At 67.4% G+C, this 57,369-nt stretch carries 45 protein-coding genes, 1 tRNA gene and 2 pseudogenes (2 of these 48 running past the window's edge); 21 read left to right on the top strand and 27 right to left on the bottom strand.

Annotation, left to right across the window (positions count from 1 at the left end; genetic code table 11):
- The 3 genes in view from ASF71_RS12315 to ASF71_RS12325 are tightly spaced (each overlapping or abutting the next) and all read left to right on the top strand, a layout consistent with a single transcriptional unit that may run on beyond the window.
- Positions 1–364 carry the final stretch of a family 1 glycosylhydrolase gene (locus ASF71_RS12315; protein WP_056300315.1) on the top strand. It extends 1,001 nt beyond the left edge of the window, so only the last 364 of its 1,365 coding nucleotides appear in the window; the start codon falls outside the window, past its left edge; the stop codon is at positions 362–364.
- Positions 361–1,095 carry an alpha/beta fold hydrolase gene (locus tag ASF71_RS12320; RefSeq protein ID WP_056300318.1) on the top strand — a complete coding sequence of 245 codons (735 nt, stop codon included), beginning with the start codon at positions 361–363 and terminating at the stop codon, positions 1,093–1,095. Before ASF71_RS12315 ends, ASF71_RS12320 begins: the two co-directional genes overlap by 4 nt.
- On the top strand, positions 1,092–2,654 hold the full coding sequence (locus tag ASF71_RS12325; protein WP_056300323.1) for an FAD-dependent oxidoreductase: 1,563 nt from the start codon (positions 1,092–1,094) through the stop codon (positions 2,652–2,654). The genes ASF71_RS12320 and ASF71_RS12325 overlap by 4 nt, the downstream gene beginning before the upstream one ends.
- Here ASF71_RS12325 and ASF71_RS12330 read toward each other — a convergent pair.
- Complete coding sequence (locus ASF71_RS12330) at positions 2,651–3,877, bottom strand: cytochrome P450 (protein ID WP_056300327.1); 1,227 nt, start codon at positions 3,875–3,877, stop codon at positions 2,651–2,653. The two genes, ASF71_RS12325 and ASF71_RS12330, sit on opposite strands and share 4 nt — an antisense overlap.
- 73 nt (positions 3,878–3,950) lie before the next feature.
- Here ASF71_RS12330 and ASF71_RS12335 point away from each other — a divergent pair, with 73 nt between their 5' ends.
- Positions 3,951–4,604 (top strand): winged helix-turn-helix domain-containing protein, encoded by a 654-nt coding sequence (locus tag ASF71_RS12335; protein WP_056300331.1) that lies wholly within the window; start codon positions 3,951–3,953, stop codon positions 4,602–4,604.
- Between the two features lie 61 nt (positions 4,605–4,665).
- On the opposite strand, the gene rimO is transcribed toward ASF71_RS12335, so the two are convergent.
- The 3 genes from rimO to ASF71_RS12350 form a co-directional block, all read right to left on the bottom strand.
- On the bottom strand, positions 4,666–6,159 hold the full coding sequence (gene rimO, locus ASF71_RS12340) for a 30S ribosomal protein S12 methylthiotransferase RimO (RefSeq protein ID WP_056300333.1): 1,494 nt from the start codon (positions 6,157–6,159) through the stop codon (positions 4,666–4,668).
- 135 nt (positions 6,160–6,294) lie between these two features.
- On the bottom strand, positions 6,295–7,245 hold the full coding sequence (locus ASF71_RS12345; protein ID WP_056300336.1) for a DUF808 domain-containing protein: 951 nt from the start codon (positions 7,243–7,245) through the stop codon (positions 6,295–6,297).
- A 161-nt stretch (positions 7,246–7,406) separates the two neighbouring features.
- Positions 7,407–8,549, bottom strand: coding sequence for a hypothetical protein (locus tag ASF71_RS12350; protein WP_082505983.1), 1,143 nt, complete (start codon positions 8,547–8,549; stop codon positions 7,407–7,409).
- A 90-nt stretch (positions 8,550–8,639) separates the two neighbouring features.
- Here ASF71_RS12350 and ASF71_RS12355 point away from each other — a divergent pair, with 90 nt between their 5' ends.
- The 3 genes from ASF71_RS12355 to ASF71_RS12365 are packed head-to-tail and all read left to right on the top strand — an operon-like array spanning position 8,640 to position 12,318.
- Positions 8,640–10,988: an acyl-CoA dehydrogenase family protein gene (locus tag ASF71_RS12355; RefSeq protein WP_235514393.1), complete on the top strand. Its 2,349-nt coding sequence runs from the start codon at positions 8,640–8,642 to the stop codon at positions 10,986–10,988.
- A gap of 59 nt (positions 10,989–11,047) precedes the next feature.
- Positions 11,048–11,719, top strand: a complete 672-nt coding sequence (locus ASF71_RS12360; RefSeq protein ID WP_235514397.1) for a PIG-L deacetylase family protein — start codon at positions 11,048–11,050, stop codon at positions 11,717–11,719.
- Positions 11,716–12,318 (top strand): class I SAM-dependent methyltransferase, encoded by a 603-nt coding sequence (locus tag ASF71_RS12365; protein WP_056300351.1) that lies wholly within the window; start codon positions 11,716–11,718, stop codon positions 12,316–12,318. The genes ASF71_RS12360 and ASF71_RS12365 overlap by 4 nt, the downstream gene beginning before the upstream one ends.
- Here the strand turns inward: ASF71_RS12365 and ASF71_RS12370 are convergent.
- Positions 12,285–13,451 (bottom strand): glycosyltransferase family 2 protein, encoded by a 1,167-nt coding sequence (locus ASF71_RS12370; RefSeq protein WP_082505970.1) that lies wholly within the window; start codon positions 13,449–13,451, stop codon positions 12,285–12,287. The genes ASF71_RS12365 and ASF71_RS12370 overlap by 34 nt on opposite strands.
- Before the next feature lie 150 nt (positions 13,452–13,601).
- On the opposite strand from ASF71_RS12370, the gene ASF71_RS12375 reads away from it, so the two are divergent.
- The 4 genes from ASF71_RS12375 (at position 13,602) to ASF71_RS25125 (ending at position 20,344) form a co-directional block, all read left to right on the top strand.
- The gene (locus tag ASF71_RS12375) at positions 13,602–14,801 is read left to right on the top strand and encodes a glycosyltransferase family 1 protein (RefSeq protein WP_056300570.1); all 1,200 of its coding nucleotides are present in this window, start codon (positions 13,602–13,604) and stop codon (positions 14,799–14,801) included.
- Positions 14,794–15,936, top strand: coding sequence for a UDP-galactopyranose mutase (gene glf, locus ASF71_RS12380; protein ID WP_056300573.1), 1,143 nt, complete (start codon positions 14,794–14,796; stop codon positions 15,934–15,936). The genes ASF71_RS12375 and glf overlap by 8 nt, the downstream gene beginning before the upstream one ends.
- Before the next feature lie 101 nt (positions 15,937–16,037).
- Positions 16,038–17,744 carry a M3 family oligoendopeptidase gene (locus ASF71_RS12385; RefSeq protein WP_056300354.1) on the top strand — a complete coding sequence of 569 codons (1,707 nt, stop codon included), beginning with the start codon at positions 16,038–16,040 and terminating at the stop codon, positions 17,742–17,744.
- A gap of 389 nt (positions 17,745–18,133) precedes the next feature.
- Positions 18,134–20,344 (top strand): bifunctional diguanylate cyclase/phosphodiesterase, encoded by a 2,211-nt coding sequence (locus tag ASF71_RS25125; protein WP_056300356.1) that lies wholly within the window; start codon positions 18,134–18,136, stop codon positions 20,342–20,344.
- Here the strand turns inward: ASF71_RS25125 and ASF71_RS12395 are convergent.
- The 5 genes and pseudogenes from ASF71_RS12395 to ASF71_RS12415 form a co-directional block, all read right to left on the bottom strand.
- Complete coding sequence (locus tag ASF71_RS12395; protein WP_082505985.1) at positions 20,324–21,379, bottom strand: chemotaxis protein CheB; 1,056 nt, start codon at positions 21,377–21,379, stop codon at positions 20,324–20,326. The genes ASF71_RS25125 and ASF71_RS12395 overlap by 21 nt on opposite strands.
- A 14-nt stretch (positions 21,380–21,393) precedes the next feature.
- Positions 21,394–21,699, bottom strand: a complete 306-nt coding sequence (locus tag ASF71_RS24520; protein WP_235514421.1) for an ATP-binding protein — start codon at positions 21,697–21,699, stop codon at positions 21,394–21,396.
- Positions 21,700–21,759: 60 nt separating this feature from the next.
- Positions 21,760–22,388, bottom strand: a pseudogene (locus tag ASF71_RS25775) (histidine kinase dimerization/phospho-acceptor domain-containing protein); the annotation flags it as partial.
- Positions 22,389–22,749: 361 nt separating this feature from the next.
- Positions 22,750–22,863, bottom strand: a pseudogene (locus ASF71_RS25780) (hypothetical protein); the annotation flags it as partial.
- 69 nt (positions 22,864–22,932) lie between these two features.
- Positions 22,933–23,172: a hypothetical protein gene (locus ASF71_RS12415; protein ID WP_056300370.1), complete on the bottom strand. Its 240-nt coding sequence runs from the start codon at positions 23,170–23,172 to the stop codon at positions 22,933–22,935.
- Between the two features lie 345 nt (positions 23,173–23,517).
- On the opposite strand from ASF71_RS12415, the gene ASF71_RS12420 reads away from it, so the two are divergent.
- Complete coding sequence (locus ASF71_RS12420) at positions 23,518–26,466, top strand: CheR family methyltransferase (RefSeq protein ID WP_056300373.1); 2,949 nt, start codon at positions 23,518–23,520, stop codon at positions 26,464–26,466.
- 127 nt (positions 26,467–26,593) lie between these two features.
- Here the strand turns inward: ASF71_RS12420 and ASF71_RS12425 are convergent, their stop codons facing one another.
- The 5 genes from ASF71_RS12425 to ASF71_RS12450 form a co-directional block, all read right to left on the bottom strand.
- Positions 26,594–28,597, bottom strand: coding sequence for an HD domain-containing phosphohydrolase (locus ASF71_RS12425; RefSeq protein ID WP_156372765.1), 2,004 nt, complete (start codon positions 28,595–28,597; stop codon positions 26,594–26,596).
- Positions 28,598–28,609: 12 nt separating this feature from the next.
- Entirely contained in the window at positions 28,610–29,863 is a 1,254-nt protein-coding gene (locus tag ASF71_RS12430; protein ID WP_235514399.1) for a S8 family serine peptidase, read from the bottom strand.
- A 1,792-nt stretch (positions 29,864–31,655) separates the two neighbouring features.
- Positions 31,656–32,495, bottom strand: coding sequence for a carbohydrate ABC transporter permease (locus tag ASF71_RS12440; protein WP_056300381.1), 840 nt, complete (start codon positions 32,493–32,495; stop codon positions 31,656–31,658).
- Complete coding sequence (locus ASF71_RS12445) at positions 32,492–33,436, bottom strand: carbohydrate ABC transporter permease (RefSeq protein ID WP_235514401.1); 945 nt, start codon at positions 33,434–33,436, stop codon at positions 32,492–32,494. The genes ASF71_RS12440 and ASF71_RS12445 overlap by 4 nt, the downstream gene beginning before the upstream one ends.
- A gap of 151 nt (positions 33,437–33,587) precedes the next feature.
- Positions 33,588–35,033 (bottom strand): ABC transporter substrate-binding protein, encoded by a 1,446-nt coding sequence (locus ASF71_RS12450; RefSeq protein ID WP_056300383.1) that lies wholly within the window; start codon positions 35,031–35,033, stop codon positions 33,588–33,590.
- A 310-nt stretch (positions 35,034–35,343) separates the two neighbouring features.
- Between ASF71_RS12450 and ASF71_RS12455 the strand changes: the two genes are divergently transcribed.
- The 3 genes from ASF71_RS12455 to ASF71_RS12465 all read left to right on the top strand — a co-directional run bounded on the left by ASF71_RS12455 (position 35,344) and on the right by ASF71_RS12465 (position 37,096).
- On the top strand, positions 35,344–35,892 hold the full coding sequence (locus ASF71_RS12455) for a hypothetical protein (protein WP_235514402.1): 549 nt from the start codon (positions 35,344–35,346) through the stop codon (positions 35,890–35,892).
- A 39-nt stretch (positions 35,893–35,931) separates the two neighbouring features.
- Positions 35,932–36,945, top strand: coding sequence for a serine hydrolase domain-containing protein (locus tag ASF71_RS12460; RefSeq protein ID WP_056300390.1), 1,014 nt, complete (start codon positions 35,932–35,934; stop codon positions 36,943–36,945).
- A gap of 74 nt (positions 36,946–37,019) precedes the next feature.
- Positions 37,020–37,096: transfer RNA gene (locus ASF71_RS12465), tRNA-Met, on the top strand.
- A 268-nt stretch (positions 37,097–37,364) separates the two neighbouring features.
- On the opposite strand, the gene ASF71_RS12470 is transcribed toward ASF71_RS12465, so the two are convergent.
- The 3 genes from ASF71_RS12470 to ASF71_RS12480 all read right to left on the bottom strand — a co-directional run bounded on the left by ASF71_RS12470 (position 37,365) and on the right by ASF71_RS12480 (position 40,285).
- The gene (locus ASF71_RS12470) at positions 37,365–38,348 is read right to left on the bottom strand and encodes a serine hydrolase (protein WP_235514405.1); all 984 of its coding nucleotides are present in this window, start codon (positions 38,346–38,348) and stop codon (positions 37,365–37,367) included.
- Between the two features lie 308 nt (positions 38,349–38,656).
- Positions 38,657–39,574, bottom strand: a complete 918-nt coding sequence (locus tag ASF71_RS12475; RefSeq protein WP_056300584.1) for a C39 family peptidase — start codon at positions 39,572–39,574, stop codon at positions 38,657–38,659.
- Positions 39,575–39,769: 195 nt separating this feature from the next.
- Positions 39,770–40,285 carry a hypothetical protein gene (locus ASF71_RS12480; RefSeq protein ID WP_056300394.1) on the bottom strand — a complete coding sequence of 172 codons (516 nt, stop codon included), beginning with the start codon at positions 40,283–40,285 and terminating at the stop codon, positions 39,770–39,772.
- A gap of 132 nt (positions 40,286–40,417) precedes the next feature.
- Here ASF71_RS12480 and ASF71_RS12485 point away from each other — a divergent pair, with 132 nt between their 5' ends.
- The 4 genes from ASF71_RS12485 (at position 40,418) to ASF71_RS12500 (ending at position 42,910) form a co-directional block, all read left to right on the top strand.
- Positions 40,418–40,957 (top strand): hypothetical protein, encoded by a 540-nt coding sequence (locus tag ASF71_RS12485; RefSeq protein WP_056300398.1) that lies wholly within the window; start codon positions 40,418–40,420, stop codon positions 40,955–40,957.
- A 216-nt stretch (positions 40,958–41,173) separates the two neighbouring features.
- Positions 41,174–41,626, top strand: a complete 453-nt coding sequence (locus tag ASF71_RS12490) for a DUF1775 domain-containing protein (RefSeq protein ID WP_056300402.1) — start codon at positions 41,174–41,176, stop codon at positions 41,624–41,626.
- Positions 41,627–41,694: 68 nt separating this feature from the next.
- The gene (locus ASF71_RS12495; RefSeq protein WP_056300403.1) at positions 41,695–42,093 is read left to right on the top strand and encodes a copper resistance protein CopC; all 399 of its coding nucleotides are present in this window, start codon (positions 41,695–41,697) and stop codon (positions 42,091–42,093) included.
- A gap of 7 nt (positions 42,094–42,100) precedes the next feature.
- On the top strand, positions 42,101–42,910 hold the full coding sequence (locus tag ASF71_RS12500; protein WP_056300406.1) for a CopD family protein: 810 nt from the start codon (positions 42,101–42,103) through the stop codon (positions 42,908–42,910).
- Between the two features lie 292 nt (positions 42,911–43,202).
- Here ASF71_RS12500 and ASF71_RS12505 read toward each other — a convergent pair whose 3' ends face one another.
- Positions 43,203–43,679, bottom strand: a complete 477-nt coding sequence (locus ASF71_RS12505; RefSeq protein ID WP_056300409.1) for a DUF4142 domain-containing protein — start codon at positions 43,677–43,679, stop codon at positions 43,203–43,205.
- Between the two features lie 601 nt (positions 43,680–44,280).
- Between ASF71_RS12505 and ASF71_RS12510 the strand changes: the two genes are divergently transcribed.
- Positions 44,281–44,838 (top strand): TetR/AcrR family transcriptional regulator, encoded by a 558-nt coding sequence (locus tag ASF71_RS12510; RefSeq protein ID WP_056300412.1) that lies wholly within the window; start codon positions 44,281–44,283, stop codon positions 44,836–44,838.
- Positions 44,839–45,091: 253 nt separating this feature from the next.
- Positions 45,092–46,777, top strand: coding sequence for an MFS transporter (locus ASF71_RS12515; protein ID WP_056300414.1), 1,686 nt, complete (start codon positions 45,092–45,094; stop codon positions 46,775–46,777).
- Between the two features lie 317 nt (positions 46,778–47,094).
- Here the strand turns inward: ASF71_RS12515 and ASF71_RS12520 are convergent, their stop codons facing one another.
- From ASF71_RS12520 to ASF71_RS12555, 8 genes are all read right to left on the bottom strand, one after another.
- Positions 47,095–48,651: a diguanylate cyclase gene (locus ASF71_RS12520; protein WP_056300419.1), complete on the bottom strand. Its 1,557-nt coding sequence runs from the start codon at positions 48,649–48,651 to the stop codon at positions 47,095–47,097.
- The gene (locus tag ASF71_RS12525; RefSeq protein ID WP_082505972.1) at positions 48,648–50,258 is read right to left on the bottom strand and encodes an HD domain-containing phosphohydrolase; all 1,611 of its coding nucleotides are present in this window, start codon (positions 50,256–50,258) and stop codon (positions 48,648–48,650) included. The genes ASF71_RS12520 and ASF71_RS12525 overlap by 4 nt, the downstream gene beginning before the upstream one ends.
- A gap of 277 nt (positions 50,259–50,535) precedes the next feature.
- Positions 50,536–51,441: a carbohydrate kinase family protein gene (locus ASF71_RS12530; protein ID WP_056300426.1), complete on the bottom strand. Its 906-nt coding sequence runs from the start codon at positions 51,439–51,441 to the stop codon at positions 50,536–50,538.
- On the bottom strand, positions 51,438–52,262 hold the full coding sequence (locus ASF71_RS12535) for a PIG-L deacetylase family protein (RefSeq protein ID WP_056300428.1): 825 nt from the start codon (positions 52,260–52,262) through the stop codon (positions 51,438–51,440). The genes ASF71_RS12530 and ASF71_RS12535 overlap by 4 nt, the downstream gene beginning before the upstream one ends.
- Positions 52,263–52,265: 3 nt before the next feature.
- Entirely contained in the window at positions 52,266–53,117 is an 852-nt protein-coding gene (locus ASF71_RS12540) for a carbohydrate ABC transporter permease (protein ID WP_200939698.1), read from the bottom strand.
- On the bottom strand, positions 53,114–54,010 hold the full coding sequence (locus ASF71_RS12545; RefSeq protein WP_235514406.1) for a carbohydrate ABC transporter permease: 897 nt from the start codon (positions 54,008–54,010) through the stop codon (positions 53,114–53,116). Before ASF71_RS12545 ends, ASF71_RS12540 begins: the two co-directional genes overlap by 4 nt.
- 22 nt (positions 54,011–54,032) lie before the next feature.
- Positions 54,033–55,274, bottom strand: a complete 1,242-nt coding sequence (locus ASF71_RS12550; RefSeq protein ID WP_056300433.1) for an extracellular solute-binding protein — start codon at positions 55,272–55,274, stop codon at positions 54,033–54,035.
- A gap of 29 nt (positions 55,275–55,303) precedes the next feature.
- Positions 55,304–57,369: the 3' portion of a PIG-L family deacetylase gene (locus tag ASF71_RS12555; protein WP_056300435.1), read on the bottom strand. It continues 160 nt past the right edge of the window; 2,066 of the gene's 2,226 nt are visible here — the last part of the coding sequence; the start codon falls outside the window, past its right edge — the gene reads right to left on this strand; the stop codon is at positions 55,304–55,306.

Below are 57,369 nucleotides of genomic sequence, written 5' to 3' on the forward strand. Positions count from 1 at the left end.
CCGGTTCTACCACCGCTACCACAAGCCTGTGATGCATACCGAGACGAATACCTTCGACACCGAGCGCAACCCGAGCTGGCTATGGAAGCAGTGGATCAACGTGCTGCACCTGCGCCGGGCCGACGTGCCGGTGGTGGGCTTCACGTGGTACTCGCTGACCGACCAGATCGACTGGGACACCTCGCTCGCCGAGCTCAACGGGCGCGTGAACGCCGTGGGCCTGTACGACCTCGCCCGCAATCCCCGCCCGGTCGAGGCCGCCTACCGTCAGGTCCTCGAACAGTTCGGGCAGATCACGCTCGTGCCGCACGGCGAGATGTTCGAGTTCACGACCGAACCGGCCAGCCTGAAGGTGCCGGTATGACCGCGCCCGCAGCGGGTCGGCGCTGGGCGCTCGTCCACGGCTTCGGAACCTCGCGCGGGATATGGCGGCGGGTTCTGGAAGACCTGCCCGGCGGAGCGCTAACCCCCGAACTGCCGGGCTTCGGCGACAACGCGGACGCTGGCCGCCCCGGCCAGACGACCGCCGACATGGCCGAGTCGCTGGCCCTGACCCTGCGCGCGGCGGGGGAGGGGCCCTACCGCCTCGCCGGGCACTCGATGGGCGGCAAGGTGGTCGTGCTGCTCGCGGCCCGGTACCCCGACCTCGTGGACGAACTGCTGCTGATCGCGCCCTCGCCGCCCACTCCCGAGCCGATGTCGGATGAGGACCGCGCCCGGCTGCGCGCCGCACACGGCGACGCGGCCGCGCTGACCCGGCAGTACCACGACGTCATCCGGGCGCCCGTGCCGCAGGAAGATTTCGACGGCCTCGTGCGCGACGGCCTGCGCGCCGATGCCGAAGCCTGGGTCGCCTGGCCCGATGTGGGAAGCCTGGAGGACATCCGCAGCGAGCTCGGTGGCCTGCGTGCGCCCGTCACGGTGCTGTACTCCGAGGACGACCCGGCGATCACCCCCGACACCATCCGCCGGAAGGTGCTCGGCGCGCTGCCGCAGGCCCGCGCCGTCGCCCTTCGTGGCAGCGGCCACTTCATTCCTCTGGAGCGCCCGCAGGACGTCTTGGCGCTCTTGACTGCCCAGGAGGCGCAGGCATGACCCTTTCCCCCCTCCGTGTCCGGACCGCCGACGTTCCCGACGGCGGCATGGCTTCGTTTCCGCACGGCGAACGCAAGATTCTCTTCGTGCGCGACGGTGACGAACTGCGCGCCTTCGACGCCAAATGCCCCCACGCGGGCGCTGACCTGGGTCAGGGGCTGCGCTGCGGCGCGCGGGTGGTGTGCCCCTGGCACCATGCGACCTTCGACGCCGGCGACGGCCATCTGCTTGAACCGCCCGCTCTGAACGGCCTGAAACGCTACGCCCTGACCCGTGACGGCGACACCTGGGAAGTGGGTGAAGAGGCAGAAGAACCCGCGCGTCCGCCCCAGGGCTCGGCGGACGGCCATACTGTCATCGTGGGGGGCGGGGCCGCCGGATTCATGGTGGCCCAGAGCCTACGCGCAGGCGGCTATACGGGCGACCTGACGATGGTGACGCAGGAGGAACGGGCTCCCTACGACCGCACCGCCCTGAGCAAGGCCTACCTGAGCGGCAAGAAGAAGCCCGAGACTCTGCCCCTGGGCGGCGCCGACTGGGCGCAGAAGAACAGCGTGACCCTGCGCGAGGGGGTGCGCGCCGAGAAGCTCGATCACGCGGCCAGAACCCTGCACCTCGCCAGCGGTGAGGCCCTGACCTATGACCGCGTCGTCGTGGCGACCGGGGCGAATCCCAAACCCCTGAAGGTGCCCGGTGCCGACCTGCCGGGGGTCTACCCGCTGCGCTCCCTCGCCGATGCCCAGGCCCTGCGGGCAGCGGCCCAGGGCGCGCGCGTGGTTGTGGTGGGCAGCAGTTTCATCGGGCTGGAGGCAGCGTCGAGCCTGGTGGGCGAGGGCGGCGCGCAGTCGGTCGCCGTTGTCGGCCAGGACGCCGAGGTGTTGAGCCGCGCCCTGACCCCCCGCGTGGGCCGCGCCATTCGCAGGCTGCACGAGGACAAGGGCGTGCATTTTGTGCTGAATGCCGAGGTCGAGCGCCTGGAGGGCGGCGAACAGGTGGAGGCTGTCACCCTGAAAGGGGGTGAGCGTCTGGACGCCGACCTCGTGCTGCTGGGCATCGGCGTGTCGCCCAACACGGACCTGCTGGCCGACTGGCGGGGTGAGAAGGGCGGGGTCGAGGTGGACGCCGCGCTGCGGCTGGCTCCCGACCTCTATGCCCCGGGCGACATCGCGGCGGCGCCGACCGTGCTCGGCCAGATGCGGGTCGAACACTGGCGCGTGGCCCTGCAACACGGTCTGGTGGCAGCGCAGGCGATTCTGGACGCTCCAGGCGCCGCGCCGATGGACGCGCGCGTGCCGTTCTTCTGGACCCAGCAGTACGGCAAGAGCCTGCGCTACGTGGGCCACGCCGACTCGCTGAACGAGACCCACGTGTGGGGCGACCCCGAGGCCCTGAACTTCATTGAGTTCGCCTTCGCCGGAGACCACGCCGTGGCAGCGAGCGGTATGGGCCGCGACCGCGACCTGATCGCCTTCGAGGAACTGCTTCGGCTGGGCCGCGCGCCGAGCGCTGCCGAAATCCGCGCTGGAGAATTCAGTCTGCCGGAGCGGCTGGGGAGCTAACCCGGCCGGACCCGCAGCTCGGCCGGCCCGCGCAGCACCGTGTTGGGCTTGTAGGGCGGCTGCGGGTCGGTCACGCGTAGGTCCGGGAATGTCTCGGCGATGGCTGCGAAGACCTCCGCGATCTCCAGCCGCGCGAGGCTGGCCCCCAGGCAGTAGTGCGGCCCGGCCGCGAAGGCCAGGTGCCGGGCACTGTTCGGCCGGTCCCAGTTGATCCGCGCGGGCTCGGGAAACACGGCCGGGTCGCGGTTGGCTGCTCCCAGCAGCAGCTGCGTGAACTGCCCGGCGCGCAGGGTATGCTCACCCACGCTCAGGTCGGCGGTGAGCTGACGGCCGTCGATCTGTACGGGCGAGACCACACGCAGCAGCTCGTCGGCTACGCCGGGGTGCCGGGGGTTCTCGGCTAGGGCCGCCCAGGCGTCCGGCTGCCTGGACAGCTCCAGCAGGCCGCCGGGAATAAGGTTGCTCGTCGTCTCATGTCCGGCCGTAAGGAGCAGCACGGCGTTCGACAGCAGTTCGTCACCGCTCAGGCGCTCGCCGCCGTCCTCGGCCGCCGCCAGCGCCGAGAGCAGGCCGGGGCGCGGAGACGAGCGCAGCTCTTCCACGAGGTCGCGGAAGTAGCCGCGCATCTCGCGGGCGTCGGCATCAATGCGGGCCAGGAGGTCGGGCGAGCCCTGCGCGCCGCCCAGCAGTTCGGCCACGCTGTTCGACCAGCGCACGAACCGGGCCTCGTCGTCGCCGCTCAGGCCCAGCATCGCCATGATGACCCGCGCGGGCAGCGGGTGCGCCAGCGTGGCGACCACGTCCACCTCGGCCCGGCCCGACCAGGAGGCGAGCAGTTCGCGCAACAGACCGCGCACGAGGTCGCGCTGTTCCTCAACCACCCGCGGCGTGAAGGCGGCCGACACCAGGCCCCGGAGCCGCTGGTGCGAGGGCCCGTTGCGCCACAGCATCATGCCCTGCAGGAGCCGCGTCCCGTCGGTGGGCGTCATGGCCTCGGTACCCCCGCCGCTGCGCGCGGCCGGCGACCGCAGCACCGCGCTGACGGCCGCGTGTGAGGTCAGAAACCAGCCGTTCCACTCGGGCAGGAACATCAGCCCGCCGCCCAGGTCCCGCAGCGTCTCGTAGTGCGGGTAGGGGTCAGGCAGGAGGGCCGGGTTCCACAGCGCCTCGGCGGCCCGCAGGCGGCCGGGATCCTGGCCGGGAGGTGAAGAGGAGAGTGTCATGATCCAGGGTCGCATTCCTCTACTCGACCCGCAAGCAGGGGCACCGAGTAGGGACCGGCCGTTACCCTGGGGTATGGCGCGCGAGTGGTACACCCTGCACAGCCCGGAGGCGGCCAAGCTGTGCCTGGACCCCGACTATGCCCGGGTGCTCTCGGCGCTCATGCTGCGCCCGTGGGCTGCCGGGCCCCTGGCCGCGCATCTCGGGCTGCCCCTGAACGCCGCCCACCACCGGGTACGGCGACTACTGCGCGCCGGCTTGGTCGTCGAGGATCACCTGGAAGCGCGCCGGGGCCGGCCCATCCGGCACTACCGCGCGGTGGCCGACGCCCTGCTCATCCCCTACGCGCTGACCCCATTGGGCAGCCTCGAAGAGCTGGTCGGGCTGCACAGCGCCGGCGTGCAGGCGCACCTCAACCGCGCGCTCGTGCGGGCCGCGATGGAGCTCGTGCGCGACGAAGGAGAGATCGGGCTGCGGCTGTTCCGCGAGGGGGACCTCGTGGTCGCCGACATCACGCCGCGTGCGGGCGACTTCGACTATGCCGAGTTGCAGGGTCCCGGCGCCCCCGCCCTGTTCGTGACGCTCGACCGCCTGCTCCTCACCCGCGCCGATGCCAAGGCGTTGCAGCGCGACCTGAGCGAGTTGCTGACGCGCTACCAGGGACGCGGCGGCCCGGACCCCTACCTGCTGCGTCTGGACCTGACCCCCGACCTGCCCGGGGGAGACTAGGAGAGGGGCGGAGCAGCTCCCGGAAGGACTCCGGTCTGCTCCGCCCCCACCCCTGCGCGGCTCAGTGCTTGCCGAAGTGCCCGAGTTGCGGCACGTTGGGGCGCCATTCGGGCCGCGCCACGACCTCGCCGAAGAGGTCGTACTCGTCGCTCTCCTCGATGCGGGCCTGCACGATGTCCCCGATCTTGACCTGTCCGGCGAAGTCACCTGCGTACAGGTAGACCTGCCCGTCAATGCCGGGAGCGTCGCCCTTTGTGCGGCCGATGAGGCGGGTGCCGGGGGCGTCGTCGTCCTCGTCATTGAACTCGTCTACGATCACGTCCATCACGCGGCCGACCTTCTCGGCCAGCTTCTCGGCGCTGATCCGCTGCGCGATCTCCATGAAGCGGGCCAGGCGCTCCTGCTTGACCTCCTCGGGCACGGGGTTGTCCAGGGCGCCCGCGTCGGCCTCGTCCACGTCGCTGTAGGGAAAGGCGCCCACGCGGTCGAGCCGCGCCGCCTCCAGGAAGTCCAGCAGTTCCTGGAATTCGGCTTCCGTCTCGCCGGGAAAGCCCACGATGAAGGTCGAGCGGATGGTCAGCTCGGGGCAGATCTCGCGCCAGCGCCGGATGGTGTCGAGCTGCTTGCCCGCGCCGGGGCGGCGCATGGCACGCAGCACGCGCGGCGAGGCGTGTTGCAGCGGCACGTCGAGGTAGGGGAGGATCTTACCCGCCGCCATCAGTTCGACCAGCTTCTCAACATGCGGGTAGGGATAGACGTAGTGCATCCGCACCCACGCGCCCATCTCGCCGAGCTTGACCGCGAGGTCGGTGAGGTGCGCGCGCACCTGTCCTTCCTGGAATTCGCTCTCGCGGTGGCGCACGTCCACCCCGTAGGCCGAGGTATCCTGCGAGATCACGACGAGTTCCTTGGTGCCGCCCGCCACGAGCCGGAAGGCCTCGTACAGCACCGCGCCCGCGTCACGGCTGACCTGCTTGCCGCGCAGCTTGGGAATGATGCAGAACGAGCAGGTGTGGTTGCACCCCTCGGCGATCTTGACGTAGGCGTAGTGCCGGGGCGTGAGGCGCACGCTCGGCGCGAACACGTCGCCGTGGCGTGTGGCCTCACGCTCGGGGACGGCCACGCCCGCCCGCGTGCCGGGGGCCGCGACCGGCAGCAGGCCGGTAAATGCCCCCTGCTCGATGGGCAGCAGTTCGCGGACGTGGCCCATCACGTCGTCCACGGCTTCGCTGCCGGTGATCGCCGCGACCTTGGGGTGACGCTCCAGGATCTTCTCGGGGCGCTCGCCCAGGCAGCCGGTCACGATGACCTTGCCTGTGGCGTCGAGCGCCTCGCCGATGGCCGCGAGCGACTCCTCGACCGCCGGAGTGATGAAGCCGCAGGTGTTCACGATGACCGCCTGCGCGTCCTCGTAGCTCGGCGCGACCTCATAGCCCTCGGCCCGGAGCTGGGTCAGGATGCGTTCGCTGTCTACGAGCGCCTTGGGACACCCCAGGCTGATGAATCCAACTTTTTTCGCGGGGGCGAGGCCCACCGGCTGTTCCTGTACCGTCATCTGTGCTTGCTCCTTCCGCGCACCCAGGCGCGGGGCGCAACATTCAACGTTGCAGTGTAGCCGATGCCGGGGCAACGCGGGAAGGACGCAGGTCACAAGCGCCGCGGCTGACCGCGCCTGTGGCCCGCCGGGCGCTCAGTGGGCCGCCGCCCGGCCGCCCTTCTTGGGCAGCAGGTGCATGACCGCGACGATGATGCCGCCCAGCATCAGCCCCACGAGCGCCGACCCCAACGTCTCGACGAGCCACTCAACAGCCGCCTCGGCAAAGGGGAGAGCGTGCCCGGCCGACACCGCGAGGCCGTGGAAAAAATGCAGCGGGCCACCCACGCCGAACTCCTCCAGGCCCACCAGCACGATGTGTCCGCCCACCCACAGCATCGCAGCCGTGCCCACGACCGAGAGGACCGACATGACGGCCGGCATCCCCTTGACCAGTCCGCGTCCGGCAGCGCGCGCCGCACCCGAGCCGCTCTGGGCGAGCCGCAGGCCGATATCGTCCATCTTCACGATGAGGCCCACGAGGCCGTACACCAGCAGCGTGATGACGAGCGCCACCACGATCAGGATCAGCGCCCGCGAAAAGAGCGGCTCCTGCGCCACCTCGCCCAGCGAGATCGCCATGATCTCGGCCGAGAGGATGAAGTCGGTGCGCACCGCTCCCGAGACCATCTGCTCCTCGTGGGCGGGGGTGCCGACCTCCGCGCCGGCTTCCTCGGCGTGGCCGTGGCCGCCGCCGAGTGCCTCGTAGACCTTTTCGGCGCCCTCGAAGCACAGGTAGGCGCCGCCCACCATCAGGATCGGGGTGATGGCCCAGGGCAGGAACTGGCTCAGGAGCAGCGCCGCCGGCAGGATGAACACGATCTTGTTGCGCAGCGACCCCTTGGCGATGCGCCAGATGATCGGCAGTTCGCGTTCGGGCCGGAATCCGGTGACGTAGCGCGGCGTGACCGCTGTGTCGTCCACGACGACGCCGATGGCCTTGATGCCCGCGCGGCTGGCGGCAGCGCCGATGTCGTCCACCGAGGCTGCCGCCAGTTTGGCAATGGCCGCCACGTCGTCGAGCAGCGCGACCAGCCCGCCGCTCATCGGCTCACCTGGGGCGGGACAGCGTGCGGGAACCGGGCAGAGGAGAGGGGCACCGGTCCACCTTAGCAAGTGCGGAGGGTGGGGCGCAGAAGCCGGCCTACAGGCTTTCTTCCGGTTTCCGGGTCTTCAGCGGTCTCCCCGCGGTGCGGTCCGCCCCTCTTTCAAGGCAGCGCCCACAGCCGCAGCCTGCCGCCGTCGCTGATGGACAGGTACGCGCCGTCGGGGCTGAGGCTGGGGCTCGTGGCCTGCCGGGTATCGGGCAGCGCATAGGCCTGCCACGTGCGCCCGGTCCAGTGCGCGGCGCGGACCTGTCCCCCCGCCAGCCACGCCGCGCGCACCTCGCCGCCGGGGGTCAGGGCCAGGGTGGGGGCCTCGGCACTCTGGGGTGCGGGAAACAGCGCGCCGCCCAGCGGCTCCCACGCGCGCCCGGTCCAGCGGCTCACGAACAGGCGGTCGGGGCCGCCCTCGGGGCGGGGATCGGCCTCGATCCAGGCGACGACCGGGTGCCCCCCGGCGTCGAGCACGAGGTGGGGGTCGGCCGTGAAGGTGCCCGGCGCGCGGTTCACGGCTCCGCCCACCCGGGCCCAGCGACCCGGCGCCGTCTCGCGCTGCGTGAGCACCTGCATGGTGGCAAAGTCGCCCTGCAGATAGGTGACCGTTCGCAGGCCCGCGCGCACCCGCAGGTCGGGGGCGAAGGCGGCCTCTCGCGGGTCGCTGAGCACAGGTCCCGGAGTCCAGGTTCCGTTCTGGCCGCCCTGGGCTTGCCAGTTCAGTGGGCGCACCACGTCGCCCACCGCTCCGGCGGCCGACACGTCGGTCCAGGCCAGCGTGGGCAGGCCGCCCGGCAGGACGTCGAAGGCGCGCGACTTGCCCGCGTCGCTGAGGTTGCGGCGCACGGCGTAGCGCGCTGGGTCACTCCAGGCCGCGCCGGTCCAGGCGCTCATGAGCCAGGAGTCCACATGCGCCTCGCCGCTGTCCTCGGACCAGCCCAGCCACACCTGCCCGCCTGCCCCTTCGCGTGACCTGAGCTGCGCGGCGTTAAAGCGCGGGTCGCCGTTCAGCACCCCGCCCAGCGGCCGCCAGTTCGTCTCTCCCCGGGGCAGCAGCGCGGCGCGGACCTGGGTGGCCTGCGGCGTGCGCTCGGTCCAGGCCAGGACCAGCCCGGCGCCGCTGCGGGCCAGGGTGGTCAGCTCGGCCGGGCCGCCGGTCGCCGGCGACGCCACCTCGCGCGGCGCGGCCTGGCCCGCCCCCGCCTGGGCAGGGCCGAGAAGGAACAGGAGCAGCACGGCAGACACGGCGCGCATCACCCCCGCAGTGTAGGCCGGCCAGCGGAACGCCGCCACATGAACGTTCCCTTCAGAGCGCTTCACAGGGGGTGCGGGATGCTGGACGGCATGACCACCCTGCCTGCCCCGCTGTCCCTGGCCCCTGCGGGGAACGCGCCGCCCACCTTCCGGTCCTTTTTCATGGGGGGCTTCGAGTGCTCGACCCAGCGCCGGCCCTCGGGGCGCCGCATCGACGTGATCGACGCGACGGGGCACGACCGCTTCGCCGCCCAGGACTATGCCCGGCTCGCGGCGGCGGGCCTGCGCACGGCCCGCGACGGCCTGAGGTGGCACCTCATCGAGCGGGTCCCGGGCGAGTACGACTTCACCTCCGCGCAGGCGCAGGTCACGGCGGCGCGCGAGGCCGGCGTGCAGGTCATCTGGGACCTGCTGCACTACGGCTCGCCGGATTTCGTGGACGTGTTCGCCCCCGACTTTCCCGAGATCTTCGCCCGTTTCGCCCGCGCGGCGGCCGAGTTCCTGCGCGCCGAGACAGAGGGCGAACTGTGGATCTGCCCCGTCAACGAGATCTCCTTCATGGCCTGGGGCGGCGGGGACGTGGGCTACCTCAATCCCTTCGCGCATGGGCGCGGCGATACCCTCAAGCGCCAGCTCGTGCGGGCTTCCATCCAGGCGATTGACGCGGTGCGGGCCACCGACTCCGCCGCCCGCTTCCTGCACGCCGAGCCGCTCATCGCCGTGCAGGCCCACCCCGAGCGTCCCGAGGACCGCCCGCACGCACAGGGCAATCACGAGTCGCAGTACGCCGCGCTGGACATGCTGCTGGGGCGCCTGCACCCCGAACTCGGGGGCGGCGAGGCCTACGTGGACGTGGTCGGCCTGAACTACTACCCCTACAACCAGTGGCACCATCACCCCGAACACCACCTGCGCGAGGTGCTGCACATGGGCCACCCGGCGCACCGGCCCCTGCGGGAGCTGATGGCCGAGGTCTGGGCCCGCTACGGGCGCCCCCTCATGATTGCCGAAACCGGCACCGAGGACGACGGGCGCGCCGCCTGGTTCGCCCGCGTGGCCGACGAGGCGCTCGCGGCGCGCGCCGCTGGGGTCCCGGTGGAGGGGGTGTGCCTGTATCCGGTCGTGAACCACCCCGGCTGGGATGACGACCGCCACTGTCACAACGGCCTGTGGGACTACCCCGACGCCCTGGGCGGCCGCGCCGCCGACCCCGCGCTGGCCGCCGCCCTGGCGAGCGCGCAGCGCGCCGAGTCGGGCGAGTCCGAACCCGGTCCGTCTTCCGGTCTGGCCGCGCCGGCCTCCACCGACCCCGGCCGTGAGGCGCTCATCCGCTTTGCCAGGGCTGCCCCCACTGTCGCGGCCGAGGCGGCGGCGCGCGACCGCGACGGTCAGTTTCCGGCAGCGTCCTTCGCCGCGTTGCGGGAGGCCGGGCTGCTCACCGTCACACTGACCTCCGAGGAAGGCGGCCTGGGGCTGGGGGGCGGCGCGGGCCTGCTCGCCCTGCTGCGCCGGATCGGCCGCGAGAGTCTGCCGGTCGCGCGGCTCTACGAGGGGCATCTCAACGCCCTGCTGCTCGTCGCGCGCTTCGGGACGCCCGGTCAGCGCGCCCGCGCGGCGGCCGACGCCCGCGCCGGAGAACTGTTCGGCGTCTGGAACACCGAGGCCGCGCCGGGCCTGCACCTCGAAGAGACCGGGGAGGGCCGCTGGCGGCTGCTCGGCAACAAGACCTTCACTTCCGGCTCGGGCCACGTCACCCGCCCGCTGCTTCCTGCCGAACTGCCGGGCGGCGCCGGCCGGATCCTCGTGCTCTTGCCCGCCCCCGTGCCCCCGGAGCGCTTCGACCCCACCTTCTGGGCGCCGATGGGCATGGGACCTACTGTCAGCTTCCGCGCTGATCTCGACGATCTGGAGGCAGGACCAGACGACCTGATCGGCGCGCCGGGCGACTACTACGCGCAGCCGGACTTCGGCGGCGGGGCGCTGCGGTTCCTGGCCGCGCAGCTCGGCGGGGCCGACGCGGCCCTCATTGCCGCGCGGGACGTACTGCGCGGCCTGGGCCGGCAGGGCGACGACGCCCAGCGCCTGCGCTTTGCCGGAGTCGCGGCCGGGCTGGAAGCCGCGTGGCAGGTCACGCGCCGTGCGGCGCGCCTGCTGGACACGGCGCCCACGGAACGCGCCCTGGCCTACGTGGCCCTGGCCCGGACCGTGACCGAGGACGCCTGCCTGCACGCCGCCGAGGCGACCGAGCGCGCGGTGGGCGCGCGCGGCCTGCTCGCGCCGCACCCTGCCGAACGGGTGATCCGCGACCTGCGCATGTACCTGCGCCAACCTGCCCCTGACGCCGCGCGGCTTGCCCTGGGCGCCTGGGTGCTGGACAGCCCTGTCGTCCCGGACTCGGGCGCCGACCCCTGGGACCCCGACGGGGACGTGGAATGCTGAGCGGCGGGAGTACGGCCGGCCGGGCTCCCGCCGTTCAGCATTCCGCTCCCCTGGACCCCTTGACGCTGCTGGGGCCGGTGTGGGTGGCCGCGCCCCATCCCGACGACGAGGCGCTGGGCTGCGGGGCGCTGCTGGCCGCCCTTACGGCTGCCGGGCGCGAGGTCTGGGCACTGCTGCTCACCGACGGGGGGTTCTCGCATCCCGGCTCGCGGGAGTTTCCCCGCGACCGGCTGGCAGCCGAGAGGGCGGCGGAATGGCGCGCCGGTCTGGGCGTGCTGGGCGTCCCCCCGGAGCGGACCGCCGCCCTGAACTTGCCCGACGGCGCGCTGGCAGCCTGCGACCCGGCGGAGGTCGAGCGCCTGGTCCGCGCCGCCTTCGTGTCCGCGCCGCCCGCCACGCTGCTGCTGCCCTGGCGGCGCGACCCTCATCCCGACCACCGCGCCGCCTGGGAACCGCTGACGGCCGCCTGTCCACCCGGCGCGCGGGTGCTGGGGTACGCCGTGTGGCTGGCCGAGCGCGGCGCGGTCGCCGACTGGCCCGCGCCCACCGAGGCCCGTGCCTGGACGTGGGCGGTGGGCGAGCACCGCGCGGCCAAGGCGCGCGCCGTCGCCGCGCACGCCACCCAACTGGGGCGCGTCACCGACGACCCCGGCGGCTTCACGCTCGCGCCCGAGATGGTGCGGCGCGCGCTTGAGGGCCCCGAGCTGTATTTCGAGGAGATGATGGGATGACCCTGCCCGACCGCTATTTCGAGGACGTGTACGGCGCCAGCGACGACCCCTGGCATTTCGAGACGAGTGCCTACGAGGCCGCCAAATACGCCCGTACCCTCGCCGCACTGCCCCGCGACCAATATGGACGCGGCTTGGAGGTCGGCTGCTCCATCGGCGTCCTGACCGCGCGGCTCGCCGGGCGGGTCGACCATCTCCTCAGCGTGGACGTGAACGACAAGGCCCTGGGCCGCGCCCGCGCCCGCCTGTCTGCCGGCCCAGTGGGCGCGCACGTCACCTTCGCCCGTCGCCGCCTGCCGGACGACCTCGCGCAGCTCGGGGGACCCTTCGATCTCGTGGTGCTCTCGGAGGTCTTGTACTACCTCTCGCCGGACGATCTCGAACGGGCGCTCGACGGTCTGCTGGAGCGCCTCGCTCCTGGCGGTGCTTTGTTGCTCGTGCACTGGACGCCGCAGGTCCACGACTACCCCCAGACCGGCGACGCGGTGCACGCGGCCGTGCTGCGCCGTGTCGGAGCCGGCCTGCGCCATGTCCACGCCGAGCGTCATGGCGACGACCGCGAGGGCTACCGGCTCGACGTGCTGGAGCGGACGGGCTGAGCCGGGTCCGCCCACCCGGCGGACCACAGGGGCGGCGCGGGCGGCCCCAGGAGGCGCAAGGCCGGCAGCGCCGCCCGCAGTTCCGCCAGCGCCTGCGTGACCGCCACCGGCGGATAGGCGCCTCGCCACAGTCCTCCCGCCTCGCGCGCCCAGTGCGCGCCCTCCAGCGCGAGGCCGAAGGTCGGGGCCTCCAGCACCGCGGCCATCTCGGGGCCGTCCACGCGCCACAGCTCCGGCAGGAGAGAGCGGCTGCCCGGGTCGCGGTGGTCCCAGGCCCGGCGCAGCGCCGCCTCGGCGCGGGCCAGGGCCAGCGTCTCGGCGGCGCCGGGGACGGTCCAGCCATCCCCGGCCTGTGCCCACTGCGTGAGCTGGGTCGAGAGGCCCACCGGTACCCGGCCGCTGAGGCGCGCGCTCGTCCAGGCGCGGGCCTGTGGGGTGTGGCGCAGGTGCAGGTCGGCGCGGCGCAGGGCGCCCACCAGGGCTACGTCCTCCAGACAACTCACGTCCGGCACGCCGCCCACTGCCCGGTAGGCGCGCACGCTCAGCGCGAGACTGGCCCCGAAATGCTGCCAGTGCCGGGGCCAGGGGTCGTGGAACACCGGGTCGAGGCGCGCGTGAACCTCGGCCACTGCCTGCCGGTAGGCGCTGTCCAGAAGGTGCGTGCGCCGCGCAGCCGCAGGTAGGGCCGCGCGCTGTGCCGGATCAAGCAGGATGCGCCCCGCGGCGGCGTCGGCTCCGGCGGCCAGGGCGCCGAGCAGGGCGCTCAGCCACTGCGGGGCGGGCAGGGTGTCGGCGTCGGTGCTCACGATCACGCCGTCCTCGCCGGCCAGCGCGGCGGCGTGGTCCAGTACGCGTCGCCGCGCGGCGACGATTCCGGCCTCCCAGGGTGCCAGCGTCACCTCCGTGACCTGTACCTGCAGGCCCGGCGGCGCGGCCTCACGGGCCACCCGGGCGGTGTCGTCGGCGCAGTTGTTCGCCAGAACGAGAACGGTGAAGTCTCTCAGCAGCGCACCGGTGGCGTCCACCTGTTCTCCCAGGGCCCGCAGGGTGCGGGCGATTCCTCCGGCCTCGTCGCGGGCAGGAATGGCGACCACCACGCGGGGGTTCGGGGCAGCGCGGCAGACGGGAGGCACAGACGCTGCCCAGCGTAGCACCGCCCAGCGATGCGGAGAAACCCCGTGATACCGCTATTGCTGATGGAAAGATGAAGGCCCACCGGAACGTTGGACAGAGAGGCGACGCTAAGCTGCACGCAGAAAATAGATTTCTTTTTCAAGGGGACCATCACTGTGTCAATTCCTGTCTTACCTATTAATGCCGAGTCCCCCGCGCTCTTGGTCCTGGCCCACCTGCGCTGGGACTTTGTCTTTCAGCGTCCCCAGCATCTGATGACCCGCGCCGCCCACAGCCGCGCGGTGTATTACATCGAGGAACCGATGTTCGGTGACTTCGCCGATCACCTCGCGCGCCGCCGCGACGAGTCGGGGGTGATCGTGTGCACGCCTCACGTCCGCGCCGGATTTTCGCCGGCCGAGTCGCAGGCCCGCACTGCGGGCCTTCTGGCCGGCCTTGTCGAGACAGAAGGTCTGGAGACCTACGACCTGTGGGTCTACACCCCGATGGAACTGCCGGTCGCGGCCGAACTGCAGCCGCGCGTGGTCGTGTACGACTGCATGGACGAACTCGCTAACTTTCGGGGTGCGCCGCCGGAACTGCGCAGCCGCGAGCAGGCCCTGTTCCGCCGCGCCGACCTCGTGTTCACGGGAGGTCAGCGGCTCTACGAGGCCAAGACCGAGCAGCATCCCAGCGTCTACGCCTTTCCCTCGAGCGTGGAGGTCGGTCACTTCGCCCAGGCCCGCCAGCATCTGCCCGACCCGGCCGACCAGGCCGAGCTCGCCCGGCCGCGCCTGGGATTCTACGGCGTCATCGACGAGCGGTTCGATATCGCCCTCATCGGTGAGCTCGCCCGTCGCCGTCCCGAGTGGCAGCTCGTGATGCTGGGGCCGGTCGTCAAGATCGCTCCCGAGGACCTGCCGCGCGCCGAGAACCTGCATTACCTGGGCATGAAGTCGTACAACGAACTGCCCGCCTACCTCGCGCACTGGGACGTGGCCCTGCTGCCCTTTGCGCGCAACGAGGCGACCGAGTTCATCAGCCCGACCAAGACGCCCGAGTACCTCGCCGCCGGCGTGCCGGTCGTGAGCACCGGCATCCGCGACGTGATCCGGCCCTACGGCGACCTGGACCTGGCCCGTATCGCCGACGGCGTGGACGCCTTCGAGGCCGCCTGCGCCGCCGCGCTGGCCGAGATCGGCACGCCGGCAGGCCAGGAGCGCCGCGCGCGCGCCGACCGCCATCTCTCGACCCTGTCCTGGGACCGCACCTGGGGCGAGATGCGCGATCTCATCGCCCAGGCCGCCGCCGAGCGCAGCTACTCCGCGCAGGGGCAGCCCTTTTCCTACGTAGCAGGTCATGATGACTGATTTTGCCGATGCTCCAGCTCCTTTCGACTATCTTATCGTCGGTGCCGGCTTTGCCGGGAGCGTGCTCGCCGAGCGCCTCGCCGGCACGGGCGCCCGTATCCTGATCGTGGACCGCCGCCCTCATATCGGGGGAAACGCCTACGACCGCTACGACGACGCAGGCATCCTGATCCATCCCTACGGGCCGCATATCTTCCACACGAACAGCAAGGACGTGTTCGACTACTTGTCGCGCTTCACCGCATGGCGACCCTACCAGCACCGCGTGCTGGCAAGCGTGGACGGTCAGCTGCTGCCCATTCCCATCAACCTCGACACGGTCAACAAGCTCTACGGCCTGAACCTGACCTCCTTTCAGGTCGAGGACTTCTTCGCTTCGGTTGCCGAGAATGTCGAGCAGGTGCGGACGAGCGAGGATGTGGTCGTGGGCAAGGTCGGGCGTGACCTGTACAACAAGTTCTTCCGGGGCTACACCCGCAAGCAGTGGGGCCTGGATCCCAGCGAGCTCGACGCCTCGGTGACGGCCCGGGTGCCGACCCGCACGAACCGCGACGACCGTTACTTTGCCGACACCTATCAGGCCATGCCGCTGCACGGCTACACCCGGATGTTCGAGCAGATGCTCGCGCACCCGAACATCAAGGTCATGCTGAACACCGACTACCGCGAGATCGCGCCGCTGCTCGAGTACCGGCACATGATCTACACCGGCCCGGTGGACGCCTTCTTCGACCACTGCTACGGCAAGCTGCCCTACCGCAGCCTGGAATTCCGCCACGAGACGCACGACCAGGAAGTGTTCCAGCCGGTCGGCACGGTCAACTACCCGAACGACTACGGGTTCACCCGCATCAGCGAGTTCAAGTACATCACCGGGCAGGTCGCGCCGCGCACGAGCGTGGTCTACGAATACCCGCAGGCCGAGGGCGATCCCTACTACCCGGTGCCGCGCCCCGAGAACGCCGAGCTCTACAAGAAGTACGAGGCCCTGGCCGACGCCCGCGCGGACGTGACCTTCGTGGGCCGCCTGGCGACCTACCGCTACTACAACATGGACCAGGTGGTGGCCCAGGCCCTCGCCACCTTCCGCCGCCTTCAGGAGCGTGCCGCGAATACTGAGGCGCAGCCGGTCTGAGCTCCGCCGGATGCCGGGGTGTTCCCCCGGGCCGAACGCCGCCTTCCCTGTGGAGGCGGCTTTTTTCCTGACCTCCGGGGTCGTGCTCTAGACTGCCCGCCATGACGGCCACACCTGCTGCCGCCCGGGCCAAGCTCGGGCTCCCCGAATCGTCCCTGCACTGGCCGGCCTACGAGGCGCGCTACAGGGCGCTGCTCGACACCGACCTGGGCGCCCAGGACGTGCCGGCCTGGCTGACGCGCTGGAGCGACCTGACGGCCGAGTTCATGGACGCCGGTGCCAAGCTGTCGGTCGACAAGGACCTGCACACCGCCGACGAAGCGGCGCAGGCCCGCTACCAGGCCTTCGTGGCGGACGTGGTGCCGCCCTCCGAGCGCATGGACCAGGCCCTCAAGGAGAAACTGCTCGCGGTGCCGGGCTATGTCCCCGCGCCCGACTTCGCCCTGACCTACCGGCGTTTCCGTGACGAGGCGGCGCTGTTCCGCGAAGCCAACGTGGACCTGGGCGTCACCCACCAAGAGGGCATGAACCGTCACGCGGTCCTGACCGGCAATCAGCAGGTCGTGCTGGACGGCAAAACCCTGACCATTCCGCAGGCCAAGCAGCGCCTGGACAGCCCGGAGCGCACGGTGCGCGAGGCGGCCTGGCGCGCTCTGGCCGCGAGCAACCTCGGCGTGGCTCCAGAGCTCGACCGTGTGATGGAAGGGCTCATCGAGATTCGCTGGCAGTTCGCGCGCAACGCCGGGCTGGGCAACTTCCGGGACTATGTCTGGAAACAGCTGGACCGCGTGGACTATGAGCCGGCCGACTGCCGCGCCTTTCACGAGGCGGTGCGCGACGAGGTCGTGCCGCTGCTCTCCGGGCTGGTGGGCGACCTGACCCGCGACCTGGGGCTGGAGGGCCTGCGCCCCTGGGACTACAACCGCAACAACCTCCTTGACGCTCAGGGCCGCGAGCCCCTCCGGCCCTTCTCGACCGGAGAGGAGCTCGAAACGCTGTCGGCTACGGCCTTCGCGGGTCTGGACGAGGGCCTCGCCGCGCGCTTCACGCAGATGCGCGGGAGCGGCCTGCTCGACCTCGAATCGCGTCCCGGCAAGATGACGCACGCCTACTGCGCCTATTTTCCCGTGCACAACGAACCCTTCGTCCTCATGAACGTGGTGGGCACCGCCGAAGACGTGCGCGTGCTGTTCCACGAGGTCGGGCACGCCTTCCACGGGTTTTACAGCGGCGACGCGCAGCCCCTGGTCTGGAACCGCTGGAGTCCCATCGAGTTCGTCGAGATTCCCAGCATGGCGATGGAATTCCTGACCCTCGACCACCTCGCGCATGTCTTCTCGCCCGAGGAACTGGCGCGCTACCGCTTTAAGCAACTCGAGGGCGTCATCGCCTTCCTGCCCTGGGCCGCGCAGATGGACGCCTTCCAGCACTGGCTCTATGCCGAGGCGAACGAACACGTCACGGTCGCCGACCTTGATGCCAAATGGCTCGAACTCGACCGCACCTTCCACCCCTTCGTGAACTGGGACGGGCTGGAGGACGTGCGCGCCAAGGGGTGGCACTACTACCACATCTTCCAGGCACCCTTCTATTACATCGAATACGCGATGTGCTACCTCGCCTCGGTCGCCCTGTGGCGCGCGGCCCAGGCCGATCCGGCCGCTGCACTCGACCGCTACAAAGCTGCCCTGCGCCTGGGCAACACCGTCAGCGTCCCCGAGCTGTACCGCGCGGCCGGCGCTGAGTTCCGGTTCGACCGTGAGTACATCAAGGGTCTGATGGCCTTCGTGCGGGAGCAGATGGCCTAACCCCTCCGCCGGGTACCCGGCTGCGTCTGCGGCCCAAATAAGCAGGTCAGCGAGGGCGAGTGGTCTCTACGGAGGCACTCGCCCTCTGTGCGTTCTGCCTGGGCTGGGTAAGGATCAGGAGTTATGCCGCTGACCGCGGCGGAGGAGCACCGGCAAGATGCCTAAACTTCATGAAAATAAGTTCATCTGAATCTCATTCAAACCACAGTCCATTTGAAGAGAGGTTAACAGAAATCTCATCTTGAGGCTTTTCCTACAACTGAGACTGAACTCTATACCAAGCAGGTCGGGTCAGGTCTGTCAGCGCGATGTCAGCATCACCTTTCCACCGACGATCAGATCCCTGCTGCCTCCGGCAGGGTTGAACCGCCTGTGAAACGAGGACGAACGTGAGCGAGTCTCAGAAGACCAGCGCGCTGTGGCGCCTCTCCGACCGGGGCCGGACGGTCCTCAGCACGCTGCTCAGCGAACACGGGATCGACTACCTGTTCGTCCTCGACGGTCAGGGCTCGGTGCTGTCGTGCGGCGGCCAGGCCGGACAGCACCTGCCGGGGCTTGTGCCGCCCTCGGCCGCCCCTACGCACCTGCGCGACCTCATGCATCCCGACGATTACCCGCCGCTCTGGACGCTGCTGATGGCCACCGGCGCTCAGGCCACCGCTGTCCCCACGGCGGTGCCCCTGGGCCCCTACCGGGTCCGGGGACCGGGCGGCACCTGGCGCTGGTTGCAGGGGTCCGCCCTGAATCTGCTCGGGCACCCCGAGGTGAGGGCCACCGTTCTCAGTGCCCACGACGTGACGGCGCTCAAGGCCGCCGAACTCGAACAGGAGGCGCTGGGCACCCTGCTGCGCCAGACCACCGCCGGCCACGCCCTGCCGCAGCTGCTCGAGGGGGTGGCGCGCACGGTAGACGAGCAGCTGCCCCGCCATTTCTGCGCCGTGTTCCTGTGGCAGAGCGGCCTGAGCCTCGCCGCCGCGCCGGGGGCGCCCCACGACTTCGCCGGCCTGTTCCCCCCCTGGCTGGACGAGGCCTTTCCTTCGCCGGCCGGTCCCCGGGCCGGCGCGGCGCTCCCGGCCGAGGTCACTCCGGCGGCCCTCACCGCGCCGCTGCGTCGCCGGGGCATCTGCGAGGTGACCTCCATGCCGCTGCTCGGCCGTCACGGACAGTATCTCGGCGCACTGGCGCTCTACCGTTACGCCGAGGGTCCGCTGGCCCCGGGCGCAGTCGAGGTGCTCACCCACGCCCGGCGGCTCATCACGGTGGCGGCCGAACAGCACCGCCTGAACCGGCAGCTCGACCACCAGGCCCACCACGATATGCTGACCGGGCTACCCAACCGCCGGCTGTTCACCGACCGCTGGCGGCGCACCCTGGGCCCCCGCCGGATGCCGGGGCAGCAGCCGGGGCTGATGTTTCTGGACCTCGACCATTTCAAGGAGATCAACGATACCCTCGGGCACCTCGAGGGCGACGAGGTGCTGCGTCTCGTCGCTGGTCGCCTCGCTGCCTGCCTGCGCCCGCATGAGACCCTCGCGCGGCTGGGCGGCGACGAATTCGGCATCATCCTGCCGCACACCGACGCGCAGGCGGCGGCCGGTCTGGCCCAGCGGCTTCTCGGCGCGTTGTCGCCCCCCCTGCAGGTCGGCGAGGCCGAGCTGTACCTCGGCGCGTCGGTGGGTATTCTGCTTGTGGACGACGACGAGCAGGACGTGCAGACCACGCTGCGTTACGCCGACACCGCCATGTACCAGGCCAAACAGCGCCGCAATACCTTTGTCTTTTTCGAACCCGAGATGACCCGGCAGTCCAGAGAGCGCCTGCATCTCGTCTCGCTGCTGCGCCGGGCGGCCGGGCGGCCTCACGAGACGTTCGGGGTCGTGTACCAGCCGCAGGTGCGCCTCGTCGACGGCGTGACCGTGGGTACCGAGGCCCTGCTGCGCTGGACCCCCCCGGAGCTGGGCCCGGTGTCTCCCGAGCTCTTCGTGCCCCTGGCCGAGGAAACGGGACTGATCGTGCCCATCGGCGAGTGGGTGCTGGCCCAGGCCTGCGCGCAGGGAGCGGCGTGTTCGTGCCGGGAGCCCATGCGGGTGGCGGTGAACGTCTCGGCCCTGCAGTTCTCGCGCCCCGACTTCGTGGCGACGGTCGAGCGCTGGCTGGAGCGCAGCGGTCTCGACCCGGCCCGCCTCGAACTGGAGCTGACCGAACGGGTCGTGCTGGACGACGTCGGCAAGTCGGCGGCGCGCATGGCCGATCTGCGGGGGCTGGGGGTCCGCCTGGCCCTCGACGACTTCGGCACCGGCTATTCCTCGCTCAGCTGCCTCTCGCGCCTGCCCCTGAACACCCTCAAGATCGACCGCTCGTTCGTGCGCGGCCTAGAGACCGACTCGCCCTCGGCGGCGGTCGTGCGCGCCATCATCGCCCTGGCGCGCAGCTTCGGCCTGGGCACCGTCGCCGAGGGCATCGAGACCCCGGCGGAGTGCCGCACCTTACAGGCCCTGGGCTGCGAGACCGGTCAGGGGTATCTCTTCGGCCGTCCTCAGTCGCCCACCGATCTGCCCTGTGCGGTTGCCCGGCGTCCTTCAGCCGTTTTCCCGGTCTAGGTCGGATGGCGACGCGACGCAGGTGTGGTCGCCCAGCAGCGTCTCCCGCAGGGTCGCCGCGCAGCGCGCCGTGCGCCCGAGTTCACTGCGCAGTGCGGCGGCCTCAGCGGCCTGCCCGGTGGTGCTGAACTGCTGGCCGAGATGTTCGAGCAGGAACTGCTTCTCGCGCAGGGTGCGCAGGCCCGACCACAGGCTCTCCTCGGCGGCGCGCCGCAGCTCGGCGATCAGGGTGCCGGCCGTGAAGGCGTGACCGGTATGGCAGCGGAACCGCAGCGTCGCCCCCTCGGTGATCTGGACCATGACCCCGTGGCACTCCGGGCAGGTCATGGGCGAGAGGGGCGCCTGACCGAGCAGCTCTGGGGCGTCCCGCCCGGCGGCGATCTGAAGTTCGGTGTGCAGCCGGCGCCGTTCGTCCTCGTTCATGTTCGGCCAGCCCTGTCGGGATGGAGGCTCGGTGGTGCCGGGCCCGGCGTCGCCCGTGCCCTGGGCCCGGCGCTCCCAGGCCCAGGTGGTCAGGGCGGCCGGCAACTGGGCGGCCCTCAGGATTTCGTGGACGTCCACCTGCCGCACGGCGTTGAGCGGCATCTCGGGCGACTCGGCCTCTTCCGGGTGCTGCACCAGGGCCCGCCCACCCGAGCGCCGGATGGCCCACAGGCCCGACACGCCGTCGTCGAGCCCCCCCGAGAGCAGGACCCCGGCCGTGCCTGGCCCGCCCCGCGCCGCCGAGCGGAACAGCACGTCGATACTCGGCCGCGCATGGTTCTCGCGGGGGCCCAGCGACACCTTCAGGCGGCTGCCGTCCAGCAGCAGGTGATGGCCCGGAACTGCCGTGTAGATCCGGCCCGGTAGGGTGAGCAGTCCATCCCGCGCCTGCTCGGCCGGCAGGGGGCCGGCGCGCTCCAGAATGCCTGCCAGGGCACTGGGCTGGTCCGGCGGCATGTGGATGACCACCACCAGCGCCGCCGGGAACCCTGCCTCCAGCCCCTGCACGAGGTGCAGCAGGGGCTCCAGCGCCCCGGCAGAGCCGCCGATCACCACCACCGGACAGGTCACTGGAAACCGGCGGCGGTCCGGGGAAGCCGGTCCAGCCACGCGCCGTCGCGGAGCAGGTCGGGCTGGCGGGGGAGAGCGAAATAGAAGGTCGCGCCCTGATCCGGCGTGCTCTCGGCCCAGACCCGGCCGCCGTGGCGGTGGACGAGTCGCCGCACGAGGGCGAGGCCCATCCCCACGCCGCCGAACTCCTGGGCGCGGTGCAGCCGCTGAAAGACACCGAACAGCCGGTCCTTCTGGCGCATGTTGAAGCCCACGCCGTTGTCCCGCACGCACACCACGAAGTCCTGCTCGTGGTTCTTCATGCACACGTGGATGCGGGCGGGGTGCTGCCCCTGCGTGAACTTCACGGCATTGCCGATCANCCCACGCCGTTGTCCCGCACGCACACCACGAAGTCCTGCTCGTGGTTCTTCATGCACACGTGGATGCGGGCGGGGTGCTGCCCCTGCGTGAACTTCACGGCATTGCCGATCAGGTGCGAAAGCACCATCTGGAGGGCCACCACGTCCCCGCGGACCTGGGGCAGGGGGTCGTGGGTCAGGACGACCTCCCGTTCCGCGTCCAGGGCGGCCTGCTGCTCGTGCCACACCGTGCGCAGCACGCGGTCGAGATCCACCGAGTCGGCGCGCAGGCGCTGCTGGCCGGCCCGGAAGTACTCCTGCAGTGCGAAGAGCAGCTCGTCCATCTGGTCGGACGACTGACTGATGTAGGTCATGAGGCGCTGCTGTTCCTCGGCCACCGGCACGTCCCGCAGCAGGGCCTGGGTGAAGCCCCGGATCTGGCGCAGCGGTGCCTGGAGGTCGTGGGTCACGGCGTACATCATGGTTTCGAGTTCGCCGTTCAGGTCCCGCAGCTGCCGCGTGCGGCCCTCGACGCGGGCTTCGAGCGAGGTGTTGAGSCGCAGGACCTCGTCCTGTGCCCGGCGCTGCGCGGTGATGTCGGTGAGGGTGAGGCGGCACAGCCGCGCCGGCTGGCCGGCACGGTGCGGCATGAGCTCGCCGTCCACCTGCAGGAACTGGGCGGGGGCGTCCGGGGTCTGCGGCGGGGTATGAGGCTGAACCTGGAGCTCGACCCGCTGGGGCCCAGGGACCCGGGAGCAACTGCACCACCCCCTCTCCCGGCTGCTGGCCGACGCGCAGGACCTCGTCCTGCGCGCGGCGCTGCGCGGTGATGTCGGTGAGAGTGAGGCGGCACAGCCGCGCCGGCTGGCCGGCGCGGTGCGGCATGAGCTCGCCGTCCACCTGCAGGAACTGGGCGGGGGCGTCCGGGGTCTGCGGCGGGGTATGAGGCTGAACCTGGAGCTCGACCCGCTGGGGCCCGGGGGTGGTGAAGACGCGGCGCAGAAAGAGGGCGAAACTGCTGGCGTCGTTGCGGCCCAGGAACGCCGAGAAGCGCCGGCCACCGAGGCGGGCGCGGTCCATGCCGAGGTGGCGGGCGGCCTGTAGGTTGCACATGGCGATCATGCCTGCCTGGTCGAGGGTGAGGTAGCCGACGGGGGCGTGTTCGAAGAGCTCGGTGTAGTGCTGCCGGGCGTGTTAGAGGTCGAGGTTGGCCTGGGCCAGACTCTCGTTCTGGAGTTCGAGCTCGATCTGGTGGACCTGAAGCTCGTGACGCTGCTCCAGCAGTTGGGCGATGAGCTGCGCGGGGTCCGTCCCGCGCAGCTCGGCCCCGGCCAGCTCGTGCTCGGGAGGCAGGCTTCCCCGGCCACTCTGGGTCAGCCGCTCGGCTTCCAGCCGCAATTGGTCGTTGGGTGGGCTGATGGTACGTTCATCCATAGCAGGCTCCTGAGAGCCGCGAACAGAGCGGATATGCGGTCCTGTCCCGGTCGTGGTGAGTGAAGCGGACGAAAGGGGGCAGGTCAAGAAAAGTCTACGATCTTCTCTTAATCTAACGGATGCACCCCTATGAAATCTCAAATGAACAGTTATATAAGATACAGATTCACTCTTCAATAACTCTGCTAAAAACTTTATGCAATAACTGACCAAAAGTTGGAGCGTTTCCGCTAAGCTGCGGTAGATATGGGGGAAGAACAGCGCGGCCCGCCGCAGGGGCCGAATCAGGAACCGGGCACAGGTGGCCCGGCCAGCAGCGCAGAGTCACGGCCGCAGTCCCCCGGAATGGCCGAGCCGACGCACTCACCACAGGGGCCCGTCGCCGTCGTGGGCATCGGGGGATCGGCCGGGGCGCTCGACGGCTACGAACGGTTTTTTCTGAGCCTGCCGCCTCAGAGCGGTATGGCGTTCGTCGTGGTGCCGCACCTCGACCCCCGGCACCGGGGCCTGATGCCCGAGCTGCTGCAGCGCTGTACCGACCTGCCGGTCGAGGCCATTACCGACGGTCTCCAGGTGCAGGCCGACCACGTGTATGTCCTGCCACCCGGCTCCGGTCTGTCCATCATGAACGGCGTTCTCCTGCTTGAGGACCTCGGCCGCACCGAGGGTGGTCTGGGCCAGGTCATCGACCGGTTCTTCGAGGCGCTCGCCGCCGATCAGGGCCGGCGGGCCGTGGGCGTGGTGCTCTCGGGCATGGGCAGCGACGGCACCCAGGGGATTCAGGCCATCAAGGAGCATTTCGGGATCGTGCTCGTGCAGGACCCCCGGACTGCCGAGTATCCCATGATGCCCCGGAGCGCCGTCTCGACCCAGCTCGCCAACAGTGTTCTGCCTGCCGAGGAACTGGCCGCGCAGCTCTATGCGCTCGTCACGCGCTCGCACGCCGCCTCGCCGGGTGACCTGCTCGGCGCCGACGGGCAGCCGGGCGCCCCGATGCAGAAGGTCCTGCGCCTCGTGCGGATGCGCACCGGCCACGATTTCACGCAGTACAAGCGCAGCACCCTGGTGCGCCGCATCGACCGCCGGATGAAGGCCCACCGCCTGGAGGACATCACCCAGTACATCCGGCTGCTCCAGGACAATACCGACGAGGTCGACGCGCTGTTCCGGGACTTCACCATCAACGTGACCAGCTTCTTCCGGGACACCGAGGCCTTCGACGAACTCAAGGACCAGCTCCGGCAGTACATCCTGACCGTCAAGCAGGACATTGACCAGTTCCGGGTGTGGGTGGCAGGCTGCTCTACTGGTGAGGAGGCCTACTCGGTCTGCATCGCGCTGCACGAGCTGATGGACGAACTGCGCGAGGTGCGCGTCTTCAAGGTGCAGGTCTTCGCCACCGATATCGACAAGGAAGCGCTGGAGCGCGCCCGCTACGGCCTGTACCCGGCCGACATCGCCTACGTGGTTTCCTCCGAGCGGCTCGAACGTTTCTTTCAGCCCAAGGACGACGGCTATCAGGTGCGCCCCGACATCCGTGACAGCATCATCTTCGCGCAGCACAGCACTTTCGGGGACCCGCCTTTTACCCGCCTGGACCTGCTGTGTTGCCGCAACATGCTCATCTACCTGGGGACGCAGCTTCAGCGCCAGATTCTGACCGTCTTTCACTACGCCCTGCATCCGGGGGGGCTGCTGTTTCTGGGGGCCAGCGAAACGACCGGCCACGAACGCGACCGCTTCACGCTCCTGAGCACCCGTTGGAAGATCTACCGCCGGGGCGAGGGCACGTCCGGTCCACTGCCGCTGCCATTCACTCCGGACCAGGGCAGCCTGCCGCTCCTGCCCGAAGCCACCTTTTTGCCGTCTCCCCGGAGTCCGCGCGTCAATGACGTGGGTCAGCAGGCCCAGCGGCTGCTGCTTTCCCAGTACACTCCGCCCGCCGTCGTGGTCAATGCGGCCGGCGACATCCTGTATGTCAACGGCCGCACAGCCCGCTACCTGGAATTGCCGCCGGGTAAACTGCTCGTCAACATTTTCGAGATGGTCCAGGAGGAGCTGCGCTACGAGTTGCCCGCTGCCCTGCGGCAGGCCAGCGCCGAGCGTGCCGAGATCGTGCGGCGCAACCTGCGTCTGACAGCGGGCGGCGGCTTGGTGCTGCTCGACCTGACGGTGCGGCCCATGCCGCAGACCCAGGACCCACAATTCCTGATCGTCTTTCAGGAGCACGGCGAGTCTCCCGAACAGGCGGCGGCGCCCGAGCAGTCCGACCGCCTACAGGTCCTTGAGCGCGAGTTGCAGCACAGCAAGGAAATCTTGCAGGCCACTATCGAACAGATGGGCGTGTCCCTCGAAGAACTCAAGAGCACCAACGAGGAACTGCAGACGACCAACGAGGAACTGCAGAGCAGCAACGAGGAACTGACGACTTCAAAGGAAGAGCTCCAGTCGCTCAACGAGGAACTCGTCACCATCAACGCCGAGCACCAGCGGGTCATCCACGACCTCGCGCAGGCCAACGACGACATGAAGAACCTGCTCGAAAGCGCCGGCATCGCCACGGTCTTTCTGGGCAACGACCTGCGGATCAAGCGCTTCACGCCGCGCATCACCCGGGTCATCAATCTCATGCCGGTCGATATCGGCCGCCCCATCACCGATATCAGCGTCAACCTGAACTACGAGTACCTGACCCGCGACATCGCCCGCGTGCTCGACACCCTCGAGACCTACGAGGCCCAGGTGCAGACCCAGGACGGCCAGTGGTACCTCATGCGGGTCAGCCCCTACCGCACGTCGGACAACTTCATCGACGGCGTGGTGCTGGCCTTCACCAACATCAACGTGGTCAAGGCGCTCGAAGCCCAGGTGCGCGAATCGATGGAATACGCCGAGGCGGTGCTCAACAGTATGCAGGACCCGCTGCTGGTGCTCGACCGCCAGCTACGAATCATCACCGCCAATCGGACCTTTTACGACCTGATGTATCTCACGCCCGCGCAGGTCCGGTCCGAGCTACTGTACACAGTCGCCAACTTTGTCTTCGACCAGCCGGACCTGCAACGGAGACTGCGCGAACTCGTGACGACGGACGAGGTCGTCAGCAATTACGTCATTGACCTCAAAGTGCCCCAGCAAGGGGTCCGCAAGATGAAGGTGGAGGCCGAGGCGGTCGACACGAAAAACGCCGACCAGCCCATGTTCCTCTTCAAGATGGAGGACGTGACTGAACTGCTGCTGCGCGCCGCACAGGACGGCTCCGACCTGATCGGGGATGCACGACCCGGGAGCTGAGCAGAGACGCAAGAGGTATTCAGGTGCAGTCCGCTCCAGTGTTGCCTGAGCTAGGGCTTGCCCAGCTGTATGGAGTCAGTCTCAGCCTTTCTTACGCTCCCCAAGGCGTGTATTCGCGTCCGTCCATCTAGGCTTGCAGGTCTTCTGGGCCACACAGAACGCTCAGAGCCGCTTCGACCACCTCGGGGTCGAAGTGCCGGCCGGCCTGGGCGCGCAGTTCCTGCACCGCGTCCCCGTGCCCCCAGGCCTTCTTGTAGGGCCGGACCTGGGTCAGGGCGTCGTATACGTCGGCGACCGCGACGATGCGCCCGGACAGCGGAATCTGCGTGCCGGCCAGCCGGCGCGGATAGCCGCAGCCGTCCCACCGTTCGTGGTGGGTCAGGGCGATCTCCTCGGCCAGTTGCAGCAGTTCGGAGTGCCCGCCCGACAGGATCGTCGCCCCGATCAAGGTGTGTGTCTGCATCTGGGTAAATTCCCCGGCTTCGAGTCGGCCGGACTTGAGCAGGATGCTGTCGGGAATGCCCATTTTGCCCACGTCGTGCAGCCGCGCCGCAATGCCCAGCAGTTCGGCGCGCGCTTCCGTCCAGCCCAGGGCCCGGGCCAGGCGGGCGCTCATGACTCCCACCCGGCGGGTGTGGTCGCCGGTCGTTCCGTCGCGGTACTCGGCGGCCATCGCCAGCCGGGTCACGACCTCGTACTGCGCCTGGGCCAGCTCGGCGGTGCGCTCCTCGACCTGTCGCTCGGCCATCTGCCGGGCCTCCTGCTCGAGTTCGGTGCGCAGCCGGTACGAATCGGCCTCGCGCTGGGCCCGCTCGACCTCGAACTGGATGCTCAGGTTGCGGGTCTGCCGGTCGCGCTCGGCATTGAATAGTTCTCGTTCGAGCCGGCGCAACTCCTCGCTGTGGTGCAGGGCCTGTGCAGCGTCGCCCCGGGCCTTGTGCAGGTCGCACAGCGTTTCATGCGCGGTGGCCGCCTCCTTGGCGCTCTGGGTCCGCTCGGCCAGTTCGAGGGCGAGTTGAAGCTGGGTGAGTGCATCTTCCCAGGAGTGCGAGTGCAGGTAGAACCGTCCGAGGTTGAGCCGGGCTTCCAGTTCGCCCTGCGTCGAGCCGATGCTCAGGGCGATGGCCAGGGCGTCGTGGTAGGTCACGTAGGCCAGAAGGGATTGCCCGGTCTTCTCATAGAGGTTGCCCAGGCTGTTCAGGGCGCTGAGTTCACCGAACGGGTAGCTCATCCCGCGGCACAGGTCCAGGGCCGTTTCCAGATATAGCTGGGCTTCGCCGATGTTTGCGGCTTGAAGGTGAAAGGTGCCGAGACTCAGCGCGACAGAGGCCTCAACCTGCTTGTCCTGTGAGGCCTGGGCCGCGGTGTAGGCCGAGCCGAGCATCTTGATGGCGCGTGGATTGTCGCCGTCGAGATGGTGCGTCCGGGCCAGGTTGTGCAGGAGGGTCGCCTCGAGCTTGAAGTTCTGGCTGTTCTGATGCTGGAGCTTGTAGGCTCTGGAAAACGTCTTGACGGCCTCGCTGTACTGCGCGAGCGCGGACTGCGTGTTGCCGATGTTGATCAGGCACTGCACCTGTCCCAGAAAGTTGCCATCTTCCTGCCAGATCTGTAGGGACCGGTGCAGCAGGGCCACCGCGTCGCCGACTTCGCCCTGAATGTACCGGACGCCGGCGAGCTGGTTGAACGTGCCCGCCATGATGGCCCTGGACCCCAGGAAGGTGTGCCGGCCCGTGAGGTCCAGAGAGTGTTCGAGATGTTCGACCGACAGCTCGAGCAGGCCGATATTGAGAAAGATTTTGCCGAGTGCACTGTGGCTCTCGGCGAGGCCAGCCAGATCTCCGGCCGCTCCGAACAGCGCCAGGGCCTGCTCCATGCTGGTGCGGGCGCTGTGAAAATCAGAGGCCGCCATAAGTGCTTTTCCGGTCAGCAGCAGAGTCGGACCTGTCACCACGCCGTCGTCGGCCGCGCCTTCCAGGCTTTCACAGGCCCGCGCGAGCCGTAGGGCCTCTCTGGGGTCGGTCTCCAGCAGGGCGGTGGCCGCGTCCCGTAGATTCCTAAGCCGCGCATGATCCAGCCCGGAGGCGCTGGGCGCCTCCGGGCTGGTCGGGGGGGTTGGAGATGTGTCGGACACTTCAGCTCTCTTCTATCGAATAGTTTGACCCAGGAAGGCGGCGAGGTCGAGGCGGCCCTGGCCTAGTTGGCCAGCGTACGCGGCGTTGGCCTCGCCCGCGTAGATATTGCCGGCAGTCTGGGCCATCGCGCCTGTCAGGCTTCTGACAGGGACCTTGAGCTTTTCGCCCAGCGCCAGAGCCAGTCCGCCCGCCGTCATGGGAGCAGCCATGGAGGTACCGCTCCAGGAGGCCATGCGGCCGTCCGGGGCAGGAGCATAGACGTGCTCGCCTGGCCCGACGATTTCCAGCGCCGCGCCGTAGTTGGAGAACGACGACTTGAGGTCCTGCGGGTCGACACTCCCGACACTGAGCAGGTTGGCCGCGGCTTTGCCCTGGGCCGCGTTGGCGGCAGGGTAGGTGATGCGGCCTACGTTCTCGTTGCCAGCTGAGGCCACCACGAGCACGTCCTGGGCTGTGGCCCACTCGACGGCGTCCTGTACAGCCGGCGAATTCTCAGTGCTTCCCAGGCTCAGGTTGATGACCTGGGCACCCTTCTGCACAGCCCAGCGGATGGCTTGCGCGACGTTTGCCACGTCGCCTGAGCCGTCCGCGTCGAGGACCCGCAGGGGCATGATCTTGGCCTGGGGCGCTATCTGCAAGATGATTCCTGCCACGTTGGTGCCGTGGCCATAGGCGCCCTCGCCCGTTATGCCTTCTTCCTGCGGTACGTTGTCGCCGCCGGCGAAATCCTTCCAGGTCGAGGCGCCAGTCAGAGCTCCCTGAAAAGCTGGATGTTGCAGGTCGATGCCGGAGTCGATGACGGCTACGGTCACGCCCTTCCCAAGGTGCGGCGCGAGCTGCTGCGCGCGTTCCAGTTTGATCTGCTGCCACAGCGTGTTGTTCTGAGGAATAGGTGAGTATTGCCCGCCTGCCCAGATGGCGATGGACCCTCCGGCCCAGATGGCAATGGAGCCACCCGCCCAGATCGCGATAGAACCCCCGGCCCAAATGGCGATGGAGCCGTTGGCTATGGCTGTTATCTTCCCGCCGCCGCTGAACACGTCCTTGTTGGCTTCGACTTTCACTTTGCGGCCGCTCAGTGCGTTCAGTACGCCCGCGCTGCTCAGCTTCGGGTTGAAGCCGATCAGCGTATTGCAGTCGTTTGCCATCCGGGCTGCACAGCCCTCGTCGTTCCAAGCCAGGACCTCGCCCCCTACAGCCTGCGCCAGCGACTCGCGCGTGTCTCCGGCCTGAAGGGGTACGGAGACGACAGAGTCGTATCTCACCTGAGCTTGTGCGGGCGTGTTAGTGCTCGAGCAGGCGCTGAGGAGAGACAGGGTCAAAAGAGCGAACGCGGCCGGTACACGGTAGGTCATGCTGAAACCCCTTGCGAGAAAGACGAGGAGGAAAAGAGGAGAGGTCTCCCAGGATGCCAATAAAGCTCAACTTAAGATGTATCACAAAATCCTTTCATCCTCTGCTTAAAATTTTGGTTCTGGTCCAGACATTCTGAACGTATTCCGGGAGAGGTTGGCTATGGGATAGCTCACAGAATGCCCGCGTTTGCATAGGGTGAATAAGGAGTGAATGGGGTGCGGGTGTGTTTGTCCTGAAGTCGCCTTTTTCAGAGGTCGCTGAGGCTCTCGGCGGCAGAAGGTTGCGGTTGAGTATTCCAGGTGCCTTCTTTTGATATCGCGTGGAAGGCTGGAGGGTTGTGGATGTTTCAAACTGTTGCGGTCCCACGCAATCTCAGATCACCTGGATTGTCAATTCTGATTTAACTAAGATTGCTTAGATAAACTGATTATAGGATGACAGTCGCCATCTCTGCCATCACCCGCTTGAGCACAGGCGCCACGATTCGTCCACCTAGTGATCCCAAATCCGGTTCAGCCGCCTTATGACCCTGACTCAATGACAGAGCTCTGGGACGGGTGTTCAACCGCCTGCCAACATTGCAGAAGACGTCCTGCGCTTCTGGCGTGTACGCCGCCGCGATAGAGGCTTGACAAGCTCCTAGATACTTGTGTAGGTGCAGGGACTCTCTTGCTGTTTGGATCTGTCTGGCGCATCCCCGGGTATTGTGAGTTCTAGATGTCCGCCCGCCGAGTCGCCACACAAGGTGATCGTCTCCGCTCACTCCTTCCCTGTGGATGGAGGTGTGCTGTTGAAGGGAGTTGGGAAGAGCTGCTGCCCGTTGATACGTCTGGTTCCGCTTGATCACGTCGTCGTCGTGTTGACTTCTGAGGGCAGCTGTCATCAGTTGTGGTTAGATGTCCAGCGGCAGTGTGTTGAGGCGCATGGCTAGGCCTGGCTGGGTGCCCGCCGGTCTCATCCTGTGCTCTGAGCGATGGCCCGCCCGGCTGTGTGTCCGTTGAAGATGCACTCGCCCAGGAAAGTTCCCTCTAGTGACCGGTAGCCATGAACGCCGCCGCCTCTGAAGCCCGCCATATCCTCCGCTGCGTACGATTCAGGCAGGGGCTGCCCGCCTTGGTCCAGTACCCATCTCTGCAAATCCGTCTCCAGATGGACAGGCGTTTCCATTGAGCGTCGTCCTGAGCGAATGGCAGTGTGCCAACGGATCTTTCCTGCTATCTGTTCTCGATGCAAATAGCCTGTGTGTTGCTATGGGTCTGTAGACTTTTGCCCTGATGTGGAAGGGGAAAGTTTGAAGCTTGCTGTTGGCGACCTTATCCACTGTGTCCAGCCGAAGTAAGTGGCGTTGACTTGGTGTCGATGGATACAACTATTGCAGGCCAGTTGACTTACGATTCTATAAAAATATACAGTTTTATATGATAATTAATCTTACTATCTAGCTGCCCTTGCTGTAAAAACCACTAGTCACTTGACCTAGAATTCTAGCTTATTTTGACCAAGCTTCCGCACAGGCAGAAGCTTACTAAAGAAGATTCTCCTAATAAGTCTCTGTTGCACTTGACTGTTTTTTTAATTCTGTCATACATGCCCTCATCTACCCGACCTCCTAAATCGGTCTTTATATCTAAATCATATAAATTTAGATATAAATTCAGAATAGGATTATTGCTGGCCGGGATATGTTCAGCCAGCAATAACTCAGGCCTTCACTCCTCCACTTGTCACACCCTGAACATAAGAACGCATCAGGAAAAGAAACAGCACGACCAGGGGCAAAGCAGAGAGGACATACGAAGCCATCAAGGCACCGTAATTAGGGGTCGAGCCCGTCGCCGCGCCACCACCCTGAAAACCGACAAGCGCAACAGGAACAGTCCGGTGGACCTCATCCAGAACTAGCGAAGGGAGAAGAAAATCGTTCCAGACCGGTACCAGGCGGATAATGCTCACACTCACCAGAATCGGCAGACTAAGGGGCAGCACTATCGAACGCAACAAAGCCCAGTGGCCGGCGCCGTCAAGACGCGCCGCTTCGAGCATGTCACGCGGCATCGCCCGGAAAGCGGCGTACAACACCAAAATGGCAAACGGTTGCCCTGCGGCCACCGTAGGAAGAATGATTGCCAGATAGTTACTCGGCAAGGTCAGAGATTTGATCTGCACATACAGCGGAATCAGGGTCAGAAAATCCGGCACCAGAAGCAGGGCAAAAATCAGACCGAACAACAGACGGCGCCCAGGAAAATCAATCAGTGCCAACGCATAGGCACTCAGGGCCGCGAAGATAACCGTCGCCAGCACACTGGACAGGGTCACGATCACCGAGTTGAACAACGGTCCTTTGATCTGTTCCCAGGCAAGCACATAGTTCTCCGGATGCAGAGTAGCCGGCAAATTCAGGAGATTCTCGGCATACTGTACTGGACTTTTGAGCGAGTTCACCAAACTGAAATACACCGGGAACAACGAGAGAAGCGCCAGCACCAGCAATATCGCGTTTCGCACAAGCTCGCCCGCAGTCAAGGAACGGCGACTCATGAACGCTCCCGACCAATCAACCGCGAAGCACCGGTCAGGACAATCACGACCAGCATCAGCAGAACAGCAATAGCCATCGCGTAACCGTACTCACCGTTGCGGGTCGCTGTGTTGTACATCAGCAGAGCCGGCACAGTCGTCGCGTAGCCGGGCCCACCCGAGGTCAGAACCAGCGGACTGATGAAATACTGCACGTTACCGATAATCGACAACAGAACGATCAGACCAAGCTGCGGCTTAAGCAGGGGCAGGTCAAGATACAGAACCCGTCGCCACCCCGTCGCCCCATCAATCTTGCCTGCCTCGAACACCTCCGTCCCGATGTTCTGAAGTCCCGAATAGAGCAGCAGCAGAAAAAACACATCGACATACGGGAACCCCAGGAAAATCAGGCTGTAGAGCGCGGTCGACGGATCGCTGAGCCAGTCATGCCGCCAGGCACCCAAGCCCACGCTACTCAGCACTGTATTGATCAGACCGTCACTCCGGAAGAACGTCCCCCACATGAGCAGCAGCACGAGCGAAGGCACCACAATGGGCACCACGAACAGACTCCGCCACGCATACTGACGCCGCTCACCACGCAGATTGAAGATCAGCTCGGCGATCAGGAGAGGCGGAATGACGGCCAACAGCAAGCCCAGCACCACCCAGATACCGGCATTGAGCGCCGCCTGACCCATCACCGGGTCGGTCAAGGCCCGCTGGAAATTTTCCAGGCCCGTAAAAGTCGGAACGTTCAATCCGTCCCAGTCGGTAAAGGCCCGCGTGATGGCCGTATAGGCAGGAACATAGGAGAAATAGGCCATAAGCACAACGCTCGGCAGAACAAACAGATAGGCCGGCCACCCCTCGCGCAGCCGCCGCAGAGGCCGCTGGGGTGCACGCAGAACAGGCGAGACGACCGGAGAGGGCAGGTCACCCTGAGAGGAAGTGGTCATAAGCTGCGCCTCCAGAAGAAGAGCGTGAGAAAAACGTCGCCTGGCTGTTCACCATGCAGCGACGTTTTCCCTAGTCGGGACCAGAACTGGCAATCAGGAAGTGACACAGGTGGACCAGCCCTCAGAAACACCCAGGTCACCTCCGGTGATCTCACTTGTACTTGGAGAAATCGACCTTGTTCTTGCGGGCGTAATCGTTGGCCGACTTATCGAGCAAAGTCTGTACCTGCGTCTTGGCCTGATCGATCGTAATATTCCCGGCCAGATACAGGCCGAAGATACGCTGCATGTCAGTCCAGCCCAAACCCGGCGCGGCGCTGCCTACGTTCAGCTCCAAGCGCGGCTTGGTCGCCTGCTGCTTGAACGGCGTACTATCGAAACTCGCAGAGAGCGGCGCGTTCACGCCCGGCCAGGTGGGCACATAGGTTGCGTTCTCCGCGATGATGCGCTGCACATTCTTCGGGGTGCCGAAATACCGCATCCAGTCGAGGACCGCCGCACTCTTCCCCGTCTCACGCATAGTCTTGTTGGCGAGCGGCGTGCTGATAGCGTACTGGAACGACCCATTGCCCCCCACCGAGTTGGCGACGTAGGTTCCGGTCGCATAGGGGCTCTGGGCCTTGGTGAGCGTCGGAAAGTTGAAGGCACCGACCGCAAACTTGGCGCCCAGGTCCTGCAGACCCCGGATCGAGTAGCTGCCCTCGAAGATCATCGCCGATTTGCCACCCACGAAATCCTGATTGAAGGCGTCGTAGTTCTTGGAAGCGTCGAGGGTCAGGTAGTCGCGGGGCCAGGTATCGGTCAGTTGCTTGAAGGTCGGCCACCACGACATGAAGCGCGGGTCCTTGGGGCTGAGGATGCCCTTGTTGATGGCGACCGCCTCATCCAGACCCGACTGCCCCGGCTGCCCATCAAAGCGGGTCAACCGCGCAAAGTCCTTGCCGTAAAAATCAGTGACGAAGAAGTTGCCCCACCACGGATACGAAGGGACCTGATGGAAGGGATTGATACCGGCCGCCTTGAGCTTCTTCGAAACCGCAAGAAGTTCGGGCCAGGAGGTAGGCGGCTTGGCAATGCCGGCCTTCTTGAACAGATCCTTGTTGTAGAAAATCGTGAAAGCCACGTTGTCGGCACTCAGAACGTAGACCGATCCGTTGGGCGCACGGTTCTCGGCGACCTGGGTCTTATTCATCACGTCCTGCCAAGCCTTGTTCCCCGGAATATAGGGATTGGGCTGGGCAAAGGCCGGCGAGAGATCAGACGCGACGCCCTTGGGCAGCGTGCTGTTCAGGCTGCTCGACTGCGCCCAGTAGACGTCGAACAGCTCACCAGCCGCCGCCTTCACGCGCACGTTGGTGTCGTTGTCGGGAATAGGTGTCGTACTGAACTTGATCTGAATTCCAGGATTGGCCTTCTGGTATTCGTCGGCGATCTGCTGAAAGGCCTTGAGGGGTTTGGCCGCGTCGGGCCAGTTGGGGGTGTACTCCTGCACGTACATAGTGATGGTGCCCTTCCAGGCACCGGGAGCAGCGTTGGCGGAACCGAGCAGTGCAGCGCCGAGCAACGACACGCTCAACAGGACTTTCTTTTGCTTCATGTGAAGACCTCCCAGGTCGTCGGAAGAGACACATTACAAAATGTGAAGAACCGCAACTGCCTGATTTGTTACGGGACAGAATCAGCCAGAGTAAGGAGAACTGCGGAAGAGCTGGAGCTTGAACGGTTTAAAGTGTAGGCTGACCCAGCCAGGGCAGACTGAGGGGAGAGACTGTAGATTCACCCACGCGACAGGCGATGCTTCTCTGGTGCTCCTTAAGGAGGGACCGAGTCTGACGTCACAGCAGCTTGTCCGGAGATTGCGGCCGGAGCCAGAATGTGTGGACCTCTCCCCTCTTAGACTCGGCGTCATGGCAGGGCCCGTCACCCCCGAGCGGGGCATTGAGGAGATGTTGCGCGAGTTCCAGGGCTACGTCCTGGCCTACCGGCTGCGCACCGCCGTGGGGGGCCGTCTTCGGCCGCCCGGCGAGACCCTGAGCCTCAGCGAGTACGCCGGGCGCCGCCTGCAACGGCAGGGGCTGGCACGCGACCTCGTGAAAAAAGGGATCCGGCATGAGGAGATGCGGCTGCTCGACCGACTGTCGGACGAACTGATGTTCGGCTTCTGGCTCAACCCGGCCGAGGTCTCGGCGTTTCTGAGTGCGGCGCTCCGGCACGGCGCGCATCCGGCCATTGGCGACCCCGACGCTTTCGCTTCTCTCTTGACTCCCAGCGAGCAGGCTCGCCTGGGCGACCTGGGAGTCAAGCTGGTGTGCACGCATCACCTCACCTGCCTCACACTGGCGGCGCCCATCCAGGACCCTCACGCCCTGGCCCGCGTGTGGGAGCGGATCGAGGCGACCGTGCCGCCCCTATTCATCGACGAACTGGCCCGCGCTGGGCAGTTGAACCGACCATAGACCCGGCAGAGCGTAGCGGCGAGGCATAGTCTGCTGAGCATGTCAGCCGAACTGCAAGTCCCGGAAACCACGGCCAGAGTACTGGAGCGCGCCGTAGACGCCGGCCTGAGCGGCGCAGCCCTGGGCATGGTCGACCGCTCGGGCGCGCGCGGCACGCTGGTGCTGGGCCACGCTCAGACTCAGGGGGAATGCCGGCCCCTGGACGCCGGGATGTGGTGGGATCTCGCCAGCCTGACCAAACCGCTGTTCACGGCCCGGCAGGTGCTGCGCGCCGCCGCCGAGGGTCGGCTCGACCCGGACGACGCGCTGAGCCGCTTTCTGCCCGAACTCGCCTGGATGCAGGACACGGCGCTGCGGGAACGCACGCTACGCCAGCTGCTGAGCCATACGGCAGGCCTGCCGGCCTGGGCGCCGCTGTACACCTGGGGCGACGCGGCCCTCATCCGCGCGCGGCTGTTACAGGAGGCGTGGCCGCTGGGCCCCGTGGGCCCGGTCGTCTACTCAGACCTGGGCTACCTGCTGCTGGGGCAGGTGCTGGAGCGGGTCTACGGACAGCCCCTGCGCGATTTCAGACTGGAGGACGGCCTGACCTTCTCACCGGAGCCGGGGCGCAGCGTGGCGACCGAGGTCTGTGCGTGGCGGGAGCGTCTGCTGCGCGGCGAAACCCACGACGAGAACGCCGGAGCATTGGGCGGCGCCGCAGGACACGCGGGACTGTTCGGCACCCTGGACGGCGTGCTGAATCAGGCGCAGAAGCTCCTCAGTGGCGGCTGGCTGTCCCCAGTAGCACAGGCCGCCGCACTGCGCCCGGAAGCGCCTGGGCGCACCCTCGCCTTCGTAGGCATGGTCCCCGGCTGGAGCGGAGGCGGCCTGTGCGGACCACGCGCCTACGGCCATACGGGCTTTACTGGTACGGGCCTGTGGGTCGAACCGGACGCAGGACTCGCCTGGACCCTGCTGACCAATCGGGTCCACCCCTCGCGCCACGGCAGCACCGACATTCAGGCGCTACGCCGGGCCGTAGGCAACACCCTGTTGGCCGCGCAACACTGAGCAGGCCCGGCCACGCTTGCACCTTCCGTATCCGGCGTGCTAGGTTCTTGCCTGCGCCCGAGAAGGCCACATGGGGCGATGTAGCTCAGCTGGTTAGAGCGAACGACTCATAATCGTTAGGTCCCCGGTTCAAGTCCGGGCATCGCCACCAAGAACCCCCGTCCAGTACGGGGGATTTTTGTTTTTCCGTTTGTCATTCCCCAAGATTGTCGGCACGCCTGTCGGAGCACATTTTGTCTGGGAAGGCCATGAAATGAGACGATGGCTGATCGGGGGAGAAGCCAATACCCCAAGCCGACTGAAAGTTTCAGGAGTCAGGAAGAGCTCGACTCCACTTCACTGCACAGGCCAACTAACTTGCGGCAACTTCCTGATCCTTACCGACCAGGGCGCACAGACTCCTCCGTCCTCCCTGGCCTCTACCGCAACACCTTCAGGCCCGACAGATTCTGCTCGATCCAGGCGACGACCGGCCGGATCTGCCGTTCCATCTCCTCGGCGTCGGTCGTCACACTGCCGTCATTGAGGTAGGTATACGCAAAGGCCCGGCCGTCCGCTGTCTCGACGTAGCCGGTGAGTGTCAGGATGCCCCAGCCACTGCCCGCCTTCGCGGCCCAGTAGGTGGTTTTGAGTTTCGGCGCTGCGGGCCGGCAACATCCGGCCGACATGATGTCCCGGAGCACCGCACGGGTCGCCGGCCGGAGCGACTGACCCGGCAGGGTGCGGGCCATGAGGTCTGTGTAAGCCCGCGCGGTGCTGGTGTTCTGAAGGTTGACCTCCATATCGGGAGCATAGGCCGGGCCGTGGAAATACAGGTCCAGCTGACGCTCGACTTCCGGACCCGTCCGCTTCTGCGACGCGGCGATCAGACTCTGGGCGGTCTGGAGGCGCTGGTCGAAGGGCTGCGCGCCGTAGAGACGGGCTCCGGCGGCTGTCTCCGGGGTCATGACAGCCGGAATCAGACCGGCCTGAGCAGCCCACCAGGCCTTGGTGGTGAGTAGCACCGAGGTACAGGGGCTGTCCTGGCGAACCTCGCGCGCCAGCCGCTCGGGGCCGTAGGCGAGATGCAGGAGATCCGAGGCCGTGTTATCACTCAGGAAAATTGCGCGTCGGGCCAGCACCTGCAGGCTGTTGGCCCCAGCCGGGTAAGCCTCGATGCTGCGGTTGGCCGCCGTGGTGGTGAACTGGGTGTTCAGGCGGAGTCTGCCCGCATCGACGTCGCGCAGGGCCCTCTGCACGACAAGGGGTTTGAAGAGACTGGCCAGGGGCTGCACGTCGTCGGGACGGCCCAGAAACACGGCCCGGATGGGAGTCAGGGTTTTGGGTTGGTACTCGGCCGCGTAGAAGTTGACCCGTCCGGTGACGCCCGCAGGCAGGGGAAGACCCGTGGGCGAGATGGGCACCGCACTATCCATTGGGCGAGCCACACAGGTGGGAGCCGCACCAGCTGTGGACAAGGGGACAGGCACCATAGCAAGCGCTCTCGCCGAGCCCAGAAGGGCAAGGGCGAGAAAGGCAGAACAGGAGAGTGCAGGCGAAGGCATGGCAGAACAACGGTCGCAGGTGGAGAAAAAAGAGTCAAGCCCGCCCAGTCCGCGCTGAGGGCGGGCGACCCCGCCGAGGAACTCAGTCCGGCAGAGGGCCAACACCCACGTTCACGTAGGAAGGTTGACCTCGACATCCAGTCGAGCAGGGTCTACGCCTGACAGGCTCAGCCGCCTAGACCGCGCTGCGCCACCCTCCGGAAGTGCAGAAGCTCCTTGCTGTCGGGAAAGGTATTCAGGGCCAGGCGGGTATAGCGCAGGGTCTTGCTGTGGTGGCCAGCCTTCGTCCAGGCCTCGAACGCTTCCTGGCGGTACAGGAAATACAGCCGGGGCACCCCCAGCGCCACCGCGCGGTCGAAGTTGGCGGCGGCCGCCGTCACGTTGCCCAGACGTAAGTTGGCCTTGCCCAGACCCCACCAAGCGTAGGGATCGCCGGGCTGGGCCCTGGCCCGCGCCTCGGTCACGCGCTTGAGCCGCGCCCAGTTCGTCGCAGCGCGCACGTCCTGGCCCAGCACGGCCTGCACGTCACGCTCCTTGCTCGCCGGGTAGGCCACGAGGTACTCGCCGTTGTAGAAGTGCCACAGCTCCGTGAACTGCGCCTCGCTGAGCCACAGCGCTGGCCCCAGCAGCGGGTCGCTGACCAGGAACCGCCCGGCGCGGTAGCCGTACACCGTGCGGAAGTGCGCGACATTGCTGCCCGCCCTCAGGCGTTGCTGCACGACCACCGGCAACCCGCGCGACACCAGCTCGCGGACGAGCGCCGGGGTCCCTGCCGAGCGGATCATGCTGCGCAGGCCGAAGCGCCCCAGGTACGCCGCGAGTTCCAGACTGGTCACCTGCGGGTCACCGGGAAAGTCCTTGAGGGCCGAGGCCGCGTGCGCCTGGGTCACGCGGGTGCCGTGGTAACCCAGGACGGTCAGGGCCGTCACGGGTCCGCAGTTGTCCGGCCCCTGACGTTCGTAGCGAATATTGCTGAGCGTGAAGCTGGCCGGCGCCGCTGCCGCGCCGTTCCCCGGCAACGCGCCGAGCAGAAGGGCCAGGGCGACGAAAGCCGCAGGAGTCCGGCGAGCAGGCAGGGAAGTCATGATCCACTGTGAGGCCAGCAGTGCGGCGGGGGACACGGGCAGGGCTTGAGCTGGCCTTTCGGATCAACGTACGGAGCCCCGAAGAGCTGGCACCCGAAAGGTGTGCCGGACAATCGGGCAGCGTCTCCATTGAGCATCAGAGCCGGACGGGGGCGCTACCGGCCACAGGCTCTCCCTCCAGCGGCAAGCCACAGCTCAGTTGAGCAGGGTGCCCCGGATGCCCTGGGCGCAGGCCACACGGTGATGTACGGCCTGGACGTCGAGCACACCGTACTCGCACAGCCCGGCCGCGACCACCTGCACCTCCGCCCAGGCGCGCCGCAGCGCCGCGCGCGCCCGGCCCACCAAGACCTGCAGATAGGCGTCAAGCGTGGCGAGCTCCTCGGGTTCGGTCAGGGCCGCCTGCAGCAGCGCGCGGGGATCACGGCCGGAAATGGGCGGGCGCACCCCAAGAATTTCCGCCGCCGCGCCCTGGGCCAGCGCCGTCATGACGACCGCGTCGAGGAGGCCCCGGTTGTTCTGCAGGGCCCGCAGATCGGGTTCCAGCGCGTAATGCACGGCGGCGTCGGTCAGACTCACGGTCTCCAGGCGCAGCGGCGCACGCGCCCCCAGACAGGCCAGCACGGCCTCAGCGGCCAGCAACTGCGCCAGAATCTCAGCGCGGGGGAGGTGGAAGGGAACGGACTCGGTGCGCAGGGGGGTCTGGGTCATATACCTGAGTATCCTGATCGGATTAAGCCACGTGCAACGCCCTGCAATCGCAACCCGAACTACAAAGGAATACCGCCAAGGGCTCCGGCTCAGGACATGGCGCCTTTCCCGGACACGCTATGGTGCCGACGAATGTTCGGCAGCTCGGGAAGTCCACCGGTCACCTGGCCCCAGGGCCAGCGGTGGCTGCTGGTCGTCCTGACCCTGATCGCGTCGGTCGCCCACCTGGCGCGTAGCCCGCAGGCCGGGGGCCTGGGCCTGCCCGGCATCCTGCTGGTGCAGACGACCATTGATCCTGGGGCCCCGGCGGCGCCTCCCGCGCACCGACACTCGGCCGGCATGGACATGTCGGACCTGGGCGGCCCCGGCAATGGGGCCCAGGCTGAGGCTGGTCGGGCGCCCAAGCCGGCCGCTGCCTGGGCTCCGGAACTTGCCGACGCTGCGCCCAATGCCCCCCCACACCATGGCCATCACACGGACGCCCACTGCCCGTTCTGTCTGACTGCCGGTTTCGCCCTCGAGGCGCAGCCAGGCTTTTTCGTTGTTCGCGTGGTCCCGCATGTACTGCGGGCGGCCCTCTCGTGTCCCCAGCCCTTCCTGGCGGGCATCCGGCACGCGGACCCGCGTGCGCCGCCGCCGCCCCGGAACAGCCTGACGTCAGCCGACGCCTGATTCCGCCAGGTTCTCCAGACAGCCCCACCACCCTCAAACTCAGCGAGATATACGTCGGCCAGACTGCCCGCACCTCCCGGGGGCAGCTCGACGTCAGCCACAACGTTCGAGCCTCCCGGTCCTCCGGGACTGTCACGAGCACATAGAGCACGCCTATCGGCCCCGCAGGGCGGACCCCGCCCCACATCCTTCTTTTCATCTTCCGGAGACTCTCCCATGACCCAGTTCAAGATCCTGCTGCCCTTGTCGGCCGCTCTGCTGCTGTCCTTCGCCGCCGCCCACGCCACCGTCCGCACCGAGACCGGCCTGACGGAAAGCAAGGCCGGCGTCAGCGAGACCTACCGGCTGAACGTACCCACCGAGAAGGCCATCGCCACCACCCAGGTGCGCCTCGTCGTGCCGGCGGGCATGACCCTCACCCGGTTCCAGGTGCTTCCGGGCTTTACCCGCAGCGTACTCAGGAACGCCGACGGCCTCATCACCGAAGTCACCTGGCGTGGCCGCGTCGCGCCGGAGGAGTACGCCCGCTTCTTCTTCCAGGCCCGCAATCCCGCGCAGCCCGGCGAGGTGGCCTGGAAGGTCTACCAAACCTATGCCGACGGCAGCGTCGTCGCCTGGGACGACACCAATCCCGAGCAGGGGCCGGCCAGCAGAGTCACGATCAAGTAAGTCCGGGTGGGTGGACGACTGGCCCCGTGCGGCGTCCACCCTTCCTCTCTCCTGCCCCGAGGTATCCCATGAAGAAGATCTTTGCCCTGATCACCGCCCTGAGTCTGTCGGGCGCGCTGGCCCACACGGCCGTCACGTCTGTCACGCCCGCCCTGAACGCCAGTGTCTCCGCACCGAAGAGCGTGCAGCTCAAGTTCAGTGAGCCCGTCGAGCTACGCTTCAGCACCTTCCGGGTGATGGCTATGCCCGCCGGGATGACCGGGCAGGCGGCGGCGACGGCAGCCCTGGCCGAGAAGGCCGATTCCGCTAAAGTGGTCAGTCTCCCCCTGGAACGCGTCTCGCTCGCCGCTCAGCTCACCCTGCCGCTCAAGGCGAACCTGAAGGCCGGCAGCTACGTCGTCGCCTGGAAGATCCTGTCGGAAGACGGGCACCCCGTCACCGGCTTCAGCACCTTCAAGGTGCCGTGAGGGCCACATGACCGTACTGCTGGGCGGTCTGGGCTTCCTGGGCCTGACCCTGCTCCTGGGCGGCGTGCTCACCCGGCGCTGGTTGACGCCGGGAACACCGCCGCTGTGGGTCGTCGGGCTGGGCGCGGCGCTGCTGGCGCTGGGCTGGGGAGGGCAGGCCGCGCTGACCCTGAGCGTGCTGGGCATGACGGCCGCGCCCGACGTGCTCGCCTACCTGACCGACACCGGCACCGGCCGCAGCCTGCTGCTGGGGCTGATGGGCGCCGCGCTGGTCCTCGCCGCCGAACTGAGTGTCTGGCCCTGGGCGCTGTCGCTGGCCTGCGCGGCCCTCACCCTCTGGGGAGCGGCTGGCCTGGGACACGGCGCGGGCCACGGCACCGGCGTCCGGCTGTCGCACGCCGTCCATGCAGGCGCGATGACGGTCTGGCTGGGCGGCGTGCTGGCCCTGCTGCTGAGCCGGCCCGCCACGGCGGCGCAGGCCCGGCGCTTCACGCCCGTCGCCCTGGGCAGTGTGGCCGTGCTGGCCGGCACCGGACTGTTCATGGCGGGGCAGCATCTCGTCTCGGTGGCGGAGTGGACGGGCACCCCCTACGGCCGGACCCTGCTCTTCAAACTCGCCTTGGTGGGGCTGACACTGCTGGCAGCAGTGCTCGTCCGACGGCGCTTTGCTCGGCAGGGTGACGTGCGGGTGGCGTTGGCCCGCGAGGCCCTGGTCCTGTTGGCGGTGGTCGGCATGACGGCCTCGCTGACGACGCAGTCTCCCCCCACGTCGACCGACCATCCGGGCGGCTCTGCACACGAAGGCTCCCTGCCCTGAACCGGTGCCGGATGACTTGCCAGGCGTGAACCGGCCAGCCCCCTGGTGATCCTCTTCTGCGTTTTCAGACGGACCGGGCAGGAATGCCCCAATCCGGCCGTCGGCGTCGGGCCGGTTCAGTCAGGGCCGTCACTTTGAGTGCGCGCAGACCAGCCCATTCCTTTTTGCCCAATATCTCCGCACGGGAGACGCAAAAACCCCCACCTGCGTGGGGGCCGGTCGAGACGCGACAATGTAGTTCGTCTCAGGGGACGGTAGGAGCAGGAGCCGGTGCGAGCAGGGTCTGGGCCTGCTAGAGATGCTGCTGAATGATGGGGCTCTGCCGGTCGGCCAGAGCCACGACGGCCGCGTCCTTCCCGGCCGCGCGCTCGTTCTGGATCAGGCTCAGGGTCAGCTGATGGGCCAGAACCTGTTCCTGCAGGAAAGCCGCGTCGAACGCCGCCGCATTCAGGCCGGAGAGCGCCGTTACCTTGAGCTGCAGTTCGGGAGGGAGCGCCTTGGGCAACAGGACTCCTCGGGCGAGGGCCAGCGCACTGACCTCATTTTGCGCCATGGCGTGATGCTCGATCAGCATCTGGGCGTAGGCCCGCACCGCCGGCGCCGTGGCCTTCGTCAGCGCCACCTCGGAGGACTGGATCTCAAACAGGTTGCTTCCGGTCACCGACTGCAGGAACAGTCCGTCGGCAGTGCCGGCGTTCGGCGCCGTCATCATGGGCGCGCAGGAGGCGAGAAGGGCTGGGACGAGCACCAGAGCAGCAAGTTTTCGCATGGTAGCCTCCTGAACCGGCCGGCGCGGGACGCCGCCGACCCTGTCCTGTCGTTCGCGGCCCAGTCTGCTCGACCCGGTGGCCTGCCCTGTGCTGGTGATCTCAAGGCCGGTTCACGGGAATCAGGCTCTATACATGCTGTACCCGTGACCGGCCTTAACGAATGGCCGGGCGTTCACCAGCGGTACGACGCGCTCCTGGGACGCTGCCGGACGCCGGGCAAGGAAACTTGCCGAAAGCCACACCCCCTGGCAGCAATCTGCGCTGACCACGGCCGAAGGGCAGAGTCCTACCGACATCCGCAGCGGTGAGGGCACCCTCCGGAACTCCAGCCGGCTCCGGTCACGAAGACGATGGAGTGGCCGATCTGCCGCGGTTTCTTGCCGAGGGCGGCCAGTGCTTTTCGGAACGGTGGAACCTGGACAGCGGGGATTCGCTCCAGAGCAGGTGACCCATACCCGGCCACGCCGAGCAGGATCACCCCACTTCCAAAGAGATGATCGACGACATCCATAAATAGATTACGGTTATCATCTAATCAATGTCAGGGATAGGGCGGTCAGTGCCCGCACACCTCCCAGCAGCGTCTTACCAGGAGGAACCATGCCCAGAGTGTCCAAAGCGCAGGCCGCCCGCAACCGGGAGCTCACCATCGAGGCGGCTGCCCGGCTGTTCCGCGAACACGGCGTCGACCATGTCTCGGTGCAGGACGTCATGTCCGCCGTCGGCCTGACGCACGGCGGGTTCTACCGCCAGTTCGAGTCCAAGGAGGCCCTGGTGGCCGAAGCCCTGCGCCACGCGTACACCTCCATGGCCGCCAGGATGGACGAGACGGAGGCTCGGGCGGGTGACCACCATGCCGCGCAGCTCGCCTACATCCGGGGCTACCTCTCCGCCTTTCACCGCGATCATCCCGGTCAGGGCTGCCCGACGGCCGGCCTCGTTCAGGACGTGGCCCGCACCGGCACGGCGGACGCCCGGAGCGCCCTGGCCGACGGCGTGACCGAGTTCGCCCAGTGGCTCGGCGGCGAGGACCAGGACGGGCTGGTCACGGCCTGCACCCTGTTCGGCGCGCTGCTGGTCGCCCGTGCCACCGAGGGAACGCCGCTCTCCAGCCAGGTGCTCGGACACGTCCGGACCGCGCTGACCCAGGACAGATGAACCGCTCGCCCGTTCTGACCGCGCCGCGCGAGTTGATGCCCAACTGCCGGTGGTCCGCGCCGGTGCCCCTGACGGATTTCGGAGCATGGATCCTCCGGGAGTCGGGACCGAACATCGCCAGTACTCCGGCGACGAGGCCTAGCACCTCGGCATCCCCGCCGTGAACTGAAGCTCCAGCCGTTGCAGAGCTCCGCGGTCTGAAACTCTGTCCCCCGCCAGCCCCTCTCCTTTTCCGCGCTGTCCAGGAGTCGTCATGAGTACAGGTGCGCCCAGCAGGTCTACTCTCCCGTTCGCTCCGCCCACCGCCGACGCGCTGGACCCTGGCCGCTGGCGCGTCCTCTCGGTCCTGCTGCTGGCCCTGTTCATGGTGCTGCTCGACAGCAGCATCGTGACCAACGGCCTGGCGACCCTGCAGCGCGATCTGGGCGCCAGCTCGACGCAGGCGCAGTTCGTGCTGACCAGCTACGCGCTGGCCTACGGCGTGCTGCTGATCACCGGGGGGCGCCTGGGCGATCTGTACGGCCGCCGCCGCATCTTCCTGCTGGGGCTGGGAGGCTTCACGCTGGCCTCGGCGCTCTGCGGTCTGGCGTGGTCGCCCACGTCCCTGATCGTGTTCCGGGTGGCGCAGGGCCTGACGGCGGCGCTGCTGTTTCCCCAGGTCGCCAGTTTCATCCAGGTCCTCTTTCCTCCGGCGGAGCGTCCCCGCGCCTTCGGACTTCAGGGGGCGGTGACCGGGCTGGGCATCATCGCCGGTCCCCTGCTGGGCGGCCTGATCATCGGCGCCGACCTGCTGGGCACGTCGTGGCGACCGATGTTCCTGGTCAATCTGCCGATCGGGTTGCTGGCGCTGTGGTGGGGGGTGCGGGCGCTGCCCGAATCCCGCTCCGTGCAGGCCAAGCGCCTGGACCTGCCCGGCGTCCTGCTGCTCACCCTCGCGCTGGTGGCTCTGATCTACCCTATTACCGAGGGGCGGGAGCGGGGCTGGCCCACCTGGATGCTGGCCCTGGCCGTGCTGAGCGCCGGGCTGCTGTGGGCCTTCGTTACCTATCAGCGCCGCCTGCTGCGGCAGGGAAAGACGCCGCTCGTCGAGCTGAGCATGTTCGCCGACCGGTCCTTCGCCGTCGGCGCCCTGATCGCCTTCGTGTTCCAGAGCAGCGTGCTGTCCTATTTCGTCGTCATGAGCCTGTTCTTCCAGTCGGGGCTGGGCTACCAGCCGGTACAGGCGGCGCTGCTCCTGATCAGTTACCAGGTGGCCATCGCGCTCGCCTCGCTCCTGTCGGCCCGGTTAGGCGCCCGGCTGGGCCGTTCCCTGCTCACGCTCGGGACCCTGCTCCTGATGGCCGGTCTGGCCGGCACGCTCATGATCCTGCGTTCGGAGGCGCTCCACTACCAGGGCTACGAACTCATTCCGGCGCTCCTGGTCGGCGGTATAGGCTTCGGCTGCGTAGTGGCGCCCCTTCAGACGATCATCCTCTCGCGGATCGCCCCCGTGTACGCTGGCAGCGCTTCTGGGGTACTGGCCACTGTGCAGCAGGTAGGCAGCGCCCTGGGCGTGGCGGTCATCGGCATCCTGCTGTTCGGTCAGCTGGGGGCAGGGGCAAGGGAGGCGGCCCTGCAGGTGCGGCCGGCCCTCACGCAGACCCTGACGGCACTCGACCTCCCCCTTCCGGCCGTTCAGGCGCTTACCCGGGGCTTCGAGCAATGCGTCTACACGCGCTTCAACCAGCCAGACCTCAACCAGGTACCTGCCCCCTGTGTTCCGGCGGCAGGCAGCGTGGCCGCACGGCCCGAGGTGCAGGCGGCTCTCGGGGCCGCGGAGACGGAGGCCCGGCGGCAAAATTTCCTGTCGGCGACCCTGGTCACCCTGCGCTTTCAGCTTCTGGCCTACGGAATCTGTTTCTTGCTGGTCTTCCTGCTGCCCCAGAAGAACCGCGCCTAGACCTCCACCGGGAGGTCGGGCAGGACGAGAGGAACGGCGCGGCGGCTGTTCCTCTCGCTTTTGACAGCTGACCCATACAGGTCAACGTTTCTTCCCGGACCCTGTTCCGGGGTTCTCTGGCCCAATAAAGTCCGGCGCGCCGGGCAGAGTGCCTCTACGAAGGAAGGACACACAGGGACCAGACTAACCAGACGCGACCCCTCTCCGGGGCAGACGGGTACTCCCCACTCTTTTTGTTACCGATCCTGGCGACAGACCCCTTCTCGTTCACGACTCTGAGCGTGCACAGATCTCCACCAGCGCCCCGCACACACCCCTCAGAGAACACAGATCCGGTTTCTTCCTTCCGACTTTGCCTGATACAGCGCCATGTCGGCCCGCTTCAGAATCTGGTCGGTCTCCCTGATGTCGCCCGCAACGACCACAGTCATTCCGAAACTCGCCGTGGTCTCGAGGTCGTCGTCGATATCCGCCCAGTCGACCTCTTCCAGGACGCGCCGAACCCGTTCGCACAGGCGATAGGCCTCCGGGGCCTCCACATCGCGCAACACCAGCAGGAACTCCTCGCCTCCCAGCCGGGCCAGAGAATCCTGGTCCCGCAGGGCCTGTTTCATGACTTCCGCCGCATGCACCAGAACGAGGTCACCGACGAGGTGGCCATAGGTATCGTTGATCTTCTTGAAGGAATCCAGGTCGACGATCACGACGGCGTGCACCGCGTCACTTTTTGGGTCCTGTTTCAGACTGTCCAGCCACTCCATGGCCTGGGTCCGGTTGGGCATTCCCGTCAGAGAATCCCGCCGGGCCGCCTCTGCGCTGACCCGGGCCCGGACTTCGGCTTCGTGCATCCTCTGTTCGACCTGCCGGGTCAGGGCGCGCTGCTGGTAGAAGTCGCGGTAGAGGTTTTCGAGGCCACGGGTCATGTCGCGCTGCACCTCGAAGGCCTCGCGGAAGCGGCCGGCATCGGCGTAGGCGTTCGCCAGGATCTCGCGTCCCCTCGCGATCAGGACTTCCCGGCCGGTCTGCTCGAACTGCTCCACGGCTATCCAGGCGTCCCGAATGGCCCCGGCCCAGTCTTCGAGAAAGCTCTGCACCAGGCTGCGCCGCAACGTCGCGTGGCCGAGGAACACGCTGTTCTCAGTCTCCCGGGCGTAGCTGACCCTCCTGTCGGCAATCTCCATCGCCTCCCGGCCGCTGCCCCGCCACAGGGCCTCCAGGGTCAGGGCGTCCAGAACGTCAAGGAGATGCAGAGGATCGCGCAATTTGTCGGGGCGAACCGAGATCTGCTTGAGCAGGCGAAGGGACCGGTAGATCTGGTCATCGGGGCCTATGACAGGGGGATCCCCCGAACGGTTCATAAGCATCTGGAGATAACTCATGGCGTAGTTGATATGGAAGGCCTGGAGAAGCTGAGCCGACTCGTCCTGATTCAGCTGTTCCCAGTAGGCCGACCGGCGGATATCTTCGAGAAGGCCCACCGCCTCGGCGTAGTGACCCCGGTCCGTCGCGTAATGGGCGGCGTTGACGTTCACGAGCGCTATGCCGCGTTCGTCCGAGACTTCACGGGCCAGCGCTTCGGCCTGCGCGAAATGATGCTTGACACTGAGATCGTCAAGCATCTCCATATGAATCAGGGCGAGGGCGACGTGGGCTTTGGCCTGCGTGGTCAGGTCGCCGGATTCACGCGCGAGCTCGAGACAGGCCAGCCCATGCGACAGGGCCGCCACGAGGTCGTTCAGGTCCAGGGTCAGGTAGACGGCTTCACGGTGAAGCAGGGCCAGTTCGATCCTATTGGCCTGGGGAGTCGTCAGGATGTCGTTCCGGATGACCTCGAGCGCCTCCCGCAGAGCCTTCGTGGTCGAGATGGTGATCATGCCCGGACCTGCCGGTCCTGGGCCATCATGGCCAGGAACACCTGAACCAGCCGGGGATCGAAATGCGCCCCGGCTCCCCTCGCCACTTCGGCCAGGGCGGCCTCGCGGGTCCAGGCCGCCTTGTAGGGCCGCTCCGAAATCAGGGCGTCGTACACGTCGACGATGCTGAAGACACGGGCCAGGAGAGGGATCGCCTCCCCCGCCAGACCGTCCGGGTACCCGCGGCCATCCCAGCGCTCGTGGTGATGCCGGACGATCTGCCGGATGGCCGGCGGCATGAGGGTCTCGTCCTGAAGCAGTTCGTCACCCACCTCCACATGGCGCTGCATGACAGCGCGTTCCTGCACAGTGAGCGCCCCCGGTTTCCGAAGGATGGCGTCTGGCACGGCAACCTTGCCGATGTCATGCAGGTAGGCACCCCACCGCAGGTACTGGAGGTCTTCCGGACCGAGCCGGAGCGTCTCCCCCAGCCGGAGGGCGAGCACCGTCACGCGGTCCGTGTGCCCCGAAACCTCGTCGTCGCGGTACTCCAGAACGCGCCCGAGGGTCTTGAGCGCCGCCTCCTGCATCTGCCGCAGATGCTCGATGTGCGTGATCCTCTCGGCGGCCCGCCCGATCCAGCCCGTGACGATCTCCAGGATCCTGAGGATCTCCGCCGCTTCCTGCGCGACCGGACCGGCGTTCGACAGGGTGACGATGCCTGCGACCTGCCCTCCCACCTTCAGGGGGGCCATGGACAGCACGCTCAACTCCAGCTCCTGAAAGTCACTCTTCAAGCTGAGGTCTGTCTGTCCAGACAGACTCAGGCTCCGCCCCGTCTCGGCGACCGTGTGGGCATGAACCCCGAACGCTGCGGAGACGTCGCTGATCCGCGTCTCCGTCACCCCCGAATCGCCCGACAAGATCGCCAGGTCTGCCGACAGTTCTCCGCAGTCCAGCAGGCCGAACTGGACCCCCAGGGCGCAGCCGCTCAGCTCCATGAGGGTGCCGAGGGCGCGCCGGTAGAGTTCCGGGACCTGCTCTATGGCGTCCAGTTCGGTCGACAGCTGTGCCAGCCGCTCGAAACGGTGGGTCGACCGCTGGGCTTCCTCAAGAGCGAGGAGGCGCGTGTAGGCCACGCCCGCAGCCTGACTCAGGAGTGTCAGCGCTTCCCGGTCCTCTTCACCCAGCCGCTCATAGGTGTTCGTCGTGTCGACGGACAGCACCCCGAAGGCCTGTCCATCCGGGCCGAGCAGGGGAACGCCCAGGTACATTCCGGGCTGCGGAGTGCCCGAAATGAACATGGCGTCCCTGCGCGGCCGCGCGTCATCCAGCAGCAGCGCCTGACCCGACTGGAACACCTGCCAGGCCAGCGAGGTTTCCGGCACGCTGGTCTGGCCGAGGGCCCGGTCGGCGAGGTGGCCCGCGGCCGCGACGATTTCCATGACCTGCAAGTTCGCGCGGTAGAGGGTCGCCAGGACGGTCGTGGCCCGCGTCGTGGTGAGGGCGAGTTCCACGCAGCGGGGAAAGACGTGCCGCGACGAGCGCGCCAGATGCACCAACGCTGCCGCGTCCAGCGCAGGTTTGGACGGAGGTCGCTGCAATGGGCTGGAAGTGAAGGTGTCCATGGAAGTCACGGCTGAGCGGCTAGAGACGATGCTACCGACATAGTTCTCAACATGGCAGTGAAAAGCTTGCTCATCTCTGACTTTTCACAGGATGTAGGCAACAAACCGTATGGTACCACCGTGAACAGGCCGCCCGAGAGGAATCGGCCAGCCCTTGAGCTCTACGGCTGTCTCCTCCGCCCAGCGTGAGGTCCCGGGTGGGTCCCCAGGCGCCTGGCCCCCACAGCCTGCCGTTCCTGGGCAGCGAGCCTGTGGGCCAAGACCCAGGGACGGCGCCCTAGACTTCTATGGGGCCGAACCGGCGCGGCGAGGTCGAGATCGCCAGCGACGCCACGGCGACGGCCTGCCGCAGGGCCAGGGGCAGGGGGGCGCCCTGAAGCAGGGCGTGCAGAAACGCCGCGTTCCAGGTGTCTCCCGCGCCCACGGTATCAATGACCTCCACACTCGGCGCGGCTACCCGGTGGGTCTCGCCGAGCTGTGCGGCCAGGACCCCCTGGGCCCCAAGTTTGACGGCTACCACGCCGCCGGGCCGAATCTGGCCGCTCAGGTCCTGCAACGCCAGTTCGGGGGTCGGCTGTCCCGTGAGGTGGAGGGCTTCGAGCTCGTTGATGAGCAGGTAGGTCATGTCGGGCAGCCAGGACCCCACCTCACGGCGAACGTCCCCAGTAAATCCCGTTTCGGGCCAGCCGAAGTCCAGGGCGCAGTGCGTTCCGGCGGCGCGAAGTTCACGGAGAATCCGGGGATAGTCCGGCCGCAGCGCAGGCGTCAGGAACGCGCCGGCCAACAGGGCGAGGCGGGCCGGGGGAAGGAGGGGCCGCACCGTGTCCCAGGACAACTCGCCGAGATGACCGAGGTAGGTGACGAAGCTGCGTTCACTGCCCGGATGGGTGAACGCCGCCGTCACGGAGGTCGGCGCGGCGGTCGGCTGCCAGCGCACGGCCCCTTCCGGCAACTGCTGCCTGAGCCACTGCCCCGGAAGATCGGCGCCCACGGTACTGACGGTCACGGCCCCGGTCCCGAGCGCGGCACACGCCAGCGCGGTATTGCCGGCGTTGCCCCCGACCCGCCACTCCAGGTGGGGCACCAGAACCTCGGTGCCTTCGGCCGGCCAGGTGACCAGGGGCCCGAGCACCAGATCGACATTGACATTGCCCAGGATCACGAGTGGGACCAGAGAGCTCATGGTGCCCGACTCCCATAGACGACGTCCAGACCCGCGAAGAGATCATCCAGCGGGTAGGCGGGCAGGGGGCCGCGCAGCCCGCCCAGACTGAACGTTTCACGTCTCAGCAGCGGCGCGAGCTGTTCCGGTGACAGGGTCCCCAGCGTACTCAGGGGCCCCGTCTGCGTGCGGTGAGCCGCCAGAGCCGCCCGCTTCCGGTCGGCGTAGGCCCGGACGTCGACCCAGGCGGCCACCGTTCCGTCACTGACCGCGTAGACCTCCGGGTCCAGCTGGCCCAGCACGCCGAGGCCCCGGCCACTCTGCAGGCCGCGCATCTCCGGCACGGTCTGGGCGACGTAGAAGAGGCGGCGGGGCGACGAAGGGCCGTGGCCGCTCCGGCTGAAGGCTCCGGTGGCCGCCCGGTGGGCCACCAGATGGTCCGGATGACCGTAGATGCCGTGCGGGTCGAAGGTCAGCAGCACCTGGGGCCGGACCCGATGAATGATGTCCAGCACCTTGGCTTCGGTCTCCAGGGGGTCGGCGTTGATACAGGCGAGGGGTTCGGTTCGCCGGAGCCTCTCGCCGCGCCCGCTGTCCTGATAGTCCAGGAACACGGGAGGCGAGATTCCCAGGAGGGCGCAGGCCTGCCGGAGCTCGCCCTCCCGCTGCGTACCCATGTCGGAAACTGCCAGGGCAGGGTCGGTATTTTTGCCGGCTTCGCCACGCGTGAGGCAGGCGACGGTCACGGCGGCCCCCCGGTCGGCGTACCGGGCCAGGGTGCCGCCGCAGCGCAGCGCTTCGTCATCGGGATGGGCGAAGACCGCCAGAAGGGAGGCCCGCATCCCCTAGCCCTTGAGTCCAGTCAGGACGATGCCGTCGATGATCTGCTTCTGGAAGATAGCGAAGACGATCAGCACCGGAATCACCGCGAGGCTGCTGGCCGCCATGATCAATCCCCACTGTGTCCCCGCCTCACCGTTGAAGAGGGCCGTCCCCACGGGAAGGGTGCGGAACTGGGGCTGCTGGATCACGATCAGGGGCCACAGGAAGGCGTTCCAGTTGCCCAGGAACGTGAAGATCCCCAGACTGGCCAGCGCCGGCCGGACCAGAGGCATGGCGATGCGTGTGAAGATGCCGAACTCGCCCATGCCGTCGATGCGCGCGGCTTCGAGCAGGTCGGTGGGCAGGCTCTCGAAAAACTGCCTCATCAGAAAGACGCCGAACGCGCTGATCAGGCCGGGAAACAGAATGGCGAAATAGGCTCCCGGCACGCTGCGGGTCAGCTGCAGGTCGCTCACGCCCACGAACCACGGAATGACGAGCATCTCGGTGGGAATCATCAGGGTGGAGAGAATGAGGAGAAAGATCAGGTTCTTTCCCGGAAAGTCGAATTTGGCGAGGGTATACCCGACGAGCGAATCGAAGAACAGGACACTGACGGTCGTCACAGACGCCACGAGCAGACTGTTGCCGAACCAGAGCAGGAATTTCGTCTCCGTCAGAACCTGCCGGTAATTGTCCAAGGTGGGCTGGGCGGGCAGGAATGTGAGGTTGAACAGTTCCTGAAAACTCTTGAGGCTGGTGAGCAGCATCCAGACGAACGGAAAGAGGGTGACGAGGATGCCCAGCGTCAGGACGACGTAGGCCAGCACCGTCTTCACCTCGACGCGGCGGCGGAGCGGAGCGCTGTGCGTCACAGGTCATGCCTCCTGGTCAGGAATTTCAGCTGAATCACCGTGATGATCAGGATGATCACGAACAGCACCACCGTGATGGCCGAGGCGTACCCCATCTGGAAGCGGCCGAACGCCATCTGGTAGATGTACAGCGCCACGGTCATGGTGCTGCCCAGCGGTCCGCCCTGGTCGGTGAAGTTGAGATTGACGACCTGCGTGAACAGTTGCAGGTAGGAGATGGTCCCCGTGACCACGCTGAAGACGATGGTCGGGTTGAGCAGCGGCAGGGTGATGCTCCAGAACGACTGCGTTCCACTGGCCCCGTCGATTTCCGCCGCCTCGTAGAAGGTGCGCGGGATGGCTGCCAGACCTGCCAGGAAGAGGACGATCTGAAAGCCGAGGTTCTGCCACACGACCAGCCCGGCCGTGGTCGCCAGGGCCTGACTCGGCGAGGTCAGAAAGGACTGGGGCTGAAGATGGAGCCAGACCAGGGCCGTGTTGACCGGGCCGAACTGCGGACTGAAGAGCCACTGCCAGACCCAGGCCGCCGCCACGATGGGCGTGACATATGGCGCGAAGTAGAGCGCCCGGTACAGGCCCCGCAGCGCCGTGACCCGGCTGAGCATGAGCGCCACCGCCAGACCCAGAATGATCTGCGCCGGCACGCCGATCACCGTATACAGCGCCGTGTTCTTCAGGGCCGTGACGAACTTCGCGTCGTTGGCCAGTTCGCGGTAGTTGTCCAGGCCGATGAATGGCTGCTGCTCCTTGAGGATGTTCCAGTCGAACAGACTCATCCGCAGCGACATCAGCGTCGGAACGAAGCGCACGATCAGAAAGAAGACCAGGGGCACGAGCAAGAAGGTGTAGGCGGTCCGGGTCTGGTGACGCTTGAGAGACCCGGGAGCGGGCACGCCCGCCCGCTCCCCGGAAGAGTTACTTATAGTAGCCATCCAGAATCTTCTGCTCGTCCTCGGCCGCCTTTTTCACGGCGCTCGCGGGCGACCCGCCCTGCAACAAGACCGTGTTGATGGCGTCGACCCACGCTTTGCGCTGACCGGCCTCGTCCACGAACAGGGTCGAGGAAGCGAACGGCAGGGCGTAGACGAACGGCCCGTACACCGGGTCCTTGCGCAGCGTGGGGTCGTTGGACAGTTTCTTGCTGGCCGGAATCTCGCCCACGCTGCGCAGCCACGTGCGCTGCGTCTCCTCGCTGGTCAGGAACTTGATGAACTTGACGGACGCCGCGAGCTTGTCGCCCTTGGCATTCTTGGTGATGCCGTTGACCCAGTAGGACCCGAAATTGCCGCGCACGTTGTTGTCCTTGAAGGTCGGGAGGGGCAGGACGCCCCAGTTGAACTTCGCTCCCTTCTCGATCGTGGTTGCCGCGAAGGACCCGTCGATGATCATGCCCACCTTGCCGGCGATGAAGGCGTCGCGGTAGCTGTTGTTGCCCGGAAAGAAGTTGGGCGTCCCGAGCTTGTACTTGGTCATCAGCTCGGTATAGAACGTCATGGCCTTGATGCCGGCGGGGCTGTCGTAGTTGACCTTCTTGCCGCCGTCCGCATAGGGCGTGCCGCCGTACTGCCGGACGAGCACTTCGCGGAGCATGTGGTAATCCTGCCCGTCGGGCTGAATGCCGAAGCCCAGTTGCGTGTAGCGGGGCGGCGCGCCCTTGACGATCTTCCGGCCGGCAGCGATGAAGTCCTCCCAGGTTCTGGGCGGCGTCAGGACCCCCGAGGCCTTGAACAGGTCCTTGTTGTAGAACACGGCCAGGGTGCGCACGGAGGTCGGCAGGGCGTAATACTTGCCGTTCATCTTGCTCGTCTTGATCATGGGCACGAACGTGCTCTCGACCGTACGGGTGGGGAAGTCTTTTTCCGGCAGCGGCTGCAGGTATCCGCTGTCGATGTACTGGGGCAGCCAGCCGTAGAACAGGTTGACCACGTCCGGACCCTGCCCCGCCGGCACGCTGGACGCGACCTTCTGGTTGTAGGCGTCGTAGGGAAAGGTCTCCTGCTTGATCTTGATGTCGGGGTTCTGGGCCTCGAACTTCTTGATCAGGTCGTTCATGGTGCTGACCTTGCTGGCGAAGTCATACTGCCAGTAGGTCAGCGTGACGGGCGCCGCGGAAGCGGAGAGGCTGAGGGCCAGGGCCAGCGTGAGCAGCTTGTTCATGGAAACTCCCTAGGGGGTGAGAGGGGGGATTACTGACCTAACGTTACACGGGGCCAGAGGTAGGGCAGGGCTTGTTTGCCTCCCCAGCTGAAGGCCGACCACGCCAGACCGCTCTGGCTGATGTTGGCGCCGACCCGGGCGTCGGGCGTATCGCCGTCGTACATCACGAGATTGAGACCGATGGTCTGGCCCGCCTTGGGCTGGGTCGGCATGGCGGCCCAGGGAATACGGAACTCGATGTCGTAGCCCCCGGCGACCTGTCTGGAGGCCACCTGCATGCCCGGCGCCGTCTCCTCCATCGGGCCCTGGTTGGCGTCCGCGTCCCGGAAGCCCCGGGCGCCGAACCCGGCCGTCGTACACGGGAACGCGGCGGCCATGAGGGTCGTAGAGGTGTCTCGGCTGCCGCCACTGGGGTCCACCGTCACCCCGATGGCGTCGGAGCGCAGCTGCGCCTTGACGTCGTCGGGGGCGATGTTGCAGGCCACCAGTTCGTCCTTGACGTTCAGGCCCACGTACAGGAACTGGTCGTCGTACCCGAGTCTGAAGGCCGCGCTCGCGTCGGCGGCCGAGTCCGGTTTCGTCCGCCACCACAGGTCGGCCGGCCCGACGGCCCCCACCGCCGCATTCGCCAGGTCGCTGAGGTCCCCGTCGATCTTCGGGGCCACCGCGAGGCGCGGAATGGTCAGGCTGGGAATCACGTAGGCACTGGCCGTGTCCTTGAACGCGCCGGCGCTCAGGGACACCGCCAGCAGGGCGCTGTGGCGGCCTTCGGGCAGGGCACTGGGGGCCACCCGCAGATCGACAGTCAGATCCTGACTCTCGCCCGGTTTCAGGCTATAGCTGGGGACGGAGGCGGCCGTGATCCCTGCCGGCAGCGTCAGGGCCAGCTGGCCGGTGGCGGGCTGCGCGCTGCGGTTGGTCACTGTGACCTTGACGGGCGTCGTGGCCCCCAGGACCAGCGGCAGACGGGTCGAGAGGTCTCCGATCACCCAGTCGGTGCCGGTTTCGCGCGCGAAGGCTTGGTAGCCGGCGATGTCGAAGGTCGGCGTGAAGGTCGCCACGACCGCCGGGACGGGCCGCACGAAGGTGCTCGTCCGGCCGGTGACGGGCTGGTCGCCGGTGCGGGCGGTATACGTCACCTGGACCGGCGTGCGCTGGGGCTCGGCGCCGAGCGGCGCGGTGATCCGGAATGTCATGTTGACCGTTTCTCCGGGAGCGACGGTCCGGGCGGCCGGCGCGGGAGCCACCTGCCAGCCCGCAGGCACCTGAAGAGCGAATTGCGTCTGGGTCAGCGGCACAGGGCCCGTATTCGTGAAGGACACCAGCACGTCCGAAGGCTGGCCGCTGCCGATGTCATAGCTCGCGGGTTTCGCGCTCAGACGCACAGTCAGCGGCGCGCCCGTCTGGGCCACGAACACACCGTCGAGCAGGGACGTTTCCTTCTGCGGAACGGGTACCCGGCTGCCCACGAGCATGAACGTTTCGGGGGGCGCCGTCTTGGCCGGCAGGGTACTGAAGGTGTCCCAGCCCTGGCTGCGGTAGTTGAACTGGGCGACGCTCTTGAGGTCCACGTACCGGACCCGCGCCGACCGCGAAATGTCGTCGGTGGGCACCGCGATGGTCGCGGCCTCGGCGGTGGGCGGGTAGTAGTACAGCTTCAGCGGCGTGAAGGGCGTGATGCCCTCCTTGGCCAGCTGCGGACAGTACTTGTCGTCGCCGGCGTAGTTGAACGCCAGGGTGGCCGCCCGGGCCGCCATCTGGTGCTGACCGTGCGTGCCGGGGCCCGGCCACATCGTGACGATCACCTCGGGGCGGCGCAGGCGGACCAGGCGCACGACGTCACACACGAAGTTCGGCCCCCCCCACTTCTTTTCCGTCTCCTCGGCCGACAGCGTGAAGTAGAAGTCCTGCAACCCCAGGAAGTGCGGACTGTCTACCCCCACCATGCTCAGCGAGCGCCGCTCCTCTTCTTCACGGATCAGCCCCAGCGCGCGTCCGATCTCGCGCCCGGTGGCGTTCCCGCCACCCTCGCCGCCCGTCAGCGTGATCACCGTGCCCTTGTACCCGCCGTCCAGAAGGTAGCGGGCGAGCGTAC

Source organism: Deinococcus sp. Leaf326 (assembly GCF_001424185.1).
Lineage (GTDB): Bacteria > Deinococcota > Deinococci > Deinococcales > Deinococcaceae > Deinococcus.

Excerpts from the sequence above, each read along its gene's own strand:
- glf (WP_056300573.1), top strand. The coding sequence starts at position 14,794 with ATGACTGATTTTGCCGATGCTCCAGCTCCTTTCGACTATCTTATCGTC.
- ASF71_RS12530 (WP_056300426.1), bottom strand. The coding sequence starts at position 51,441 with ATGAGCTCTCTGGTCCCACTCGTGATCCTGGGCAATGTCAATGTCGAT.
- ASF71_RS12325 (WP_056300323.1), top strand. The coding sequence starts at position 1,092 with ATGACCCTTTCCCCCCTCCGTGTCCGGACCGCCGACGTTCCCGACGGC.
- ASF71_RS12330 (WP_056300327.1), bottom strand. The coding sequence starts at position 3,877 with ATGACACTCTCCTCTTCACCTCCCGGCCAGGATCCCGGCCGCCTGCGG.
- ASF71_RS12475 (WP_056300584.1), bottom strand. The coding sequence starts at position 39,574 with ATGACTTCCCTGCCTGCTCGCCGGACTCCTGCGGCTTTCGTCGCCCTG.
- ASF71_RS12335 (WP_056300331.1), top strand. The coding sequence starts at position 3,951 with ATGGCGCGCGAGTGGTACACCCTGCACAGCCCGGAGGCGGCCAAGCTG.
- ASF71_RS12535 (WP_056300428.1), bottom strand. The coding sequence starts at position 52,262 with ATGCGGGCCTCCCTTCTGGCGGTCTTCGCCCATCCCGATGACGAAGCG.
- ASF71_RS12505 (WP_056300409.1), bottom strand. The coding sequence starts at position 43,679 with ATGCGAAAACTTGCTGCTCTGGTGCTCGTCCCAGCCCTTCTCGCCTCC.
- ASF71_RS12455 (WP_235514402.1), top strand. The coding sequence starts at position 35,344 with ATGGCAGGGCCCGTCACCCCCGAGCGGGGCATTGAGGAGATGTTGCGC.
- ASF71_RS12440 (WP_056300381.1), bottom strand. The coding sequence starts at position 32,495 with ATGAGTCGCCGTTCCTTGACTGCGGGCGAGCTTGTGCGAAACGCGATA.
- ASF71_RS12445 (WP_235514401.1), bottom strand. The coding sequence starts at position 33,436 with ATGACCACTTCCTCTCAGGGTGACCTGCCCTCTCCGGTCGTCTCGCCT.
- ASF71_RS24520 (WP_235514421.1), bottom strand. The coding sequence starts at position 21,699 with ATGAAGAACCACGAGCAGGACTTCGTGGTGTGCGTGCGGGACAACGGC.
- ASF71_RS12365 (WP_056300351.1), top strand. The coding sequence starts at position 11,716 with ATGACCCTGCCCGACCGCTATTTCGAGGACGTGTACGGCGCCAGCGAC.
- ASF71_RS12450 (WP_056300383.1), bottom strand. The coding sequence starts at position 35,033 with ATGAAGCAAAAGAAAGTCCTGTTGAGCGTGTCGTTGCTCGGCGCTGCA.
- ASF71_RS12515 (WP_056300414.1), top strand. The coding sequence starts at position 45,092 with ATGAGTACAGGTGCGCCCAGCAGGTCTACTCTCCCGTTCGCTCCGCCC.
- ASF71_RS12480 (WP_056300394.1), bottom strand. The coding sequence starts at position 40,285 with ATGACCCAGACCCCCCTGCGCACCGAGTCCGTTCCCTTCCACCTCCCC.
- ASF71_RS12385 (WP_056300354.1), top strand. The coding sequence starts at position 16,038 with ATGACGGCCACACCTGCTGCCGCCCGGGCCAAGCTCGGGCTCCCCGAA.
- ASF71_RS12355 (WP_235514393.1), top strand. The coding sequence starts at position 8,640 with ATGACCACCCTGCCTGCCCCGCTGTCCCTGGCCCCTGCGGGGAACGCG.
- ASF71_RS12420 (WP_056300373.1), top strand. The coding sequence starts at position 23,518 with ATGGCCGAGCCGACGCACTCACCACAGGGGCCCGTCGCCGTCGTGGGC.
- ASF71_RS12460 (WP_056300390.1), top strand. The coding sequence starts at position 35,932 with ATGTCAGCCGAACTGCAAGTCCCGGAAACCACGGCCAGAGTACTGGAG.
- ASF71_RS12495 (WP_056300403.1), top strand. The coding sequence starts at position 41,695 with ATGAAGAAGATCTTTGCCCTGATCACCGCCCTGAGTCTGTCGGGCGCG.
- ASF71_RS12500 (WP_056300406.1), top strand. The coding sequence starts at position 42,101 with ATGACCGTACTGCTGGGCGGTCTGGGCTTCCTGGGCCTGACCCTGCTC.
- ASF71_RS12550 (WP_056300433.1), bottom strand. The coding sequence starts at position 55,274 with ATGAACAAGCTGCTCACGCTGGCCCTGGCCCTCAGCCTCTCCGCTTCC.
- ASF71_RS12490 (WP_056300402.1), top strand. The coding sequence starts at position 41,174 with ATGACCCAGTTCAAGATCCTGCTGCCCTTGTCGGCCGCTCTGCTGCTG.
- ASF71_RS12350 (WP_082505983.1), bottom strand. The coding sequence starts at position 8,549 with ATGCGCGCCGTGTCTGCCGTGCTGCTCCTGTTCCTTCTCGGCCCTGCC.
- ASF71_RS12510 (WP_056300412.1), top strand. The coding sequence starts at position 44,281 with ATGCCCAGAGTGTCCAAAGCGCAGGCCGCCCGCAACCGGGAGCTCACC.
- ASF71_RS12485 (WP_056300398.1), top strand. The coding sequence starts at position 40,418 with ATGTTCGGCAGCTCGGGAAGTCCACCGGTCACCTGGCCCCAGGGCCAG.
- ASF71_RS12320 (WP_056300318.1), top strand. The coding sequence starts at position 361 with ATGACCGCGCCCGCAGCGGGTCGGCGCTGGGCGCTCGTCCACGGCTTC.
- ASF71_RS12415 (WP_056300370.1), bottom strand. The coding sequence starts at position 23,172 with ATGGATGAACGTACCATCAGCCCACCCAACGACCAATTGCGGCTGGAA.
- ASF71_RS12520 (WP_056300419.1), bottom strand. The coding sequence starts at position 48,651 with ATGATCACCATCTCGACCACGAAGGCTCTGCGGGAGGCGCTCGAGGTC.
- ASF71_RS12525 (WP_082505972.1), bottom strand. The coding sequence starts at position 50,258 with ATGGACACCTTCACTTCCAGCCCATTGCAGCGACCTCCGTCCAAACCT.
- rimO (WP_056300333.1), bottom strand. The coding sequence starts at position 6,159 with ATGACGGTACAGGAACAGCCGGTGGGCCTCGCCCCCGCGAAAAAAGTT.
- ASF71_RS12345 (WP_056300336.1), bottom strand. The coding sequence starts at position 7,245 with ATGAGCGGCGGGCTGGTCGCGCTGCTCGACGACGTGGCGGCCATTGCC.